This is a genomic window from Ensifer sp. ZNC0028 (assembly GCF_000799055.1).
Classification (GTDB): domain Bacteria; phylum Pseudomonadota; class Alphaproteobacteria; order Rhizobiales; family Rhizobiaceae; genus Ensifer.
In genome coordinates this window covers 1-57,047 of the sequence record NZ_JTLA01000070.1, presented here as the reverse complement: position 1 = coordinate 57,047, position 57,047 = coordinate 1, and the positions used below count along the sequence as shown (strand labels likewise).

Genomic DNA, 57,047 nt, shown 5'->3' with positions numbered 1-57,047 from the left:
CAGGCTTTTGATCCGCAATCACCGGTTTTGCCCCGACAAAAGCCATGACCGGTATTATTAGCTTCTGCTTATCGCTGACCGTCCGAAGCATCGATTCATGAACCGTATCGTCCCGATGATCCTCGCCGTCGCTCTTTTCATGGAGCAGATGGACTCGACCGTGATTTCCACGTCGCTGCCGGCAATCGCCCGCGACATCGGCGTCGGGCCGATTACGCTGAAGCTGGCGCTGACCGCCTATATGGTGGCGCTGGCGATCTTCATCCCCTTGAGCGGCTGGATGGCCGACCGCTTCGGTGCCAAGAAGATCTTTCGCGCGGCGATCCTGGTCTTCATTGCCGGATCGATCTTCTGCGCCATTTCGAACAGCCTTCTCGCCTTCGTCTTCTCCCGGTTCCTGCAAGGAATGGGCGGCGCGATGATGACGCCGGTCGCCCGCCTCGTGTTGGTGCGCGGCACGCCGCGCAGCGAACTGGTGTCGGCGATGGCGCTGCTGACGATCCCGGCACTTGTCGGTCCCCTTGCCGGACCGCCGCTCGGCGGCTTCATCACCACTTATTTCTCCTGGCACTGGATCTTCCTGATCAACGTGCCGGTCGGCATCGCCGGCTACATCCTGTCGGGCATCTACCTGCCGAAGATGGAGCCACTCGATCCGCCACCGGTCGACGTCACCGGCTTCCTGCTCGGCGGCGTCGCTGCCTCCGGCATCGTCTTCGGCCTGTCGGTGATCAGCCTGCCGGCCCTGCCCCCGGTCATCGGCATCGCCTCGGTGTTGATCGGCCTCTTTTCGGCCCTTCTCTACATCCGCCATGCCCGGCGCCATCCGGCACCGGTCCTCGACCTCAAGCTCTTCAAGGACAGCGCCTTTCGCGCCGCTTCGATCGGCGGCACGATCTTTCGCATCTCGGTCGGCGCCGTTCCCTTCCTGATGCCGCTGATGCTGCAGGTCGGCTTCGGCCTCAACCCGTTTCAATCGGGCATGATCACCTTCATCGGCGCGGTCGGCGCGATCACCACGAAGTTCTATGCGCGCCGGGTCCTGGCCTTTGCCGGCTTCCGCACGACGCTGATCATTGCGGCGATCATTGCGGCGATCACCACCTTCGCCAATGGCTTCTTCACGCCGGAGACGCCCTATCTGGTGCTGATCACGATCCTGCTTATCGCCGGCTTCGCGCGTTCTTTCTTCTTCACCAGCGTCAACGCGCTGTCCTTTGCCGATATCGACGATGCAGACGCCAGCAAGGCGACCTCGATGAGCGCAGTGCTGCAGCAGATCAGCCTGGCACTCGGCGTCGCCGTCGCCGGTGCGATCCTCGAAATCGAGACGAAGCTCAGCGGCGGCCCGCTGCAGCTCGACGATTTCCATACCGCTTTCATGATCATCGCCGCCGCCAACCTGATCGCGGCGATCCCGTTCCTCACCATGGCGAAGAACGCGGGTTCCTCCGTATCGGGCCACCGGCTGCCGGCGCGCGAGATCGAAACGGCTGCGGGGAAATAAGCCGCACGACACATGCGCCGGCGGCGAACAAGGCGGCGGTTTTGTGAACGGCTGCCTCAGTCGGTTCTCGCGTCGCCTAATAGTCGGCCAGCACCTGCTCGGCACCCACGTCGCCGAAGCGCGGCTTCACGCCCAGAAGCGGTGCCGCGCGGCCGATGATGGCCTTGACCATGGGGGCGGCATTGGCCGCAGCCGTTCGCCCGCCGTTTTCGCCGGTCCGTGGCGCATCGATGATCGAAAGAACGATGTATTTGGGCTTGTCCATCGGGAACGCCGCCAGGAACCCGTTGAAGTTCAGGTCCTTGGCGTATCGCCCGTTGATGACCTTGTCGGCTGTGCCGGTCTTGCCGCCGACATGGAAGCCTTCCACCTGTGCCCGCCTGCCGGACCCCTTCACGCCGTTCCAGTTGTAGAGGAAGCGCATGTCGGCGCTGGTCGTTTCCTTGATCACCCTCTGCGCAACGAGCTGCGTTTCTTCCTGCGAGCGCGGCAGGAACGTCGGCGGGATCAGATGTCCGCCGTTCATCAGGGCAGCGGCCGCTACCGCCGTCTGCAGCGGGGTGGTCGCCACGCCATGACCGAAGGAAATCGTCACCGAGTTGATCTTCTTCCAGGTGCGCGGCTGGGTGGGCGTTGCCACGCCGGGCATTTCGGTTTCCATCTTCGACAGCAGGCCGAGCTTCGTCAGGAACTGCTGGTGCGCTTCGATCCCGACCATGTCGGCGACAGCGGCCGTGCCGATGTTCGACGAATACTGGAACACCTCCGGTATCGACAGCGGACGGTTCTTGCCCTTGAAGTCCTTGATCGTGAAGCCGCCCATGCGGATCGGCCGCGACGCATCGACCACCGAGTTCAGATTGACCTTGCCCGCATCCAGGCCCATCGCCAGCGTGAAGCTCTTGAAGGTCGAGCCCATCTCGAACGTGGCATTGCTCATGCGGTTGAACCAGCCCTTCTCGTATTCCTTGTCGACACCGCCGCCGGGCAAGGTTCGCGAGGGTTCGTTCGGATCGTAGTCGGGCACCGACGCCATGGCCAGCACTTCGCCGGTGTCGGCGTCGAGCACCACCGCACCCGCGGCTTCGGCCTCATAGGCCGTCATCGCGTTGGCCACCACTTCGCGCACGATGTTCTGCACGCGCAGATCGATCGACAGCCGCACCGGCTCCAGCGACGCATTGCTGGTGAGGCCAGCCGCCCGCAGATCGGCAAAGCCCTGCTGATCGAGATAACGCTCTATGCCCGCCAGTCCCTGGTTGTCGACATTGACGTGGCCGAGGATGTGCGAAGCGGTGACGCCGCCGGGATAGAAGCGGCGCTTCTCCGGCGGAAACCGATGCCGGGAATGCCGAGCGCCAGAATATCGGACTGCTGCTTCGGGGTGAGCTGGCGCCGCAGCCACTGGAAGGCCGAACCGGACTGGAGCTTGCGATGCGTGTCGCGCCAATCGAGATTGGGGATGACCGTCGCGAGCTTCTCGACGACCTCGTCGGCATCGACGATCTTGCGCGGCTCCGCATAGAGCGACATCGTGTTGAGATCGGTCGCCAGCAGATGTCCGTTGCGGTCGACGATATCCGGGCGAGAGGCAATCACGTGGCCGCTGCCACCGATCGATGCGGTGTCGGCCGGCGCCGACAGGCCATACTGAACCAGCCGTCCGCCGACCACGAGGAAGACCACGGCGAAGCCGGCGATCAGGATCCCCACGCGCTGCCGCGCCTGGTTCCTACGGCCGGCGCTGGTGCCGATGATGACCCCCGGCTTGCCGGCACCATTCCTCTTTACAGAAAAATGCGCGCGGCTTCTGAGCCGAACGGCAAGCGAAATCATCGACATAAAGGTACTTCCACATGCAGGCCAACCGAGCACGTGCTCGACCCGTCGCCAATCGTCGATCGGCAGCCAGCGCTCGGTGGAACTAAAACCTTAGGAGGTCCTAATGGACCAGAGAGTAACACCAGAGTTGCACTCAACTGGTTAACGGCCGATTAACCACGATGCACCGTCTTTAGGGGGAACCGGGTTTTACAGGGCGATCAGGGGTGCGGCCGATCGGCACAAGCCAGCCCGGCCCATCGCTCCGCCCTGCCTTCATGCTGAGGAGATTTCTGGAAAGTCGGCGCGCCGCGAGCGGTTACTCCGGCCGCTCGCAGACCGCGGCGATCTTGTTGCCGTCGTGATCGCGCACCCAGGCGCCGTAAAAATTTGCGTGAAACGGGCGCAGGCCCGGTGCGCCCTCGTCCGTACCGCCATTGGCAAGGGCTGCCGCATGAAAAGCATCGACGGCGGCACGCGTCTCGGCTTCAAGCGCGATGCTCACACCATTGCCATAGGTGGCGGGCGCGCGGTCGAAGGGCCTCACCACCCAGAAACGGATGCGGTCACCCTCAGCACCATAGCCGATCTCGGTCTCGTCTTGGCGTTGCCTGTGAAACCCAAGCGCCGGCAACACCGCATCGTAGAACGCGCCGGCGCGTGTCAGATCGTTGCTGCCGACCGTGACGTAAAGCAGCATGCTATTCGGCCGCTTCGTCTTCGGTTTCCGCTTCGCTGGCGGTCTGCTGACGTCCCTTGAAGTCCTTGGCCAACAGGAACATCTCGACCGATTCGGCGCGCGAGGAGGCCGGCTTCACATGGATGACCTGACGGAAATTCTGCTTGAGCATGTTGAGCAGCTCGCGCTCGGTGCCGCCCTGGAAGGTCTTCGCCAGGAAATGTCCGCCCTTGCCCAGCACGTCGACGGCGAAATAGGCCGCGACCTCGCACAGATGCATGGTGCGCAGGTGATCGGTCTGGCGGTGGCCGGTCGTCGGCGCCGCCATGTCGGAGATAACGAGATCCGGCGTTCCGCCGATCGCTTCCTTCAGTTTCGCCGGCGCCTCAGGGTCGAGGAAATCCATCTGCAGGATGCGCACGCCCGGGATCGGGTCCACCTCCAGGAAGTCGATCGCGGCGACGCGCGGATCGGCATCGGTCGAATTGGTGACCTTGGCGGCGATCTGCGACCAGCTGCCGGGCGCAGCACCCAAGTCGATGATACGACGGGCGCCGTTCAGGATCTTGTGCTTCTCGTCGATCTCCAGCAGCTTGAAGGCCGCACGGGCGCGATAGCCCTCGAGTTGCGCCCGCTGCACATAGGGGTCGTTGATGTGGCGCTCGATCCAGCGGCGGGAGGATGCCTTGAGCTTGCCCTTCTTGACCTTCTGGCCAAGCTTGCGGCCGCTACGGTTGCCGCCGACAGGAGGTTTCGTCATGGTTTGTTTCCTTCGTGGCTGCCGGAGGCATTGGAGCCGCGCTGGTGGCGGCGCGGCCGAGAGCGGCGCCAGGCGCCGTCGTCCGCCATCATATCGGTGAGCAGGCCTTCGCGCAGGCCACGATCGGCGACGCGCATGCGGGTCGACGGCCAGCGCCGGCGGATCGCTTCGAGGATAGCGCAGCCGGCAAGCACCAGATCGGCGCGATCCGGGCCGATGCAGGGATTGGCGGCGCGTGCGTCAAAATCCCAGGACAGAAGCCGCGCCTGCATGGCCGAGACTTCATCGTCCGTCAGCCACAGGCCATCGACGCGACGGCGATCATAGCGCGGCAGATCGAGATGCACGCCGGCAAGCGTCGTCACCGTGCCCGACGTGCCGATCAGGTGGAAGCCGCTGCCTGACGTGCCGTTCGCCAGAGCTTCGACAGGCGGGCTGTCGAAGCGGGAAAGCATGCCTTCGACTTCCTGCACCATCGCCTCGAAGCTTGCCGGCGTTACGTGCTGGCCGCCATGGCGCTCCGAAAGGGTGACGACGCCGACCGGCAGCGAGGTCCAGTGGGTGATGTGGTTGGCGAGTCGGTTCGAGCGCGAATCACCGATGCGGATGACGGCGATCTCGGACGAGCCGCCGCCGATATCGAAAAGCACGACCGAGCGCGTCTCGCGGTCGACCAACGACGAGCAGCCGGAAACGGCAAGCCGTGCCTCGGTTTCGCGGTTGATGATTTCGAGATCGAGACCGGTTTCGCTCGCAACCCGCTGAAGGAAGCTTTCACCGTTTTCAGCGGCGCGAGCAGCCTCCGTCGCAATCAGGCGGCTGCGGCGGATGGTACGGGCGCCGAGCTTCGACGCGCAGATCTTCAGCGCCTCGACGGCGCGCTCCATCGCCTCGTCCGATAGCCGGCCGCTGGCACCGAGCCCTTCGCCGAGACGCACGATGCGCGAGAAGGCATCGACCACCCGGAACTGGCCGGGACGGGTCGGCTGCGCGATCAGCAGGCGGCAATTGTTTGTGCCGAGATCAAGCGCGGCATAGAGCGGCGCAGGAGGTTCGCCGGCGGCAACATAGGGTGCACGCGGTTGTTCACCGCGATTGCCCGGCCGCGACTGCGCGCCCGCATGACCGCCGCCGGAAGCAGAAGCCTGGCGCGCATTGCCGCCACCATCGGCGCCACGCTGCGGCGCCGGCTGGCGCTCGCCGCTCGTCAGCGGGCGACCCTGGAGCCCACGGCGATGCTTGGCCTTCTTGCTGCGCTTGTGGCCCTTGCGCTCGCCAAGCGACGCATCGACGACCTGGACGCCGCTGTTTTGCGAGGCGGATCCGGCCTGAGCCTGTTGTTTTGCTGATTTCGAACGACGCCGCCGCTTGCGCTTGCGCGCCGGCTCCGTTTCGTTCTCTCCTGCGGGACGCCCTGCCAAACCGGCTGGGCCGGACTGGCTGGCAATTGCAGACGGCGAAGCAGACGACTTACGTCGTTTGCGCTTGCCCTTGCCGTTGCGCGGACCGAGCTTCGATCCATCACCCCGGCCTGCTGCCGACGCCCCGGATTCGGACGGCTTATCGCCGTGATCGGGGTCTTTCACTTGTTTCAACCATGGCGCCGCGCAAGGCCTTACGGCCGCTCAAGGCGCTCTCTCGATTTTTCGTTGGCGCGACTGTACCAGCGCAACCCCCATTCGCCAAACTTTTTTTGAGAACCGGCTTGTGCACAACAAAGGCGTCGAGCGCCCGAACCCAGCAAACACAGCGGGTTAAGCATGTGGTCCCCTGTTCCGGTCACCCTTGATGGCTGCGATCTTCACTTCATGCGCGATTTTTTTTGCAAAAGGTATTTGCATCAGCCGCCGATTTGTTTATAAGCCCGCCAACCACACCGACGGGCTTCGCTCCGACGGCGGCTTTGGGGAATAGGTTAACGGTAGACCCACGGACTCTGACTCCGTTAGTCCTGGTTCGAATCCAGGTTCCCCAGCCAACTCTCGCGGACAATTCAATAAAATATCAATGACATGCAGAACGCTCACGCGTGACGGACGTTCGCGAATGCAATGTTTCGCCGACGAACCAGATGGCCGAACTCGGCGATCGGCTCGTCTGGGCATGGCTGCCGTTACCCAGCGGCAACGGCGCGCTTCCCGCGGCGAAATCGGCTGTAATACGCCCCTAAACACTGCAGTTTCCGAGTTTGCGGATATTCAGACCTCTTCCGGAGGCGCATAATCTTCGCCGCCCACAATCGATCAGGCGGAGACAGGCCGATGCTCGAGACAAAAGCGGATGCGGCATATGCGATCGAGTACTTCCAGGAACACCCGGAAGCCGGGCTGTGCCGGGAAGGACGGCGCTGGTGGATAACGCCGAACGCAAACGAGACCGATCGGCGGATTCTTCGTATCGACAGCGCTGAAGCGGAACGACTGAAGGAAGACGCGCGCCTTCAGTCCGTCGCTGACATCGCGCATGCGGGCCGGTCCCTCTGGGTGATGAGGGACATGACGTAGATGCCCTTGCGGCTGGACGCATGCCGCCACGGAGCATGGTCCCTACAGCAGCCCCCGTCCCGCAAGATTGCGCATCAGCGACGCGGCGCCAAAGCTCCAGGGCGCGCACTCCGTCGATAGCTTGACCGTGTTGGTCAGCGATCCGAGTTCGGCGTTGGCGATCGTCACCACGTCGCCGCGCTTGTGGGTGAAGCCCTGGCCGGGCTCGTCGCGGTCTTCGACGGGGGCGAAGAGCGTGCCCATGAACAGCATCAGGCCATCGGGATACTGGTGATGCGGACCGATCGTCTGGGCGACGAGGTCGAGCGGATCGCGGCTGATCTCGGCCATCGAACTGCGGCCGGTCAGGCGGTAGCCGTCCTCGCCTTCGACCAGGAGGCTGAGTTCTGCCCGGCGGACATCGTCGATGGTGTAGCTTTCGTCGAAGAGCCGGATGAAGGGGCCGATGGCGCAGGAGGCGTTGTTGTCCTTGGCCTTGCCAAGAAGCAGCGCCGAGCGCCCCTCGATGTCGCGCAGGTTGACGTCATTGCCGAGGGTGGCACCCCTCACCTGGCCGCTCGAGGAAACCGCAAGCACGATTTCCGGCTCAGGATTGTTCCAGCGCGACGCCGGGTGCAGGCCGACATCGGCGCCCGGGCCGACCGCCGAGAGGACCTGCGCCTTGGTGAAGACCTCTGCGTCCGGGCCGATGCCGACCTCCAGATATTGCGACCAGACGCCCTCTTCGATGAGGGCTGCCTTGACGCGGGCCGCCTCCGGCGAACCGGGCTTCAGGTTTCGCAGACTGTCGCCGATGACGGCGGTGACGCGGGCTCGGATCGCTTCGGCGCGCGACGCATCGCCCGCCGCCCGCTCCTCGATGACGCGCTCGATCATCGAGCGCGCGAAGGTGACACCGCAGGCCTTGACCGCCTGGAGGTCCGAGGGCGCGATCAGGTGGATACGCGCCGGGTCCGCCTTTTGCGCGAAGAGCTCCTCGATCGAGCCCAGTCGATCACCCGGGGCGGTGCGGGCATGTTGAACCGGATCCGAAAGCTCGAGCAGGTCGCGCATGGTCGGCGCCGTCTTGCTGGTGATGTCGCAGAGTGCGCCGTCGCGCAGGACGACAAGCGACGGCCCGGCCACGTCCGGCCGCCAGACCCGGCCGACAAAGGTGCCAGTGCGAAATGCCGGATCCATCATGCCTTCCATCCTCCCGTGAACGCCTATTTCTTGCAGCGGAAGACGGGGCTGTAAAGCCGGCAGCGGCGCTCAGGCTTCCCTCCGGTTGCAGCATCCGGAACATTGCAAATCCTCATACGTTTATGCCTATGCCACGCGCCCTCCGGGCGCCCTTGTCGCGCAATCGCGACGGCGCGAAATCCGGTGCCACGACTGCCGGGAAGGTTCAGGAGCAGTCGCATCAAGGCCAGGAGGACGCCAAGAAAAGGATGCACACAATGAACCAGCACGAGGAATTCAAGGACAAGCCCGTGATCGATCCGGTGACCGGGCAGCCGCTGCCACAGACACCAACGCAGATGAGCGACGTGCCGCCTCCCTCCCGCTCGGGGCGCAGTAACTGGCCGATCGTCATCATCCTGCTCGCCGGCCTGGTATTGGCGCTGATCGCCTGGCTGCCGGCCGAACTCAGCCGCGACACCGCCAACACGGCAGCGCCGCCGGCGACCACCGACCAGCCGGCAACCGGAACGACGGGCCAGGCGACACCGCCGACCGATACGGCCACGCCCCCCGCCGGTGGAACAACGACCCAGCCGGCACCGGAAACGACGCCGCAGCAGGGAACGCAGGCCCCTGAAACACAGGGCGCCACCCCGAACTCGACCCCTGGCACGACACCCGACATGACGCAGCCGGCGCCGTAAGTAGGACGGAGCCCGCGCAAATCGATGGGCCGGAGGTTTTGATCTCCGGCCCTCGCGTCATCGTTCACCAGAATGAAAACGGGGTGGCCTAAAGACGGATCGGTGCGTCCGTTAACCGTCGTCGGTCAGTGCGGCCTGATGTTTGCGGAAATCATCGCATCCCAGCCGGCTGCGGCGCAGTCGGCGATCGCAAGCAGGGTTTCCCGCGTAGCGCCATCGCGTGCCTGGATCGACATGCCGTGCTGCAGCGAGGCGACGTAGGCGGCAATCGCTGCGCAATCGACACCGGCAGGCAGGTCGCCCTCTTCGACGGCGCGCTCGAAGCGTCGCTCCAGAGCCACCTGCTTTTCAAGCCGGCGCAGCTTCAGAGCGTCGCAAACCTCCGCATCTCCACCTGCCATCTGCGGCGCGGAAAGAACCACCATGCAGCCTCTCGGCTCGCCCCGCTGGGTAAAATTCGCAGCCGTGCGTCTCAGCAGGTCGTGCACCGCCGCCTTTGCGGTCGGAACCGCCTCCAGTTCATCCCAGATGCCGGCACCGTCGGTGCGGCCGTAAAGATCCACAGCCTCGATGAAGAGCTGCGCCTTGCTGCCGAAGGCCGCGTAGAGGCTCGGTGGGTTCAATCCCATGACCCGGGTCAGGTCCGAAAGCGAGGTATTGTCATAGCCCTTGTCCCAGAAGAGCTGCATGGCGCTTGCAAGCGCCTCGTCCCTCGAAAAACTGCGTGGCCGCCCGCGGCTCATGCTCGCTGATCCTTTTTTGTATCGATCAATACATAAATCGCTTGACAGCGGATGGCAAGTCGCCTCCCTTTATATGTATCGATCACTACAGATTTGGAGAAGCCAGTGACGAGTTTGAAAGACAAGGTGGCCCTGGTAACGGGCGGCAGCCGCGGCATCGGTGCTGCAATCGCAAAACGCTTGGCGAGCGACGGCGCAACGGTGGCGGTGACCTACAGCCAGTCGAAAGAAAAGGCCGAGGCGCTCGTGGCGGAGATCAAGCGGGCTGGCGGCAGCGCGCTGGCAATCCGGGCGGACAACCGCGATCCGGGCGCGGTCGAGGCTGCCGCCAAGTCGGTTGCGGAGAAGCACGGTCGCATCGACATTCTCGTCAACAATGCCGGCATCTTCGATGCCGGGACGATAGACGAGGTAACCGCGGAGGATTTCGACCGGACGATCGACGTCAATGTGAAGGCGGTATTTCTCGCCACGCGCGCCGCGGCAGCGCACATGCCGGATGGCGGGCGCGTCATCACGATCGGCAGCAACCTTGCCGCCCGCGTCCCATGGCCGGGCATGAGCCTGTATGTGCTGAGCAAAAGCGCGCTGATCGGCTTCACAAAGGCGGTGGCACGCGATCTCGGGCCGAAGGGCATCACCGTCAACATCGTCCATCCGGGCTCGACGGACACGGACATGAACCCGGCCAATGGCGACCATGCCGGCCCACAGCGCGGACTGATGGCGATCCCCCGCTTCAACGAGGCAAGCGACGTGGCAGGCGTCGTCGCCTGGCTGGCGGGTCCTGACGGCCGCAGCGTCACGGGCGCCGAATTCACCATCGACGGCGGCACCAACGCCTGATTAGCCAAAGAACAAGGCCGGAAGCGCAGCTTCCGGCCTTTTCCCACTTCGTGATGCTGTGGCTTCGGAACCGTCAGGCCAGGAAGCGCTCCGGCCGGTAGGGCGCGATGTCGATGACCGTCTTTTCACCGGTCATGGCTTCCGCCAGCGCCCGGCCGGTGACCGGCCCGAGCGTCATGCCGTGATGGGCGTGACCGAAGGCAAACCACAGACCCTCGTGACGCGGCGCCTTGCCGATCAGCGGCATCATGTCCGGCGTGCAGGGACGCGCGCCCATCCACGGTTCTTCGTCACGGCGTTCGGCCAGCGGGAAGAACTCGCGCGCCACCCGCTCGGCCCGCGTCAGTTGCACCGGCGTCTTCGGCGCGTCGCGCCAGGCAAATTCCGCGCCGGTCGTCAAACGGATGCCGCGCAGCATCGGCGCCAGGAAATAGCCCTTCTCGGCATCGAGCACCCAGTTGTTAAGCTGCGCGCCCTCCTGCGTGCCATAGTGCATGTGGTAACCGCGCTTCACGGCCAGCGGAAAATGGTAACCGAGCTTGCGGGTCACCGTATCGGCCCAGGGGCCGAGCGCCACGACGACTTCGCGCGTCTCCAGCGGCCCTTCCGGGGTGGCGACACGCCAGCCGGGACCTTCGAGCACGTGTTCTGTCGTCGCCGCATCGCCGGAAATCAGCCGTCCACCCAGAGACTGGAAGTAGGCGAGATAGGCCTTGTTGAGGCTGTGCGGATCGCGGATCGACCAGGGATCGCTCCAGCGCAGCCCACCGACGAGATCCGCCTTGATCGACGGTTCCAGCGTCTTCAACTCGCTGGTCGAAAGCTTCTGGTGGTTGACGCCGAAGCCGGCCGAGAGCTTTTCCGCTTCCTTGTACGCGGCGTCGCGCTCCTTCTCGGTGCGAAACACCTTCATCCAGCCATCCTTGCGGATGAGGTCACCGGCGCCGGACGCCTCGATCAGATCCTGGTGTTCGCTGATCGAATGCTCGATCAGCGGCGCATAGAGCTGGGCGATGCGCCGGTGCTGGGTGAAACCGGAGTGCCACCAGTAGCGCGCCAGGAACGGCACCAGGCCCGGCAGGGCGCGGAAATGGTAATGGGCGTCGATGGTGTTGTTGAGCGCGTAGCGAAAGAGCGCGCCGAAATCATGCGGGAAACCATAGGGAAAGACGCCCTCGCGCTGGATCAGGCCGGCATTGCCGTAGGAGGTTTCCTCGCCGGCGCCGCGACGGTCGAGCAACACCACCGACTTGCCGCGGCGGGCGAGATGGATGGCGGTGGAAATGCCGACGATGCCGGCGCCCAGAACCACTACGTCAGTCTTCATCTAAAGGCTGCCCCGTTGCTCGATCAAGACAAGCCGCGGCCTTGCGTCGGGCCGCGACACCAACATCACTTCTTCTTCAGCGCAGTCATGATCTGCTCGAGATAGCCGAGCAACACGGCTGATACGACGAATGCAAGATGTATGATCGTCGCCCACATCAGCTGTTCGCTCGAATATTGCTGCGCGTTCAAGAAGATCTGCAGCAGGTGGATCGAGGAAATGGCCACGATCGACGACGCGACCTTGATCTTCAGACTACCGGAATCGAGCTTGCCGAGGAAGGAGACCTCCGCGTCGCCTTCGTCGAAGCGGCTGACGAAGTTCTCGTACCCTGAAATCATCACCATCACGATCAGACTGGCGACCAGCGCGGCATCGATCAGGGCGAGCATGGCCAGGATCATCTCCGCATCGTCATAGACGAAGACCATGCTGGCGATCTTGAACAGCTTGAAGGCGAACGAGATGCCGTAAAGGGCGAGCGCCGCTACCAGGCCAAGATAGAAGATGACGAGGAGCCAGCGGCTGGAGAGGATGATCCGCTCGACGAGCAGTTCCAGCGATTTCATGGTGTTCGGTTCCTCAAGGCTATTGCGACGGTTTCGGCATCAATAGCCAAGCAGGCAGGCAAGGGCAAGCAAGACGATCGAGCCCCAAACGCACCGAGGGCGGCCGTAACGCCGCCCATTTTCGTCCATTCGTATCCGCTCAAATTCTGGCTCCGGTCAGCCGCGACGCACGAGGCCAGCTACGAGCGAAATCACCAGGAAGACCAGGAATAGGAAGAAGAGGATCTGCGCGATGCCCGCGGACGTGCCGGCAATACCCCCAAACCCAAGTACACCCGCTATGATTGCCACAACGAGGAAGACAAGCGCATAGTATAACATAGCAATTCTCCTTGCCTAAATCACTGCAAAGCAAACGCCATAGCTTTCAATTTGTTCCAGTTATCGATCAAAATCGCCGCGCAGAATTCCGCGGCTTCACTCGACATTAATATTATGTTTACGATGAAAGACGAAAGAGTCCCAAATCGGCACGGTTTGCACCGGAAATGCCCGGAACCTTCGCAATACTCTGACGTTCTTCATCCATGGAACACGCAGGATCGAAATGAAGATGCCGACAGCACATATCTGGAAAACGGCGATCGAAGCCGGACGGGAGCGAACGCATCTCTCCAATAGAAATCTTCACATCGGAAAGACGATGCGCGACCTATACACCGACGGCGACGAAAAGAGCGCCAAGCTTCAGTCTTTGATGGAAGAACTCCGCAAGCGAGAGGCCAAGGCAAAGAAGAAATAAGCGCGATGCGCACCACAAACAAAGCCGCGCGACAAATGTCGCGCGGCTTTTGCTTTTACGGTTGTTCTTCCGGGAAAGAAGAGTAACTGCGTTCCTCGAGCCATTTAACGGCGGGACATCCAGTCGTCGATCTGGCGCTCCGCCTCATCACGCGCGACGCCGTATCGCGCCTGGATCCGCCCGGCGAGTTCTTCCCTACGGCCATCGATGACATCGAGGTCGTCATTGGTAAGCTTGCCCCACTGCGTCTGAACCTTGCCCTTCAGCTCGTGCCACTTTCCTTCAACAATATCCCAGTTCATTTTCCGTCCTTTCGGTTGATGCGGCCCCGCAAGCGCAAATTGCGCTTGGGCGGCCGGTGAAATCAGTTGCGAGTCTTGGCGCCGGCGTCGTGGCGCGCGGCTACGGCGTAGCTGCCGTCATCGACCTTGACCTCGACTTGAAGCCGGCCAGGCGCCTTCACCTGCCATTCGATGGTTGCGTCTTCCACGAACAGAGCCGGATCGACTTCCGCGCAGGCGCCATAGGCGTGCTTGAAGGTCGTTCCTGTCGCCTCGATCGCGGGCGAAAGCAGTTCGCGGCATTCGTCCACGGTTTCAAAAGCCACGGTGGGGGCCGGCACTTCGCGGCAGGCCTCTGTCGTCTGCATGCAGCCGACCAGGACCATGATGGCGGCAATATGTTCCATTCGCATGCTCCCTTCCTTCAAACTCCAACAGCAAACGGCAATGCACGATCTGCGGTTCCGCAAAGGGGCGCGAAATATTTCCCGGAACTTTGGCGTGAGCTGCGCGTTTGGACGCCCGTCAAAAGCCCCCATCGGCGGTTGGGAGACGGTCGAGAACCTGCATCCGTTCGCAGCGTTCAACCGGGCGCGAGGGTGCACAACGGCGACTGCCACCGACCATCGGCCATACCAATAATGGAACAAAAACGCCGCGCTCTCGTTTTCGCAACGATAACAAGCGCTGCGACGGAGGAGATACTGGCGAGGCAAGGACACACCGCAAGGATCTCGCCCATTGCGAGCGCCGAACGGTTACATCAAAGGTCGATCAGGACGGCGCGGTAGCGGTACGGGCTATGCCTCATTGTCGTCATTCTGTTCGTCACCAGTCGCGGGCAAATCGATTTCACCGAAATTTGATTCTCAGTTCAACAAAGCAACCCTCGGATAGGAACGCGTCATGAAGAAGATACTTATTGTAGCAAGCCTGATCCTGCCCCTCGCGGCATGCACGCAGACAGAAAAGGGCGCGGCGATCGGTGCAACCGGCGGCGCGATCGTCGGCGGCGCCGCGACGGGCAACGTCAGGGGTGCGGCCGTGGGCGCTGCCATCGGCGGTGTTGCCGGTGCGCTGATCGGTAATGCCAACGAGCCGGGCCGCTGCATCTATCGCGACCGCTACGGCCGCCGCTACGAAGCCGCCTGCTGATCGGCGCATCTCACGAAGAAACGGGCAGCTGCCCGTTTCTTCCCCCCTCAGAGCGGAACCCCACCCTTCGACGGGCCTTTGGACGCAGCTTCCGCTTCATCCAGTTTTTCAAGAAGATTGAGAAATAGTTCCGGAACGGGCTCCTGCTCGAGCGACCGATAGAACGCCTTCAAGCTGGCGCCGATCGAGCCGCCGATATCTCGCGTTTCGGCCGTGCCGCCGCGCCGTTGGCTCACGCCTTCATGCTTTCCGGTTTCATCGTCCATGCTGCGCTTCACCACCGCTTCGTCCTTCACGGTTTTGCTGCCTGCGCGAAATCGCCGGCACACCGTTCGAACACGTCCCCCATTTGCTCTAAGCCGAAAAACGTGTTCAAAACATCCATCTATTCCGCCACATACCCCCTATCCTCAGAAATCAAACGAATCGCATTGCACGTAAGGAAGTCGTTGATGTCACTTTCGACCCGGATTGCGCCCCACCTGCCCTTTCTGCGCCGTTACGCGCGGGCCGTTACAGGCTCGCAGGCCGCAGGCGACGGGTATGTGGCCGCTGTTCTCGAAGCCCTGATCGAGGACATCAGTCTCTTTCCGGAAGCTTCGAACGACCGGATCAGCCTCTACAAGCTGTTCTGCTCACAGTTCGAAAAGATCTCGATCGACCGCAGCGAAAACACCTCGCCGTTCGCATGGGAGAAGCAGGCCGCCGCCAATCTGTCGCTGATCGCGCCTGTGCCGCGCCAGGCGTTTCTGCTCGTGTCGGTCGAGGGCTTTTCCATCGCCGATGCGGCCGAAGTCATGAGCCTGAGCCAAGCCGAATTTTCAAAGCTGCTGACCCTCGCCTCAGAGGACATCTCGCGCCAGGTCGCAACCGACGTCCTGATCATCGAGGACGAGCCGCTGATCGCGCTCGATATCGAGGATATGGTGACCAGCCTCGGCCACCGCGTAACCGGGATCGCCCGCACCCACGGCGAGGCGCTCGATCTCTACCGCAAGACCTCTCCGAAGATGGTCCTGGCCGACATCCAGCTTGCCGATGGCAGCTCGGGCATCGACGCCGTCAACGAGATCCTCACACAGGCCGCGGTGCCGGTGATCTTCATCACCGCCTTCCCGGAACGGCTGCTGACCGGCAAGCGGCCGGAGCCGGCCTTCCTCGTGACCAAACCGTTCAATCCGGACATGGTGAAGGCGCTGATCAGCCAGGCGCTGTTCTTCGACGAACACGCACGCTCTGCCCGGCGCTAGGTCGGCAACATGCCCCTTATCCAGGAAGCTGCCGTTCCGGCGGCTGGCCGCTGATTTCCTCGACAATGGCGAGAACGATGAGAGAGAGCGGCAGTGCCAGCATGGCTCCGACCGCTCCCCACATCCAGGTCCAGAACACGATCGCCAGGAAGATCAGGAACGGGTTCACCTCGAGTTCGTTGCCGAGGATCGCCGGAATGGCAAGGTTTTCCATCGCAAGGTGAACGACGAAGAAGACCGCGGCCGGCGCCAATGCCAGCCACAGCACCTCGTGCGTCATCAACCCCGCCACCAGCAGGCTCAGTGTCATCGCGGTCACGCCGAGATAAGGAATGAAGCTGGAGACGAAAGCGAACAGGCCCCACAGCGGAGCCATGCCCAGGCCGCCGACAAACGCGATCACCGTCGTCACCAGGCCGAGCGAGAGATAGATCACGCTGGCGATCGAGAAGTATCGCGCCAACGCATCCTCGATGCCGTTCATGATGCGAATGGCGCTGAGCCGCCGCTCACGGCTGGCAAAGGCAAGGATGACGGCCTTCCGCAGTTGCAGCCGCCCGAGCAGGAACAGGCCGAGTGCCGCGAGGAAAATCAGGGTCTGCACCAAGGCGGGCGTCAGCCCGGCTGCGGTGGCGGCAAGCATCGGTCCGGCATTCTTCATGACGGTGTCGGCAATCGCGTCGTTGCCGATGCTGCGCGCGACGGCCAGCCGAAGCCACTCGAACCGATCGATGAACGGCATCACCCGCGCCACCACGCTTTCGGCGAGCTTCGGCGCCTCGGAGGCGAGCGCCGTCAGCGGGCCGAGAAGAGCATTGACGAGCCACGAGAGGCCGGTGACGAAGATGCCCGCCAACAGCAGCCCCCCGAAGATCGGCGGCAGACCGTAACGCGCCAGCCCGTCGGCGGTCCGGCCGAGCACCACGCCGACGACGATCGCCAGCGTGATTGGCAGCAGGATCGTTTCCATGGCGTAGATGCCCGCACATGCGGCAATGGCGAAAAGGCCGATGATGCTCCAGGCGACCATCAGATCGATGCCGTCCCGCCGCGGAGCGGTCGATGGCGCCGCCGTCGCGACTGCGGCCTCCTCCTCGACGATCCGCCGCGCGCGCTTGCGCTGCTGGGCGGCACCCGCCCGCCGCAGCGTGTTCGCGATCATGCCGCGCCGTCCTTCGGCCAGGGCAGCGCGCGGGTCGTTCGCGTTTCCGGTCAACAGATCAGGCCGCTTTTGCTCGGACCCTGCTTGCGGCGCATCGCGTGATTGATCTTGCACGGTCAATGGTGTTCCGGCGGGAAGACATGCAGGGTCAGCGACAACAGGCCGAGCCCCAGGATGATGACGAGCAAGGTATGGGCGACACCTGCAGCGGTGTAGGGAACGAGCCCAAAACCGATCATGACGCCCGCCAGGAGAAGGACACAGACACGGGGCAGCCAGTAGAGCATTGACAGTCCTCCCAATGGTGGCGGCCGGTTTTGGCCTGCTTCTTCGGATCGGACACTTAACGTGCCGGCGCGCCGTTTGGTTCCGCGCATGGGAGCTGGAATGGGAACGAAAAACGCCGCCGGACGACAGTCCGGCGGCGCAGGAATGAGACGACGGGAAATCCCGTAGCGCCGGCCTTAAGCGGCAGCGGCGACGACGATGACTTCGACGAGGTATTCCGGGGTCGCGAGCTTGGCTTCGCCGGTGGCGCGAGCCGGGGTATTGCCCTGCGGTGCCCAGGCGTCCCAGACCGAGTTCATCTTCGGAAAGTCTGCCATGTCGGCGAGCCAGATGGTGGCCGAAAGGATGCGGGTCTTGTCGGTGCCGGCGAGCGCCAGAAGACGGTCGACTTCGGCAAGCGCCTGCTTCGTCTGCGTCACGACATCGTCACCGGCGTTGCCGACCTGGCCAGCGAGGTAGACGGTGTTGTTGTAGACGACGGCCTGGCTCATACGGGGGCCGGTTTCGAAACGCTTGATTTCCATGGACGTGTTCCTGAGGTTGGGCCGGACGATCGGTCCGGCCGAAAAGCGGCTGCCCGCCGCCGAAAGGCGAGAGTTGAAGGCGGCGCGACACCTCTACACCATCATGCCCTCAAGTCAAAGAAGCCGGGAACGATGTCCCGGCTTCCTGTTTCATTGACGCTAGATCGACGAGATCAAGCCGCCTGCTTCTTCTTGGCAAGACGCGCCTTGATGCTCTCGACATCCGCACGCGGCGTCGCTGCAAACAGCGTCTTGGTGTAGCTGTGCTTCGGATCGGCAAAGACCTCGTCGCGGCTGCCGTATTCGACCGCTTCGCCGAAATACATCACCATGACATCGTCAGCGATGTAGCGCACGACCGACAGGTCGTGGCTGATGAAGACGTAGGTGAGCTTCAACTCGTCCTGAAGATCGGCGAGCAGGTTCAGCACCTGTGCCTGGACCGACAGATCGAGCGCCGAGACCGGCTCGTCGAGCACCAGCAGCTTCGGGTTCAGCATCAACGCACGCGCAATGGCGATACGCTGGCGCTGGCCGCCCGAAAACATGTGCGGATAGCGGTTGAAGTGCAGCTCGGTGAGGCCGACCTTCTTCAGCATCGTCATCGCCCGGTCGCGACGTTCGTCGGCCGGCGTGTCGGTGTTGATGACCAGCGGTTCCATCAGGATGTCGCCGATCTTCTGGCGCGGGTTGAGCGAGCCATAGGGGTTCTGGAAGACGATCTGCACCTTGCGGCGCATCTCCGGCGTCATGTCGCCCTTGGAGATATCGATCTTCTTGCCCTCGATCAGGAGGTCGCCCGAGGTTGCCGGATCGATCAGGGTGAGGATGCGGCCGAGCGTAGACTTGCCGCAGCCGCTTTCGCCGACGATCGCCAGCGTCTTGCCCTCTTCGACGGAAAAGCTCACGCCTTTCAGCGCGTGAACCGTCTTTGCCTTTTTGATGAGGCCGCCGGGGATATGATAGTCGCGCACCAGATTGCGCGCTTCGAGGATCACGCTCATTGGGCCGCTCCTTCGTCGACGAAGAGTTCGGAAATCGTCGGGAGACGATCGCCGGTCGCGTTGTCAGGCAGAGCCGCCAGAAGTGCGCGCGTGTAGTTACTCTTCGGGTTTTCGAAGAGCGTCAGCACGTCGGCCTCTTCCATCTTGCGGCCCTTGTACTGCACGACCACCCGGTCGGCAGTCTCGGCGACCACGCCCATGTTGTGCGTGATCATGATCAGGCCCATCTTGTGCTCGGCCTGAAGCTTCATCAGCAAATCGAGGATCTGCTTCTGGATCGTCACGTCGAGCGCTGTCGTCGGCTCGTCGGCAATCAGCAGCTTCGGATTGCAGGCGATCGCGATCGCGATCATCACGCGCTGGCACTGGCCGCCCGACATCTGGTGCGGATAGTGGCCGAGCCGCTCGGCCGGATCGGGAATACCGACCGCCTCGAACAGTTCGATCGCGCGCTTGCGGCGACCGGCCTTGTCGAGGCCCATATGGATGCGCAGCACTTCCTCGATCTGGAAGCCGACGGTGAAGCACGGGTTGAGGCTGGCGATCGGCTCCTGGAAGATCATGGCAATGTCCTTGCCGACGATCTTGCGCTTTTCGCTGGCCGACATGCCCAAGAGGTCGCGACCGTTGAAAGTGAGCTTGTCGGCCGTCACCTTCGCCGTCCAGGGCAGAAGCCCCATGGCGGCCAGCATCGATACGGATTTACCCGAGCCGCTTTCGCCGACGATCGCAAGCACTTCGCCTTCATGGACCTTCATCGATACGCCGTTGACGGCGCGGAAGGGACCGGAGGCCGTCTGGAATTCGACGACCAGGTTTTCGATTTCGAGAAGCGCCATGATCAGGACCTCTTCAGCTTGGGATCGAGCGCATCGCGCAGGCCGTCACCCATCAGGTTGATCGCAAGCACGGTGATCAGGATCGCGATACCCGGAAGGGTCACCACCCACCAGTGGCTGCTGATGAACTCGCGGGCTTCGGCGAGCATCGTGCCCCATTCCGGTGTCGGAGGCTGTGCGCCCATGCCGAGGAAGCCGAGGGCGGCTGCGTCAAGGATCGCGCTCGAGAAGGAGAGCGTCGCCTGGACGATCAGCGGCGCCATGCAGTTCGGCAGGATCGTCTTGAACATCAGACGGCCATGACCGGCGCCGGCCACCTTGGCGGCGACGACATAGTCACGGGTCTTTTCGCTCATGACGGCAGCACGCGTCAGGCGCACGAAGTGCGGCTGGAAGACGAGCGCGATGGCGATCATGGCGTTGACGAGGCCCGGGCCGAGGACTGCGACCAGAACGAGGGCGAGCAGCAGCGACGGGAAGGCGAGGATGATGTCCATCACGCGCATGATGACGGTATCGACCCAGCCACGAAAGTAGCCGGCGATGACGCCAAGTGCGATGCCGCCGACGAGCGACAGGGTCGTGACGATGACACCGACGAACAGCGAGAAGCGCGTGCCGTAGATCAGGCGGGACAGCATGTCGCGGCCGACGGCATCGGTGCCGAGCAGGAATCCGGCGCGGCCGCCTTCCTGCCAGACCGGCGGAACCAGCACCGCGTCGCGGTACTGTGCCACCGGGTCATGCGGTGCGACCCACGGTGCGAAGACCGCGAGCAGAACGAGGAACACAAAGAACACGAGACCGATCACGGCGCCACGGTTCTCGGAGAAGTAATACCAGAATTCGGCCAAACGCGCCCGGCGGGACGGATCGGTCGAAACGGTGCTTGTTGCAGCAGCTTGAGACATGACGCCCTCCTTAGTGCCGGATGCGCGGATTGATGAGACCGTAGAGCAGGTCGACGATCAGGTTGACCAGCATGATCACCGCGGCGATGACGAGCAGGCCGCCCTGGATGACTGCGTAGTCGCGACGCGACACCGAATCCACCATCCACTTGCCGATGCCCGGCCAGGAGAAGATCGTTTCGGTCAGGATCGCGCCGGCGAGCATGACGCCCACCTGCAGGCCGATGGTGGTGACCACCGGGATCATCGCATTGCGCAGCGCATGGACGCCGACGACCCGGAAGGTCGAAAGGCCCTTGGCACGTGCCGTGCGCACGTAGTCTTCGGAGAGAACTTCAAGCATCGCCGAGCGCGTCTGGCGCGCGATGACCGCAAGCGGAATGGTTCCGAGCACGATCGTCGGCAGGATCAGGTGGCTGACGGCCGACTTGAAGGCGCCGGCCTGGCCGGACAGGAGCGAGTCGATCAGCATGAAGCCGGTGACCGGCGGGAAGAAGTACATCAGCGAGATGCGGCCGGAGACCGGCGTCCACTGCAGCATGCCGGAAACGAGCATGATGAGCAGCAGGCCCCACCAGAAGATCGGCATCGAAAAGCCGACGAGTGCCGTGCCCATCATCGCCTGGTCGACGGCCGAGCCGCGCTTGATCGCAGCAATCACGCCGGCCGGAATGCCGAGAATGACCGCAAACAGGATCGCGCAGAGCGAAAGCTCGACGGTTGCCGGGAACAGTTCGAAGAACTGGTCGATGACCGGCTTCTTGGTGACGATTGAGGTGCCGAAGTCACCCTGGAGCACACCCCAGAGATAATCGAGATATTGCACCACGATCGGCCGGTCGAAGCCGAGTGCGTGTGAGATTTCCGCATGTCGCTCCGGCGACATGACGCGCTCGCCCGAAAGCAGCGCGACTGGATCGCCCGGAAGCAGGCGGATGAAGGAGAAGGCGATGATGGAGACGCCGACGAAGGTCGGTATCAGGACAGCCAATCGCCCCAAGAGAAATCGGAACATGTTAAACCCCGCGCCATGTTGCCGCGGCATTGTATCCCGCCGCTGGCACCACCGCATGCTTTCCCACTTAACGGCCAAGCATACAGCAAGTCGAAATGCCACAGCGACCTTTTGCGCTCCAGCAGGAACTCGGGGTCGCTATAGTGGATGCAAAGAGGGGCGCTTGCCCTTGGCAAACGCCCCCTTAAGGATCAGTTAACTAAATTACTCGGTGATGTCCACGCCGTCGAAGGCAAAATCACCAAGCGGGCTCTGAACGAAGCCCTCGACGTTCTTGCGCATCGGCACGACCGAGAGCGAGTGGTCGATCGTGGCCCACGGCGCTTCGCGCTTGAAGACGACCTGCGCCTCTTCGTAGAGCTTGGTGCGCTCTGCCGGATCCGAGGTTTCCTTCGCCTTCTTCACGAGAGCGTCGAATTCCTGGTTGCACCACTGTGCACGGTTGTTGCCGCCGACCGCGTTGCAGCCGAGAAGCGTGTCGAGGAAGTTGTCCGGGTCGCCGTTGTCGCCGGTCCAGCCGAGGATGACGGCACCGTCACGATCCTTCGCCTTGGACTTGTCGAGGTATTCGGCCCACTCGTAGGAGACGATCTCGACCTTGACGCCGATCTTGGCGAAGTCCGACTGCATCAATTCAGCTGCGCGACGGGCGTTCAGCATGTACGGACGCGAAACCGGCATTGCCCAGAGCTTCATCGACAGGTCCTTGACGCCTGCGTCTTCAAGCATCTTCTTGGCGACTTCCGGCTCGTAGGTGTCGTCTTCGATCTTGTCGTTGTAGGACCACATCGTCGGCGGGATCGGGTTGACGGCCGGCTGGGCAGCGCCCTGGAAGACGGCGTCGACGATGGCCTGCTTGTTGATCGCCTTGTTCAGCGCCTTGCGGACTTCCGGCTTGTCAAACGGAGCCTGGGTCGTGTTGTAGGCGAGGTAAGAGACGTTGAGGCCGGCCTGTTCCATGACCTTCAGGTTCGGGTCTGCCTTCATCTTCGAAACGTCGGCAGCGTTCGGGAACGGCATCAGGTGGCATTCGCCAGCCTGGAGCTTCTGGAAGCGAACCGAAGCGTCAGAGGTGATCGCGAAGACGAGGTCGTCGATCTTCTGCTTGCCACCCCAGTAGTCCGGGTTTGCCTTGTAACGGATGACGGCATCCTGCTGGTAAGCAACGAAAGCGAACGGACCGGTGCCGAGCGGCATCTGGTTCATCTGCTCCATCTTGCCGTCAGCCTGCAGCTTGTCGGCGTATTCCTTCGACAGGATCGAAGCAAACGGCATCGCGATGTTGGCGAGGAACGGAGCTTCCTTGCGCGTCAGGGTGAACTTGACGGTCAGGTCGTCGACCTTTTCAACAGACTTGATGACTTCCGGGAAGCCCATGCCGGCTGCGTATTCCCACGAAGCGCCAGCAATGTACTTGTTCCACGGGTTGTCAGCCTTCAGCTGGCGCTCATAGGAGAACACCACGTCGTCGGCAGTGAAGTCACGCGACGGCGTAAAGAACTCGGTGGTCTGGAACTTGACGCCCGGACGCAGCTTGAAGGTGTAGACCAGACCGTCGTCGGAGATCGTCCAGCTTTCGGCGAGACCCGGCTCAACTTCGGTCGTGCCCTTCTTGAACTCGAGCAGGCGGTTGTAAACCGTGTGCGCAGCCGCGTCGAAGGTCGTGCCGGCGGTGTACAGGCCCGGGTCAAAACCCTCTGGCGAACCTTCCGAGCAATAAACGAACGTCTTCGACCAGGCGGAGCCGGCCATCAGCGTGGCAAGCGCCGTCGCTGCAAACAGAGTAGTGAGCTTTTTCATGAGCTTTGCTTCCCAGATTTGTTTTTGTTCTCGTGTTTTCCTGACGCGGAATGCCGTTGCCCCCGGTCAAGGCCGGATGGAACGACATTTGGCGTCGCATTGCAATAAGTCGCCGCAGAAATTTGTCTATGCGAAAAATTCGTCCGCAGGTAGAGCCGGGATATTCGTCCACTGTTTTAGAATCGACTGACAAAACAGTGCACTGCAGCACCGAAACTCCATGGCGTTTTGGCCGCTTTCGCAGGGCCTGCGGCCCGCCCTGCCCGCCCGTCAGCGGCGCGATGCCGGCCCGCGGCAGCCGCCTGCGCTCCTCGGCGAATGCGCGATGGAGAAAGCCGCGGTCATTGGCCGCACGGACCTGCGATTCGGCTTCGACAGCTTTCCGTCAATCCCAAGATACTATGGTAGAAATCCCGAACGGGATTGTGCAATAAAATGTATACAAAACTCGGGGGAGACATTCGACGTGCCCAGACGTCCTTGGGAGGGACCGGCAGCTGCCTTTTACTGCTTTCAGTCGTTCGGCAGGCTTGCCGGGGGACGGGCATGACTCTGCCTGCCTGCAATACCGGCAACGCACATTGCCGATTGATCGCTGCGGCGCGCGGGATAAACTGCCGCGCGACGATAAGGGGATAGCCAGTCCGTGGCGGCTTTGCTGGAAAATCACAGGCGATACGACCTTCGCGACGAGCTAGAGAAGGCGCTGAACCGCGTCGATTTCTTCCGCATTTTTCATACGATGGCATTGCGCTTCGGCTTCAGCCATTTCGGCATCCTGCAGCTCGGCAACGAGAACGACGCCTGCATGCTGTCCACCCGCCTGGTGCTGCACGACCTGCCCTCCGGGCTCGCGGAAGAATACGACAAGCGCCATCGCTTCGGCGACTCCGTGTTCTACAAGACATTGCACCGCTCGGCGATCTCGTCGGTCTGGCGGGCGGACGACCCCGGCTGCGACGCCGGGCAGAACCTGCTGGTGCAGCTCGGCTTCGAACTGCTCGTCAGCGTGCCGGTGCACGCAGCCTCGACCGGCGCGCGCTACGCCGTGCTCTTTCTCGGAGACGGGGAGGATATCGGCCGGGCCGAGCATGTCGCGCTCGCCTATGACGCGATCGCCGCCTTCGACTATTTCTATCGCATCGCGCTTGCCAACAAGGCCGGGATGGGACTGACGCCGCGCGAAACCGAAATCCTCAAATGGATCTCGCACGGCAAGACGGCAAGCGAGATCGCGCTCATCGTTTCGGTGTCTGAGCACACGGTGAACTCACACACCGCAACGATCCTGAAGAAACTCGACGTCGTCAATCGCACCCAGATGGTGGCGAAGGCAATCCGAGAGCAGATCATCCAGTAGCAGCCGATGCGTGGCCGCGTTTCGCACCGCCACGCCCAACGAACGGGACGCCCGCCATCAGCAAGGGTATTCGGTCATGACGCGAAAAGCACACATCCTGCTCGTTGACGACGACCCGGCAGAAAACCTGATCCTGCGCGCGCTCATCCGCAAGGTGAGCAGCATCGACATCGAGCTGCACTACTGCCAGACGATGGACGATGCGCTCGAATTCCTGCGCTCGGGCAAACCGGTGTCGATGATCCTGCTCGACAACCGCCTGCGGCCGCAGCTCGATTTCCGCGAGACGGTCCCAGCCCTCCGGCACCAGGGCTATATCGGCCCGATCGGCGTGATCTCAGCGTCGCTCGCCGATGCCTATTTTCAGAATCTGGAGGATTACGGCGCCGATTTCCGCATCGACAAGGCTGAAATCGACCCGACTGCGATCGACTTCATATTGCGGGAATATCTACCGCAGGAATGACACCCGGCGGCACGTCAGCCGCCAGGCCATGCCGCGCGATGTGCGCGGCGGTGTTCGGAGATATCAGGCAGCCGAGGTCTGCGGACGCTTGGTTTCTTCCAGGCCAAGCAGGAAGTTGATCTGCGGGCGGGCTTTGACGAGGTCGTCGATCGTGTAGCCCTGCAGCACTTCGAAGAAGGCGTTCAGCGCCTTGCGCAGCGCCGAGTTCAGGCCGCAGCTGTCGACGAGCGGGCATTCGATCTCACCCGCTTCGAAGCATTCCGCCATCGCGAAACTGTCTTCCGTCACCTTGACGACGTCGAACAGCGTGATCGCCGAGGCAGGCTTCGGCAGGCGTACGCCGCCGTTGCGGCCACGCACGGTTTCAACGAGGCCGGCCTTGGTCAGCGGCTGCAAGATCTTGAAGAGAAACAACTCGGAAACGCCATAGGCCCTGGCGATTTCGGGAATGCGGCTGAGCTTTTCCCCGTTGGCGGCGCAGTACATCAACATGCGAACCGCGTAGTTCGTTTGCTTCGTCAGACGCATCATTCACTCCGGCATCGAGAGGTTCACGAACTCATCATATAGGACGGATCGTAGTTTGGAACAATTCCAAAAAGCCAGAAAAGTCACTTCTTGTTGAGCGTTTACGGTTTCCTGATTGACTGATTGCGGCGCCCCGGTCAGAAAGATGAGGAATTTTGTTAACTTAGCTCAAACGAGAAAATGGAGGAAGCGATGTCCGTTTCAAGAGCAGCGATGGGCGTTCTGTCCCTGACCGCAACCCTGCTGGCAACGAGCGCCGCCTGGGCCGATGGTGAAGTCAATATCTACTCGTACCGGCAGCCCGACCTGATCAAGCCGCTGCTCGACGCCTTCACCAAGGAAACCGGCATCACCACCAATGTGCTCTTCCTCGACAAGGGTCTCGTCGAGCGCATCCAGGCCGAAGGCGCCAACTCGCCGGCCGACGTGATCCTGACCGTCGACATCAGCCGCCTGACCGAGGCGAAGGATGCGGGCGTCACCCAGCCTGTTGTCAACGAGACGATCAACAAGGACATCCCGGCGCATTTCCGCGATCCTGAGGGCAACTGGTTCGGCCTGACCACCCGCGGTCGCGTCGTCTATGCTTCCAAGGAGCGCGTCGCGCAGGATGACATCACCTATGAAGAGCTTGCCGACCCCAAGTGGAAGGGCAAGATCTGCACCCGCGACGGCCAGCACTCCTACAACATCGGCCTCTTCGCCTCGATGATCGCCCACCATGGCGAAGCCGAGACCGAGAAGTGGCTGACAGGCCTGAAGAACAACCTCGCCAAGAAGCCTGACGGTGGCGACCGCGACCAGGCCAAGGCGATTCTCGCCGGCGAATGCGACCTGGCACTCGGCAACACCTACTATGTCGGTCTGATGATGACCAACGAGAAGGAGCCGGAACAGAAGGATTGGGCAGCGGCCATCAAGGTGCTCTTCCCGAACGCCAAGGACCGCGGCACGCACGTCAACATTTCGGGCATGGCGCTCGCCAAGAACTCCCCGAACAAGGACAATGCGCTGAAGCTGATGGAATTCCTGTCGGAAGGCGAAGCCCAGAAGATCTACGCCGAGCAGGTGTTCGAGTATCCGGTTCTGCCGGGCGCCGAGCCGTCTGACGTCGTCAAGTCCTTCGGCACGATCAAGCCGGACGAACTGCCGCTTGCCGACATCGCGGCGAACCGCAAGAAGGCTTCGGAACTGGTCGACAAGGTCGGCTACAACGACGGTCCGCAGGACTGATCACAGATCCAGCAACTGCATCATGAGAACAGCGGGCCGTTGGCCCGCTGTTTTCGTTTCTGAATATCAGACGTGGCAGATTCATTGCGCCTTGGCGCGCAACTCGGCGGCATAGTCGAGGATCGCCTTGCGCCGCTCCGGCGTGCCGGGATGTGTCGACAGGATGCTGGTGTCGCCATGATCGCCGAGCTTCTCTTCGAGCAGATCAAAGAAGCGGGCAATCGCCGTCGGGTCCCGGCCCGCCTTCTCCATCAACTCGACCGAGTGCCTGTCCGCAGCACTTTCCGCGCCACGGGAGTAGGACAGCGACAAAAGACCGGCGCCCTGAACCAGGACATCTTCGGCACCCGAACCGATGTCGCCGCCGATCATCATGATGAGGCCGGCAACGCCTGCCGCGCGGTAGATCTGGCGCAGGCTATGCTCGAGTTCGACATGGCCGATCTCGTGCGCGAGCACGCCGACGATCATTTCCGTGTCATCGCCGGCAAGCTCCACCAGTTCGTCCGTGACGACAAGCGTGCCATCCGGCAGCGCAAACGCATTTGGCCCGATCACCCCGCCTTGCCGGAAGTGAAGCGTGTAGCCGGCCTCGCCGCGCCCGGATTGGACTGCGATAGCACTGAACCCCTCGCGAATCCTGCCCTGCCTTTCGACCGCCAGTTGGGTCGGAGCAAACAGGGTCTTGTCCATTGTTTCCATCGTGCCCGCCGACATCAGCTCCGGCACGATCGGCGGCGTGACCAGAACCGCGATCTCAACGAGCGCAGGTACCGCGTAGCGATAGATGGCGACGATACAAAGCACGGTCGCGACCACCACGGCAATGAGACGCGGTCGGAACCGCTCCCATTCGTGGACATGGTTGACCCGACCCTTCAGCCTAAGGAAACGGTCGATGGCCTCGTTATCTGGCGTATCGAACAAGGAACCGTCGGCAAATTCCACTCGACGCGGAACCGCGCCGACACGATCGGAAATAGCGACGGCCGCAAGGGGGCCGCTTGTAAGCTCGGCGCCCACCCCGTCCAGGGCCTTCAGGCGTCCGCCCTCTTCCACCAGCAGTGCAGGCTCCGACCGGCTCGAGCCGGCCGGATGCCATTCGCCGCAGGCGATCTCGACACTGCTAGAAGCCAAAATCGAACCCTTCGAAATCCATGAACTCGGCGCCAACCGCGGACGATTGCGCTTCTATCTCGCTCATCAGCGTTCCGACGGCTCCGACTACGGTCACGCCGGTCAGTGCCCATTTGTAGCGCGCCATGCGCACGGCCGCCCATGGGCGCAACAGGCCCAGCGAGACGATCGTCGCGAGAAGGTTGGTGATGGCGATCAAGGTGTAGCGGCCACGCGACAGCCGGCTGGAGAACCTGTGTTTCCCGTCAAAGACCGTCGCGTTCCAGACTGCGTTGCGCACGGCTGCGCTGTAAAACAACGCGACGACCCCGTAGAGCGACGCCGTCACCACATAGCCGGCGACAATGACGATCCAGTGCCAGATCTGGATGTCGGCTGGATCAAAGGCTGTCGATTCAAACAACTGTGGTGCGGCGCGCAGTGTTCCCATCACAATCGCGGTGACGACAAGGGTGATGGCCAAAGCCAGTCCTATGGCAAGAAACAGGCCGCGATAGAGAGGGCCGAATGCCGGGTTGGTTTCGAACGCCTTTCCACCGAAGCACATGTTCGATCCGACGTAGCGCCCGACCCAACGGCTGGCGAGCGGTGCCAGCAATCCCGCCGTGATAACGGTCAGAAAACCGCCGAGAATGAAGGCCTTGAAGGCACCACCGGAGCCGCCGACGAAATCGAAGCGCACGTTGCGGTAGCTCGTCACCCTTGCGCTGAAGCGCAAGCCCCGCGCCACGAGCCAGGGAATGAAGAACAGCGAGAGCAGGATAAGGATGATGCCGGCGATCGGAACGAATGTCAGCAGCAGGTTGTAGACGATCAGATAGCTGAAAACGATGACCCGCCCGATCAGGATCTGCTTGCCCTTGGCGTGGTACTCAAAGGCACGGCCGAGCAGAACCGTGTTGCCGTAGAAATAGCGGTTGCGCCGAACCTTTGCCCAGGCCGAATAGATGCCAAGCGTCACGATCGTCAAAAGCACGTTGACGATCCAGATGCCGAAATACTCCTTGCCGCTTCCCATGAAGGCGAAACGGTGAAAATCGCTCGGAGCGTCGCGCGCCGGAGCTGCTTGAAACGATGCCGCTTCAGCTACCACCATGATATCCCTCTCGATCACGTGCGGCCGTACTTGGAAAAGCGTTGCGGCCGCGTTTCAACAGCATGAAATCATTCAAAAACGCGCCATGCGCGCCCCCGCCTGCAAGGCCTTCCGCAATAGAACGTCCGGCGTGCGATCGATATTCGCAACCGCTCGGCCCGATTCTCAAATTAGTTGTGGCGCAACACGGAATGCAACAAAAAAGGGCCTCCCGAAGGAGGCCCCGAGGCGGGAGGATCGTTATCCCGTTGTTACTTCATCGTCGGCATGACGAACTCGGCACCGTCCTTGATGCCCGAGGGCCAACGCTCGGTGATGGTCTTGGTGCGGGTCCAGAACTTGATCGAGTCCGGGCCGTGCTGGTTGAGGTCGCCGAAGGACGAGGACTTCCAGCCGCCGAACGAGTGGTAGGCGAGCGGAACCGGGATCGGAACGTTGACGCCGACCATGCCGATGTTGATGCGCGAGGCGAAATCGCGGGCAGCGTCACCGTCGCGGGTGTAGATCGCGACGCCGTTGCCGTATTCGTGCTTCATCGGCAGATCGAGGGCTTCCTCGTAGGTCTTGGCGCGGACGACCGAGAGAACCGGTCCGAAGATTTCCGTCTTGTAGATGTCCATGTCCGGCGTGACATTGTCGAACAGGCAGCCGCCGATGAAGTGGCCCTGCTCATAGCCTTGCAGCTTGAAATCGCGGCCGTCGACCACGAGCTTGGCGCCCTGCTCGACACCGCTGTCGATCAGGTTGCGGATACGCTGTTCGGCCTCCTTGGTGACAACCGGGCCCATGTCGGCCTTCTCGTCGGTGTACGGGCCGATGCGCAGGCTTTCGACCATCGGCGTCAGCTTGCTGATCAGGCGGTTGGCGGTTTCCTCACCGACCGGAACGGCAACCGAGATCGCCATGCAGCGCTCGCCGGCCGAACCGTAGCCGGCGCCCATCAGGGCGTTGGCGGCCTGGTCGAGATCGGCATCCGGCATGATGATCATATGGTTCTTGGCGCCGCCGAAGCACTGGGCGCGCTTGCCGTTCATGGCAGCCGTGCCATAGACGTAGCGGGCAATCGGGGTCGAGCCGACGAAGGAGACGGCGGCGATATCCGGATGCGTCAGGATCGCGTCGACCGCACCCTTGTCACCGTTGACGACGTTGAGGATGCCCGCCGGCAAGCCGGCTTCGATCATCAGTTCGGCAAGGCGGATCGGAACGGACGGATCACGCTCGGACGGCTTCAGGATGAAGGCGTTGCCGCAGGCGATGGCCGGGGCAAACATCCACATCGGGATCATCGCCGGGAAGTTGAACGGGGTGATGCCAGCGCCGATGCCGACGGCCTGGCGGATCGAGTACATGTCGATGCCGGGGCCGGCGCCTTCGGTGAACTCGCTCTTCTGCAGATGCGGAATGCCGATGACGAATTCGCAGACTTCGAGACCGCGGATAAGGTCACCCTTGGCGTCTTCGATCGTCTTGCCGTGCTCGCGCGACAGGATCTCGGCGAGCTCGTTCATGTTGGCGTTCAGAAGTTCGACGAACTTCATGAAGACGCGGGCGCGGCGCTGCGGGTTGGTGGCCGCCCACTTCGGCTGCGCTGCCTTGGCGCTTTCGACGGCTGCCGAAAGTTCCGCGTCGCTTGCGAGCGCCACGGTGCCCTGCACTTCGCCCGTTGCAGGGTTGAAGATGTTGCTAACGCGACCGCTCTTGCCGGCAACGCGCTTGCCATCGATGAAATGACCGAGTTCGTACATGAATGGTTTCCTCCAGACCTTGATTGTGGCGGCATGATCGCACTACGATTTAAACAAATCAATTTCCGATATTCAGCAACCGTTGTGCAAAAATTAAAGTCCAACGACCGCAACAGGGGCTCAACACCATGAACTGGGACGATGTCAGAATGTTTCTAGCCGTGGCGCGGACCGGACAGATCCTGGCGGCATCCAAGCGGCTGGGCGTCAACCACGCCACGCTCAGCCGTCGGGTGACTGCGCTGGAAGAGGCGATGAAAACGCGGCTGCTGGTGCGCCGGCCGAACGGCTGCGAGCTGACCGCCGAGGGTGAAATCTTCCTCAGTGCTGCCGAGCGGATGGAGACAGAGATGCTGGCGGCGCAGTCGCAGATCGGCCGGATAGATACGGCGATCGCCGGCACGGTGCGGATCGGCGCGCCCGACGGCTTCGGCGTCTCTTTCCTCGCGCCCCGCCTCGGAAGGCTGACCGCCCGATACCCGGAACTGAAGCTGCAGTTGGTGCCGGTCCCCCGCTCCTTCTCGCTGTCGCAGCGCGAGGCCGATATCGCGATCACCATCGAGCGGCCGGAACAGGGCCGGCTCGTGTCTTCGAAACTCACCGACTATACGCTCGGCCTCTACGCCTCGGCCGACTATCTCGAAAGACACGGTACGCCGCAGACGATCGACGATCTGAAGGGACACCGCCGCATCGGCTACGTCGAGGACCTGATCTTCACGCCGTCGCTGAATTTCTCAGCCGAGATCATGCGCAGCTGGGACGCGTCCTTCGAGATCTCCAGCGCCACCGGCCAGACGGAGGCGGTGCGCTCCAGCGCCGGTATCGGCATCCTGCACAACTACATTGCCCGCCATGCGCCGGAGCTGAAACGCATCCTGCCGGAAACGACCATTCGCCGCGCCTACTGGACCACCTATCACGAGAGCGCCCGCGATCTCGTGCGCGTGCGCACCGTCGTCGCCTTCCTGCAGGAACTGGTGACGGCGGAGCACCAAATCTTCGTCTGAGATATCAGGCGCCCAGGCACGCTCCTCGCGAGCGAACCCGGTCGAGGCAGATATTTAAAGGGAAATCCCGGCTTCGCGCAGACCGTCTATCAGCCGCGGAATGATGGCCGGATCCTGGTAGGGCATCGCCCGCTTGAAGTGGTCGATGGAAAAGTCCGGATTGACCTCGAATACCTCGTGCCAATAGCGCCGCGCTTCCTCATGACGTCCGGTACGACCATAGAGACAGGCGAGATAGAAGCGCGTCATGTCCGACCGCGGCGCCAAGGCCAGGCGCCGCTTGAAGGCGATCTCGGCTTCATCGAAGCGGCCGAGATTGAGCAAGGTCCGGCCAAGGAAATGCAGCGCCAGGTCGAACTGCGGATCGAGCCGGTGGGCGCGGGTGTAGAAGGGCAAGGCCTCCTCGAACTGGCCGAGAAAATCCCTGATCGTGCCAAGCTGCGTGTGGCCGCCGGCGGAGTTCGGGTCGAGTTCGATCGTGCGCTGGGCGGCCCGCTCGGCCTCGTCGAAGCGGCGCTTCCAGCAGAGCGCTATCGCGAGCGCGTGATGGCCGTGAGGTTCATGCTCGTCGGTCTCTACGGCCTTCCGCGCAAGCTTGAGGGCGCGCTCGATATTGTCGACGGTGCCACCGTTCCACCGATTGATGTAGTCGGTCATCGCGATGATCGCGAGCGACGCGTAGGCTGCAGCAAGCTCCGGGTCGATGACGATCGCCCGTTCGAGCATGCTGCGCGCTTCCGCCGATGACACCGCGTCGAACCGCAGGATCGCCTGGCGCGACCGCACGAGCAGATCGTAGGCCTCCGGAGCGACCTTGCCGCGCCCCTCGCGCCGCTCCGTCTCGCCAGCCGTCAGCTTCACCTTGAGCGCCGTCACGATGGTGCGCGTCACCTCGTCCTGGACTTCAAAGATATCCTCGATGCCGCGATCGTAGCGCTCGGCCCAGAGATGGCCCCCGGTGGTTCCGTCGATCATCTGGGCGTTGATGCGAATACGGTTGGCGGCGCGGCGCACGCTGCCTTCGAGCACGTAGCGAACGCCGAGATCGCGGCTGACCTGACGGATATCCGCCGACTTGCCCTTGTAGGCAAAGGAGGAATTGCGGGCGATGACGAAGAGACCGGAGACCTTGGAGAGATCGGTGATAATGTCCTCGGTAATGCCGTCGGCGAAATAGCCCTGCTCCGGATCGCCGGACATGTTGTCGAAGGGCAGCACGGCGATCGACGGTCGGCTCGGAAGTTGCGGCGGGGCCTCGGCGGCGACCCTAATCGGCGCGTCGGCATATTCGTCCGGCGACCAGCTCCAGATATGCACCGGCCGCTCGATGTTCTTGACCTCGTGGTGGCCGTTGTCGACGAAATCAAGCTCAATGCGGCCGTGCACATATTCGTGCACTCCATCGGAAATCGCCACGCCGCCGGGCCTGGCGAGCGCTTCGATCCGGGCGGCGACATTGACGCCATCGCCGTAAAGGTCGCTGTCGGCGACCATGATGTCGCCCATGTTGACGCCGACGCGCAGCACGATCTGCTGATCGTGGGGCACGTCCGCATTGGCTAGGAACATCGCCCGCTGCAAGGCGGCGGCGCATTCGACCGCGTTGACGGCGCTCGAAAACTCCACGAGCACGCCATCGCCCGTCCGCTTGAACACCCGGCCTTGGTGGGTTTCGACGAGCGGTTCCAGCACTTGGCTCCACCGCGCCATCAATTGTGTATAGGTGGTCTTCTCGTCTCGCTCCATCAGCCGGCTGTAGCCGACGACATCGGCAGCCAGGATGGCGGCAAGCCGCCGTGTGATGGATTCTTTGGCCATGGATTGCGACGCCTTACTGGGAATCCTCTTGGCCAAATTTTACCGGCGGATGGGTCTCGTGTCTATTCGAACCGGATCCGCCCAACGCCCAAATACTAGCCCGAATTGGGTATCTCGACGACAGGAACCCGGCGCGCTGGTCCGACGTTGCTTTCACAGGGAAGAGAGCTGCTTGCTCAAGGCGATGGCTCCGACACGCCGGTCGCAGTCGGCACGCGCTCACGCTTCGACAAAGGAGTATGGAAGGATGCTTGTGTCCATGCCGGGCCGGCCGATCCTGCCGGGTGAACTCACCAAGATCGACGATGTCTTCAAGGAAGCGCTGCGCGAGCGAGAACCTTCGCGCCAGTCGGCAGAGGCATCGGCGCTCGCTGCCCGGCTCATCGAACTTTATCAGAACGGCGTACAGGATATCGTGGCGCTCAGAGCCCTGGCCAAGCTGTTCTGACCAAGCAAGGCGCCCTGCAAGTCTCTATACCGGTGGAATAGGGAAGAAATGGTACGGTTGGTGGGAATCGAACCTACGACCTCAGGTGCCACAAACCTGCGCTCTAACCAACTGAGCTACAACCGCACATAAAGCGACATCAGTCGCTTGGCGGCTCACATACGGAGACTTCCGTCGCTTTGCAAGCCTTAACTTGAGATTATCCTGGAAAAAATCCGGATGGCAAGCCATCCGGATTCTTGGTTTTGGGCGCAGATGGCAGAATTGGGCGACAGCAATCTGTCGCCGTTGTTCAGCCAGCGCGGTAGGCTGTGTTTAGACCTTCTTGAAGGACGACATCGCCTTTTCAGCGGCGTCCTTGCCCGGCTTGGCGACATTTTCGGCAACCTTCTTGGTCGCTTCCTGCATCGACTTCGCCTGCTCGACGGCGAGTTCGGCCTGCTTGCGGACAAAGCTCGTCTGCAGTTCGACGAACTCCGACAGCGACTTCACGCCGAGCAGCGCTTCCATGTGCGACAGCGAATTTTCAGCATTGGTGCGCAGTGCGTCGATGGCCTTGAGACCGAGTTCGACGGAGCCGGTCTGGGCGCTTTCGAGCGTTGCCTCGACGGTCTTCGTTGCCTCTTCGGCAGCGGTCTTCATCTTGGCATAGGCTTCCTTCGACTGGACGGCACCCTTTTCCGCGAAGTCGCGGAAGCTGTCGGTGAACTTCGCCGGGTCGAAAGAGGAAAGGGAAAATACGTCGTCGGTCTTCTTGGTAGCCATGAAAGCGCTCCTTGGTGTCTGGCCCTCTTCAGAGGCGCCGTTGATTGATGCGCATTATATAAACTACTTGCTTGTGCATTGCAATAAAATTGTGCAGTGCACAAAATCCGGAGAATTAACCTTTCGCGCCGAAAGCCGTGACGAAGCTCCGGCCCTCGCTGGACCCTTGCGGGCCTGCCGGGTATTAATAGAGTGTTAACCCGCAAGCGATCCGTCAATAGGCCCCATTTATGCCCGCGAGACAGTATCCCTTCATTGATATCGCCGTGCATGCGCGGGTGCGGGAGCATTTTGCCCGCGGCGACGCGGCGATCCTGTTTTCGCGGGACTTCGCACGCATTCTCTGGGCCAACGACCAGGGCGCGGCCTTTTTCGGCGCCGGTTCGATCTATGATTTCATCGATGCAGGACCGGACCAGGGCGACCTGTCGCTGCGTCAGCTCAAGGCCGCGGGAGCGCAGCTCGTGCGCGCCGGCGACCGGCGCCAGCTTTCCATCCGCAAGTTCTCGGGCTTCCGCGGCACGCCGCTCAACGTGAGCGTGGAGATGATCCGCGTGCGCCCGGACGAGGACGCCGTACTCTTTACCGCACCGCATTCTGGCGCGCCGCTGTCGCTTGAGGATCGCGCTGCACGCATGATCGCCGGCCTGGACGGGCCGGACACCCACATGGCCGTTCTCGACGGCAACGGCGGCATCATCGCGCACTCGCCGGGCTTCATCGATCTCGGCATGTCGGACGAGACGCGCAAGCAGCTCGTCGACGCCGTCGGCCGGGACCATGACTGGCTGATCAAGCGCCCGGTCGCAACGCGGAAAGGGCACCTGCCGGCCGCGGTCGGCAAGATCGCCGACGAGCCGTCGCTGCACCTGCTCTTTGCTGTCGAGACCATTCTCGGCACGCTCGATCCGGACGAAGAGACTGAGGCTGCGCAAGCGTTGCCGGTCCTGCCGCCGGCCAGGGAACTGGAGCCGACCGCAGAGACACCCGCCCCCATTTCAGCGGTTCCGGAGGCAACGGTTCCTGAGGCGGCGGCGCCAGAGGCAGCGGACACCGTCGAACCGGCCGAAGCGCTGGATGAAAGCGCTATACCAGCCGAAGACGCTGCCCCGGCCGACGCATTCGAACAGGTGGAGCCTGCCGAAGCTGATGCCGCGCAGGACGATGGCGACCTTGAGAACGCAGACGTCGACGTCGCTGCAGACGAGGTCGTTCTGCCGGAAGAACCGGAGGCGGTTGCCGCTGCAGATCCGCAGGCGCTTGTGGCTGCAGATGCGGACATTACGGTGCTGGGCGCGGAGCCAACGGAAGAGGACGGCGAACAGGCGCCTGCGGTCGCGACCGACGTGACCGCGGCCGAGACGCCGGCCGCCGCCGAAATTTCGTTGACGGAAGAGGTCGTTCGCGAGGTCGAGACGATCGAGGCCGCCAAGACCGCCCCGTCCGAACAGGCCGACTTCGCGTTCGTGCCCGGTGCTCGCGCGGTGCGCTTCGTCTGGAAGATCGACGCCGAAGGCCGCTTCAGCGAGATCTCCGAGGAATTCGCCACCGCCGTCGGCCCGCGCGCCGCCGATGTGATCGGAACCACCTTCAATGAAGTGGCGGCACGCTACGGCCTCGATCCTGACCAGAAGATCGGCGCGCTGCTGCAGCGCCGCGACACCTGGTCGGGCAAGACGATTTTCTGGCCCGTGCAGGGCACGAGCCTCAAGGTTCCGGTCGATCTGGCGGCGCTGCCCACCTACTCGCGCTCCCGCGAATTCGACGGCTTCCGCGGTTTCGGCATCGTGCGTCTTGCCGATGCCGTCGAAGACGAACACGCCAACGGCCTGACATTCGACGCCGCAACGGACATGGCGGAGGAACCGGACGCGGAAGCGACGTTGCCGGAAGATCACGCGCATCTTCCAGCTACCGGCTCCGAGATCGAGGAACGGCCCTCAGACGAGGTGCAGGTCGTCGAACAGCCGTCGTCAGAAGCGGAAGCCGAACCTGCCGCAACGGTGCAGGGTCACGACGCGACCCAAGACCAAGCCCTCTCCACCCGTGTGGATGAGGCAGAGCCGGACCACGCGGCCGAAGTCGCCTCGGATGAACACGACGCGGCACCGGAGGATCCCTTCCAGGGAGAGCGCCCTGCCCTGCAGCTGGTCGATACGACCGAGCCTCCAGCCTCCGACAAGATCGTCGAACTCGAGAAACATCGCGCCGCAACCGCGCTAACGCGCGGCGAACAGGCGGCGTTCCGCGAAATCGCGCGGCAACTGGGCGAGCATTTCGGCAAGCCGACGGAAACCGCGCCGGTCGAGGAAAACGACGCGCCGGCCGATGCGAGCACACCCTTGCCGGTGGACGCGCACGAAACCGTCTCGTCCTCGACGCCAGCGGCAGAAGAGCAGCCTGGCGCGGAAGAAACCGAAGCGGAGACCGACGACGGGGTGGCCGAGGACGAGCAGGCGAGCGTGCATCTCCAGCCGCAAGCGGCCGATATCGGCCTCAGCGGCGAGATCCTCGACAGCCTGCCGATCGGCATGCTTGTGCATCGCGGTGAAGAACTGCTGCACGCCAATCCGGAATTCCTGCGGCTCACCGCCTATGGCGACCTCGACGACTTCGTCCAGGAAGGCGGCCTCGACGCGCTCTTTGCCAACGGCGAAGAGGCGACCGACCAGGAACCCGACGGCACGATGATGCTGATCCGCAAGGACGGCCAGATGCGTCCGGTCACCGCACGCCTGCACACGATCCGCTGGGACGGCCGGAGCGCGCTGATGCTGGCGCTGACGCCGGCAGCCGCGAACATGCCATCAAGCAAGCTCGACCAGGCCATCGCCGATGACGACGTCGATCGCCTGAAGACGGAAATCGACGAGCTGAAATCGATCCTCGAAACCGCGACGGACGGCGTCGTCGTTCTCGGCCATGACGGCGACATCCGCTCGATGAACCGCTCGGCAAGCGCGCTCTTCAACTATGACGAGGGCGAGATCCGCGGCAAACCTTTCGCCGCGCTCTTCGCCCACGAAAGCCAGAAGGCAGTCATCGACTACCTGCACGGGCTTTCCGGCCACGGTGTCGCGAGTGTTCTGAACGACGGACGCGAGGTGATCGGCCGTGAAGCGAACGGCGGCTTCATTCCGCTGTTCATGACCATCGGGCGGCTTTCGGCCTCCAACGGCTTTTGCGCCGTCATCCGCGACATCACGCAGTGGAAGCGCACGGAAGAGGAACTCCGCAACGCGAAGCGCGCCGCGGAAACGGCCAATGCCCACAAGACCGAGTTTCTCGCTCGCGTCAGCCACGAAATCCGCACGCCGCTCAACGCGATCATCGGCTTTTCCGACATGATGGCGAGCGAGCATTTCGGCCCGGTCGGCCACCCGCGCTACATCGAATATGCCGGCGACATCGGCCGATCCGGTCGCCACGTGCTCGATATCGTCAACGATCTGCTCGACATCTCGAAGATCGAGGCCGGCGAAATGGAGCTCGACTTCGGCGCCGTGGAGATCAACGACGCGGTCTCGGAAGCCGTGTCGCTCGTCCAGCCGCAGGCCAACAGCCAGCGCGTCATCATCCGCACCTCGCTGTCGGCGGCGGTGCCCAACGTCGTTGCCGACGGCCGGTCGATCAAGCAGATCGCGCTCAACATTCTGGCGAATGCCATCCGCTTCACGCCCTCGGGTGGCCAGATCGTGGTGTCGACCTCCTACGAGGCCAATGGCAGCGTCATGCTGCGGATCCGCGATACCGGCGTCGGCATGACCCGCGGCGAACTGGACCAGGCGATGAAACCGTTCCGGCAGGTGACGACGGGCGCGCGCAAGCGTGGCGACGGCACCGGGCTCGGCCTGCCTCTGACCAAGGCGATGGCAGAGGCGAACCGCGCCCACTTCTCGATCACCTCGGCGCCGAACGAGGGAACGCTGGTGGAAATTTCCTTCCCGTCACAACGCGTCTTGGCGAACTGAGGCCGGATGCTATAAGGAAATGTTGACTTGTGGTGGCCAGTTTGCTGGCCGCCACTGGCCATGTCCTGCCGTCATGCCGCGGAATCGATCGATTGCAGTCCACATCTCAGAGCATCAAGCGCCGCCATGCGCGTGCCGGAACCGGTCTTTCGCATCCCCTGCTGGCGACCTGGGCCGGATTGACATCGCTCATCGTGCTGATGCCGATCGTCGCGATCGCCTGGCTGGCGATCTCGGGCGGCGGCGGCGACTGGCCGCATCTGATGCAGAACGTCATTCCGCGCGCCACCGGGCGCACGCTGCTCTTGATCTCGCTGACGGGTGCCGCGACCGCCTTCGTCGGCATTCTCACCGCCTGGCTTGTCGCGAGCTGCGAGTTTCCGCTGCGACGCTTCCTGTCAGCCGCTCTGGTCTTGCCCCTCGCAATCCCCGCCTATCTCGCGGCCTATGCATTCGGTGAGCTTTTCACCTTTACCGGGCCGGTGCAGGGACTGATCCGCGCGATCTTCGGCTTCAAGACGAGCCGTGACTACTGGTTTCCGGATATCCGCTCGCTCGGCGGCGCCGTGCTGGTGCTGAGCTCGGTTCTCTATCCCTATATCTATCTCGCCTGCCGCTCGATGTTCCTGATGCAGGGGCGTGCCGCCGCCGATGTCGCGCGCACGCTCGGTGCCGGGCCGCTCAAGGTCTTCTTCCGCATCCAGATCCCGATGGCCCGCCCGGCCATCATGATCGGCCTGACGCTGGTGGCGATGGAAACTCTGAACGACATCGGTGCGGTCGAATTCCTCGGCGTGCAGACGCTGACCTTCTCGATCTTCGACACCTGGCTCAACCGCGGCAGCCTTGCGGGCGCTGCACAGATCGCCTGCATCATGCTGGTCTTCGTCATCGGCCTGATGATGATCGAGCGGGCCGCGCGTCGGCGCCAGCGCTTCTCCAGCCAGAAGACGACATCCGCCGTCCACGACGCCGCCCGGCTCGCGCTGTCCGGCTGGAAGAAGTGGGCCGCCATGGTCGCCTGCCTGCTGCCGGTGCTTTCAGGCTTTGCCGTTCCCGTGCTGATCCTCGGCAATTTTGCGCTCAAGCGCATTGACCAGTTCATCGAGCCGCGGCTGCTCAACGCGCTGTTCCACAGCATCCTCGTTTCGGGCGCCACCGCAACGGTTACCGTTCTGCTTGGTTTCGTGCTCGCCTATGCGGCGCGCACGGGACATTCGCGGGTGAGCGACATCGCCGGGCGCCTCGCCTCCTTCGGCTATGGCGTGCCAGGCACCGTTCTTGCGATCGGCGTGCTCTTCCCACTGGCCGCTCTCGACAACATCATCGATGCCGGCATGCGCGATACGTTCGGTGTTTCCACTGGGCTGATGATGACCGGCACCGGTTTTGCGATCATCTACGCCTGCAGCGTGCGCTTCCTCACCATGGCCGAGGGCTCGCTCGAAGCCGGTTTCCAGAAGCTTTCGCCGCATCTCGACATGGCGGCGCGCGCGCTCGGCCGCACCGGCGGCCAGACCCTGCGCACCGTCCTTCTGCCGATGATGCGCCCGGCGGTGCTGACCGCCGCGCTCCTCGTCTTCATCGAGACGATGAAGGAGCTTTCGGCGACGATCATGCTCAGGCCCTTCAACTTCAACACGCTGGCGACGCTCGTCTATGAGGACGCGTCCCGGGCCAAGGTCGAAGACGCTTCAGTCGCCGCGATGATCATCGTTGTCGCCGGCATGATCCCGGTCATCCTCGTGTCGCGGTCGCTTGAGCGCCGCTCCTGAGCCTCGTTCAGCAAGGCCCGGGCAGACGAGAAACGCATAAAAAAAAGGTGGCTGGGAGGCCACCTCGATAGTTGAATGCTAAACCAACAATCGCTCGAGAAGTAACGACGTCATGTCTGCGACGGCATCTCTGCCGAACGCCGATCCAACATCGATCGGCCTCAAGTTGGCATGACCATGCGCCCCCAATCCTTAACAAGACCTTACCCGCCGGATCCGCAATTTTAGGGATTTTTCAGCAAGTCTGAAGCCTTGGTTAATTCCAACGACGCGAATCCGTTAACGCGCCCTCAATTTTTAAGGGCATCCAGTCCAGCATAAAGATCGAGCGCTTCCGGGTTGGCGAGCGCCTCCTTGTTCTTCACCGGACGGCCATGCACGACATCGCGGACGGCAAGCTCGACGATCTTGCCGGACTTCGTGCGCGGGATATCGGCGACCGCGATCACCTTTGCCGGCACATGGCGCGGCGAGGCGCCGACGCGGATGCGGTTCTTGATCGCCTTGGTCAGGTCGTCGGTCAGGGTAACGCCGGCGGCAAGGCGAACGAAGAGAACGACGCGCACGTCGTCTTCCCAGTCCTGCCCGATGCAGAGCGCCTCTGCGACCTCCTCCATCTGCTCGACCTGATTATAGATCTCCGCCGTGCCGATGCGCACCCCGCCGGGGTTCAAGGTTGCGTCCGATCGCCCGTGGATGATGATGCCGCCATGTTCTGTCCATTCGGCGAAGTCGCCATGGCACCAGACATTGTCGAAACGCTCGAAATAGGCGGCGCGATACTTCGCGCCTTCAGGGTCGTTCCAGAACATCACCGGCATCGACGGGAAGGCCTTGGTGCAGACGAGTTCCCCCTTCTCACCGCGCACCGATTGCCCTTCGTCGTTCCAGACGTCGATCGCGAGACCAAGACCCGGCCCCTGGATCTCGCCGCGCCAGACCGGCTTCAGCGGGTTGCCGAGGACGAAGCAGGAAACGATGTCGGTACCGCCCGAGATCGAGGCAAGCTGGACGTCCGACTTGATGCCCTCGTAGACGAAGGAGAAGCCTTCCGGCGACAGCGGCGAACCGGTCGAGGTCAATAGCCGAAGGGTGGAGAGATCATGCGTGTTGGCCGGGACGAAGCCGCCCTTGCGCACGGCGTCGATGTATTTCGCCGAGGTGCCGAACACCGCGAACTTCTCGGCCGCGGCATAGTCGAAGAGCACGTTGCCGTCGGGATAGAAGGGCGAGCCGTCGAACAGGCAGAGGGTGGCGCCGACGGCCAGGCCCGACACCAGCCAGTTCCACATCATCCAGCCGCAGGTGGTGAAATAGAAGAGCTTTTCGCCGCGACGAAGGCCGCAGTGGAAACGATGCTCCTTCAGGTGCTGCAGAAGCGTGCCGCCGGCCGAATGCACGATGCATTTGGGAACGCCCGTCGTGCCCGAGGAAAACAGCACATAGAGCGGATGACCGAAAGGCAAGCGCTCGAAGGTCAGAGTTGCTGCCGCAAACGGTGCGATGAAATCGTCGAGCGTCGCGCCACCCTCGATCGAGGCCGCGAGTGCCGCGCTGTCGCCGGCATAGGGAACGATCAGCGCCGGCACGCCAAGCGCCTTGGAGACCGCGCGAACCTTGGCGTCGACGTCCTGGCGCTTGCCATTGTACCAATAGCCGTCGCAGCTGATGAACAGCTTCGGCGTGATCTGGCCGAAACGATCAAGAACGCCCTGCTCGCCGAAATCGGGAGAACAGGACGACCAGATCGCGCCGATCGAGGCGGTCGCCAACATCAAGGCGATGGTCTCGGGCATGTTCGGCATCATCGCTGCAACGCGGTCGCCAGGGCCGATACCTTCAGCCTTCAGCGCCTGCTGCAGGCGCGATACCAGCGCGCGAAGTTCGTCCCACGAGAGGCGATAGTCGACCTTGTCTTCACCGCGGAAGACGAGCGCGTCGCCGTCGCCGGTCTCGCGAAGAAGGTTCTCGGCAAAGTTCAGCTTCGCCTCCGGGAAGAAGCGGGCATCGAGCATGCGGTCGCCGTTGACGAGGGCTGTCGCGCCGCGTTCGCCGATGACGCCGCAGTGTTCCCAGACCGCGGTCCAGAAGTCGCCGCGCTCGGCCACCGACCAGGCGTGGAAAGCATCATAATCCGCAAAAGTCCTGCCGAAGCGTTTGCTGCTCCAGGCGATGAATTCGGCCATGGGGCTATGCGCAAGGATTTCCGGACCCGGAACCCACAACGGCTGCTCTGCGTGCATGCTTTCCTCCACTCCTGCTCCATGCCCTCTATACCATGCTGCATCGCAAAATAAACAGCACCGGCAAGCGCCTCGTCATCGCGTGGACGACATTTACCTGTCTGTTGCCTGTCCGTCGCATTTGATTTCTGAAGACCGAAGGCCTATCCAAGCTCACGTGACCCAAGCGACGGCGACCAGGCGGACATGAGACGTAAATTTCTGCATATGATGCGCGACATACGCCTGTTGTCGCGGCTGCGGCGCCGCCATTTCCTGTGGCCGGCCGCAATCGGCGTCGGGCTTGCAGCCGGCTACAACGCCGTCCTGCCTCTGCTGATTTCGACCACCAACGTGCGCCCGACCGTAGAACACATGCTGGATGCCTGGTCTGGCGGCAAAAGTCGGATCGCGGGGAATCCCGAGATCAGCTTCTGGCCGGAACCGACGCTGACGCTCCGCTCGGCGACGATCGAAACGACGGACGGATCGTCCCGCAAGCTCGCGCATATCGGCAGCATAACCGCGACGTTCAGCCTGTTCTCGGCGATCGACGGCACGCCGGCGCTGCATGATGTCCGGCTGGTTGAGCCGGTCGTCACGCTCGAGCGGCGCACGGACGGCACACTTAACTGGCGGCGGCCGCACTGGCTGAATACGCCGGACGTGCAGGCCGCCGACAAGGATACGCCGTTCGGCGACATCACAGTCGAAAACGGCCGCCTGCAGATCATCGACCTCGTCACCAACCAGACACGGGAATTTTCCGGCATATCCGGAACCGTCTCCTGGCCGTCGTTCACCAAGCAGCTCAGCGCCCGGCTTTCCGGCACCCTTGCCGGACAGGTGGTGGCCTGGACGCTCGAATGCAACGAACCGCTGATGCTGCTGACGGGCCGCAACGCGGCACTGAAGACGTCGCTATCCTCGGCGGCGGTCAATCTCTCGTTCGAAGGCAACGGCAATCTCTCCCAGACACCGGCCGCCGCGGGACGGCTGCAGGTTTCGACGGCCTCACTGCAGGCCCTTGCCGCCTGGTACAGGGGCAAGGCGGCAGGCACCCTGCCGGACAGCGGCTTCAGCCTGAGTGCCAACATCACCAGCGGCAAGGCCTCGCTGAAGCTCGACGAACTTCATCTGACGCTCGGCGGCGCCAACGCGACCGGCATCCTCGACATCTCCACGCCGATCGATGATACCCACCGCGTCGAAGGCACGCTCGCCTTCGACCGCATCGATCTCAACGGACTGCAGCCGTTCATCGACCCGCTGGAGCCGGACGAACTCAGGCAACAACTCGGCGATGCGTTCATGCGCAGCTGGCGTGCTGATGTGCGGCTGTCGGCGCAGGAGGCGCTGGTCGGCCCGCTGCGGCTCGAAGATCTCGCCGCCGGGGTCATCTTCGATCACGGGCACGCCTCCGTCAACGTCGCCGACAGCACCTATGCCAATGGCCGGCTCAGCGGCCGGCTCGCCGCTTCGGAAGAGGGTCTGGCCGGCGGCGGCAGGCTGGAACTGGTGCTGAAAAATGCCGACCTTGCTGCAGCCCTTGCAGACTTCGGCTTCACCGGCCCGATCCCAACCGGCCGGGGCAATGTCAATCTGGACCTTACGACGCAACACCCGTTCTGGCGCGCGCAGGTGGCCGAGGCTTCCGGCCGCATCAGACTTTCGCTTGCCAATGGCAACCTCACCGGCTTCGACGCTAATGCCTTTGCGAACCTTGTGCGGGCCGGCGAATTCTTTTCGCTGTCGCAGGCGAGCGACGGCAACTTCGCCTTCCAGACGGCGGACATCGAAGCCAGCTTCGAGGAAGGGTCGGCGCGGCTCAACCGGGCGCTCTTTGCCGGCCAGACCGGCAATCTCTCGGTCAACGGCGTCATTCCCTATCGCAGCGGCAGCCTGGCGCTTGCGGGCACCTACATCGACACGCTGAACGCCGGGCAAAGGCTGCGTTTCTTCGTCGGCGGTTCCTGGCCGAATGCGGTGATCTCGCCCCTGTCGGTTCTCGGCGAACCCAACTGAAAACGGCCGGTGTCAGGGACACCGGCCGCTGGTTTCATAAACGGGCCTTGGCGATGGCGCAGCGGATCAGGACTGGGCGAAGGCGGCCCGCTCGTCCCGTTCGCGTTGCGCTTCGCGCTGCTTGGTGACAACAGAGGCAACCACCACGCCGATCGCGACCACGCCGATGAGAATGGTGCAGATCGCGTTGATTTCCGGCGTCACGCCCAGCCGCACCTGGCTGTAGATCTTCATCGGCAGCGTCGTGGCGCCCGGTCCCGTGGTGAAGCTCGAGATCACCAGATCGTCCAGCGACAGCGTGAAGGCGAGAACCCAGCCGGAAAACACCGCGGGCGCAATGACCGGAAGGGTGATCGAGAAGAAGGTCGTCACCGGCGTGGCGCCGAGATCGAGAGCCGCCTCTTCGATCGACCGGTCGAAGCTGAGCAACCGCGACTGCACCACAACGGCAACGAAGCACATGGTGAAGGTGATGTGCGCCAGCGTGATCGTCCAGAAGCCGCGGTCGAGACCGATGGCAACGAATAGCAACAGCAACGACAGGCCGGTGATCACCTCGGGCATGACGAGCGGCGCATAGACCATGCCGGAAAACAGCATTCGGCCACGGAAGCGGGTGTAGCGGACGAGCGCCAAAGCCGCGAGCGTACCGAGCACGGTGGCGAAGGTCGCAGAGATCAGCGCTACGCGGATCGTCACCCAGGCGGCATCGAGCAGCGCCTGATTGTGCCAGAGCTGCGCGTACCACTTGGTCGAAAACCCGGCCCAGACGGTGACGAGTTTCGATTCGTTGAAGGAGAAGATCACCAGAAGCACGATCGGCAGGTAGAGGAAGCCAAAGCCGAGCACGATCGAGGCGATGTTGAAGCGTGACCAGTTGCCCATGTCCTACCTCCCCTCGCTGTCGGCTTTGGCCTGGGCGTTCTGGAAGTAGACGATCGGTAACACCAGGATCAGAAGCAGGATCGTCGCCACGGCCGAGGAAACCGGCCAGTCGCGGTTGGCATTGAACTCGTTCCAGAGCGTCTTGCCGATCATCAACGTCTCCGAACCGCCGAGCAGGTCGGGGATAACGAATTCGCCGACGGCAGGGATGAAGACCAGCAGGCAGCCGGCGACGACGCCCGCCAGCGACATCGGGAAGGTCACGCGCCAGAAGGCGGTAAACGGCGTGCAGCCGAGGTCGAGTGCCGCCTCTGTCAGGGTGTGATCCATCTTCTCGAGCGACGAATAGATCGGCAGCACCATGAACGGCAGGTAGGAATAGACGATGCCGATGTAGATCGCCCAATTGGTGTTGAGGATGATCAGCGGCTGGTCGATGACGTTGATGCTCAGCAGGAACTGGTTGAGCAACCCTTCGGGTTTCAGGATCGCGATCCAGGCGTAGACGCGGATCAGGAAGCTCGTCCAGAACGGCAGGATCACGAGCATCAGCAACGTCGGGCGAATGGTCTTCGGCGCCTTCGCCATGCCGTAGGCAACCGGATAGGCGATCAGCAGCGTCAGCACGGTCGAAACCGCCGCGATGATGACGCTCGAGACATAGGCGTTGAAGTAGAGGACATCCTCCGTCAGCCAGACGTAGTTGTCGAACGAGAACTCTTTCGCCTTTTCAAGGATGCCGGACAAGCCACCGAAGAGATCGAAGACCGGCGTGTAGGGCGGCATCGCCACCGCCGTCTGCGACAGCGAGATGCGGAAGACGATGAAGAACGGGATCAGAAAGAAAAACAGCAGCCAAGCATAGGGGATGATGATGACGAGGCGGCTGAAAAGAGCGGATGCGACACGGGTCATGGCCTCAATCCTTCAGAACGACACCGGCGTCTTCGCCGAAGGAAACCCAGACCTCCTGGTCGTAGCCGAGCGGATCCTCGACCGCGCGCACCGCATTCAGCGACGACGCCTTGATCACGCGTCCATCCTTCAGGCGTACGTGGAAGACGGTCATGTCGCCGAGATAGCCGATATCCCAGATCTCGCCCTGAACGGCGTTGACGGGCGCATGGGCCGGCGCCTGACGGCTGACGCGGATCTTTTCCGGGCGGACGGCGACGGCCGACTTGCCGCCGGCAGCCGGCGTCTCGGGCGATGCCATGCGGATGGGGAAGCCGTTCGTGCCTTCAAGGCGCACATAACCGCCCTCGGCCCCGGAGACCGCGCCCTCGAAAATGTTGACGTCGCCGATGAAGTCCGCGACGAAGCGCGAGTTCGGCGCCTCGTAGATTTCGGCAGGGGTCGCCACCTGGATGACCTTGCCGTGGCTCATCACCGCGATGCGGTCGGCCATGGTCATCGCCTCTTCCTGGTCGTGGGTGACGACGACGAAGGTGAGGCCGAGTTCCTGCTGCAGATCCATCAGTTCGAACTGGGTTTCCTCGCGCAGCTTCTTGTCGAGCGCGCCGAGCGGTTCGTCGAGGAGCAGCACCTTCGGCCGCTTGGCGAGCGAGCGGGCAAGCGCGACGCGCTGGCGCTGACCGCCTGAAAGTTGGTGCGGCTTGCGCTGGGAGAACTTCTCGAGCTTCACCAGCTTCAGCATCTGGGCGACGCGCTCGGCAATATCCGCCTTCGGCATGCCATCCTGCTTCAGGCCGAAGGCGATGTTCTTCTCCACGTTCATATGCGGGAAGAGCGCGTAGGACTGGAACATCATGTTGACCGGACGCTTGTAGGGCGGAATTCCGGCCAGGCTCTGCCCGTCGAGGATGATCTCGCCCGACGTCGGCTGTTCGAAGCCGGCGAGCATGCGCAGAAGCGTCGACTTTCCGCAGCCGGACGCACCCAGCAGCGCAAAGAACTCGCGCGTGTAGATATCCAGCGAAAGGTCGTCGACGGCGGTGAAATCGCCGAACCGCTTGGTCACGTTCTTGAAGGAAATGAATGGCTTGGAAGCGGGATCCGCCCAAGGGGCAAAGGACCGCCGGATACTGCCGAGAGACTTCATCATCTATCCCCGAATGATACAGCCGATGGGCACTCTCGTTTTCCCCGGTGCCCCCTTAAGAAAATTGCCCGGATTTTGAGGTCCGGGCAATTCGTTTTCCGCTCTTACTGGCCGGTTACGACCTTTGTCCAGAGTCGGGTCAACACCCTCTGTTCTTTCGCCTCGAAGGGCGTCACCGTGAACAGTTTCTGCATCACCTCGTCCGACGGATAGATGGCGCTGTCTTCCAAAACAGCCTTGTCAAGAAACTGCTGCGAGGCCTTATTGCCGTTGGCGTAGAAGACGTAGTTCGATGCCTTGGCCACGACTTCGGGCTTCATCATGTAGTTGAGGAAGGCGTGCGCCTCCTCGACGTGCGGTGCATCAGCCGGGATCGCAAGCATGTCGAACCACATCTGCGCGCCCTGGGACGGGATCGCGTAGTCGACGGTCACACCGGCCTTGGCTTCGGCCGCACGGTCGCGGGCCTGGAAGACGTCGCCGGAAAAGCCGATTGCAAGGCAGATGTCGCCGTTGGCAAGCGCATTGATGTATTCCGACGAATGGAACTTGCGCACGTTGGGACGGATGCTCGCCAGCAGCTCAGCGGCCTTTTCCAGATCGGCCGCCTCGTGGCTATCCGGATTGAGGCCGAGATAGGCAAGCGCCGAAGGCATGACGTCGGTCGGGGAATCGAGGATGTGGATGCCGCAATCCTTGAACTTCGCCGCCAGTTCCGGCTTGAAGATGACGTCCCAGTTAGGCTTCTCGTCGGTACCGAGGATCGCCTTCATCTTGTCGACGTTGTAGCCGATGCCGGTCGTGCCCCACATGTAGTCGATGGCATAGTCGTTGCCCGGATCGTACTTGGCCGTACGCTCCATGATCACATCCCACATGTTGGAAAGGTTCGGCAGCTTCGACTTGTCGAGCTTCTGGAACACGCCCGCGGCGATCTGCCGCTGCAGGAAGGTTGCCGTCGGCACCACCACGTCGTAGCCGGAGCCCCCGGCAAGCAGCTTCGTCTCCAGGATCTCGTTGCTGTCGAAGACGTCGTAGACGACCTTGATGCCGGTCTCCTTGGTGAAATCTTCCAGAATGCTGCTGTCGATATAGTCCGACCAGTTGTAGACGTTGACCACGCGCTCCTGCGCGGAGGCCAGCATGGTCGAGCCGGCCAGAACGGCTGCCGCCAGGGTTGTGACGATGAGCTTGGACATACAACTCCCCTCTTGGTTTTTTCGTATCGGGCCCGGCACACCGGGACACCCTCCAATCCGCTTCGTTCAGGCCGGAGGTTAGGCATCTTTCTCGATAACCTCAAGCGCTTTCGTGCCGATAAGAAGCGCCGCCCTGTGAGCCCGTCAGTTTCACAAGTCGAAGAAAAACGGGCACTTATGGCGGCTGGCTTCCAGCCTGTCGTCCTCGACCCGGCCGCGGCGGCACCGTTAACCATAGCTTTGCCGCCTCTGTACGGACCGCCATTTACGATTGATTAACCATGATCGCCATGCGATTTTCCCGACAGTAGCGGTGAAGGATCTCAGGTGTCGTCATGGGTGAGCAGGTCGTCGGCGGGAAGAGCCGCAGGGTCGATCCGAAGCAGTTGAAGCGCCTGTCGGTGCTCGAGCCGCGAAAGGCCCTTGCGGCAATCGCATTCGACTGGGCGTTGATCGCATCAGCCATCGCCGTCAGCGAGTATTTCGGCAACCTCCTCGTCTACCTCGTTGCCGTGGTGCTGATTGCCGGACGCATGCATGCGCTCGGCTGCATGATCCACGAGGCTGCGCACTACCGCATCATCCGCAACCGGAAACTCAGCGACTGGATGAGCGACCTGTTGCTCGCCTGGCCGGTGCTGGCCACCGTCGACGGCTATCGCCAGAACCATCTCGCCCACCATCAGCATGCCAATACCGACGAGGATCCGGACTGGACGGCGAAGCTCGGCATGCCGCAATTCACCTTTCCGCAAAAGGTCGCGCGCGGCATCACGCAACTGCTCGGCTATCTCGTCGCGATCAATTCGCTGCGCGACATGCTGCACATGGCCAAGCGCATGGGGAAGAACGATCGCTCGACGCTTCAGTACAAGCTGCTGCGCATCGGCTTCTACGTCGCCGCCGCCGCGATCTTCACGTTCTTCGGCATCTGGCGGGAAGTGGCGCTCTACTGGGTGGTGCCGTTCCTCACCTTCTTCTGCCTGTTCCTTTATATACGCAGCGTCGCCGAGCATTTCGGCAGTATGGACTACAGCGATGAACTGACGAGTTCACGCACCGTCTATCCGCATGCCTGGGAGAAGCTGTTCTTCGCACCCCACAACATCAACTACCACCTGGAGCACCATCTCTATCCGGGCGTACCGTTCTACAATTTGCCGGAACTGCACGCGCTCCTGATGCGCAACACGGCCTATGCCGACAAGGCGCACATCACCCGCGGCTACACGACGGGACTGCCGGCAGAATGCTTCGCGGTGAATGCGCCGCTTCTGCCCAACCAGCACCCCGTCAGCTACTGAAAATCGAAGACGCTGAGCCCCGTCGCCATTTCGTCGAGGCCGAGCGGCCGGGTGACCGGCGGCTCGGCGCGTGCCAGACAGCCCTGACGCTCGCAGAGCCGGCAGGCGGCACCGATCGCGATTGCCGGCGGCAGCGCGGCTCCATAGACGGTCTCGTCGGCAACCGACGCCTCGCAGCCAAGAAGAAGCGCCGTGCGCCGGACGCGCTCATGGAACGCCGCCTGCGGCCCCTCCAGCGTGCGCGCCACCGTCAGGAACGCGGCACCGTCGGGCATTTCGACACGATCGACCAGGACCTGCCCCGGCACCGAGAAGGCGGCGTGGATATTGAGCTTCGGACAGCCACCACCGAATTTCGCCTGCGGAAAGCCCGATGCGCCGGCCCGCCGCAACCGGTGGCCGGCATTGTCGATTTCCATCAGGAAGAACGGCAACCCCTGGGCACCCGGGCGCTGCAGCATGGTCAGCCGGTTGGCGGCCTGCTCGAACGAGACCTGGAAGCGAGCGCGCAGGACATCGATGTCGTACTTCGCCCGCTGCGCGGCGGCAAGGAAAGCGGCATAGGGCATCATCAGCGCGTGCGCGCCATAGCGCGCCAGCTCGAAGCGAGCGATTCGGCGCGCTTCGGCCGTCGAGAGCCTTAACATCCCAAGCTCCGCCGTGATCGCCTCATGACAGGCAATCGACACGGCCTCCATGGCGATCTCGCGCAACTGGTCGTAGGGCGACAGCCGCTCGGAGACGAAGAGGCGCATGGAGTGCCTGTCGAAGCGACGGCGCAGGTTCGGCATGGCGTGCACCGGCAGGCTGCGCACGACGAGGCCGTGCTCCTTCTTCAGCCAGGCCTTGAGCGCGCCGATCAGATCGTCACCCGGCGACAGCGCCTCGTGGAAGGCTTCCGCCGCCGCCTCGATGCCGGCGAAATAATTCGGCCGCCCCTCGAAGGTTTCGCGCACCTCGTCCATCGGCAGCCGCGTACCCGAAAGCGCCTCCATGTGCCCCTGCCCCGCCAGAAGGTCCGCCAGATCCTTGAGGCGTGAGGCCTGTTCGCGATAGGCGCGATAGAGCTTGACGACGCCGCCGGCGGCATTGGGGGCAGCTTCCGCCACCTCGATCAGCTCCTGCTCTCCCGGCAACTCGGCCGACAGCAGCGGATCGGCGAAAACCTCGCGCAATTGCGTGAGGCTGCCGCCGGTTTCGCCCTGCAATTCGTCGAGATCGACCTTGTAGACCGAGGCAAGCTTCAAAAGCAGTTGCACCGTCAGCGGCCGCTGGTTTCGCTCGATCAGATTGAGGTAGGACGGCGAGATGCCCAGCGCCTCGGCCATGGCCGTCTGGGTCAGCGACAGGCCATTGCGAATGCGCCTGACCCGCGGACCGGCAAAGATCTTGTTCTCGGCCATTTGTAACTACCTTTACAATCCGCGCGACCCAGAGCGCTTTACATTTTTTACAAATTTACTTCGTCACCTTGTCAAAGGCAAGACAAGATAACCCTTTTGATCTCAACAGTTCATTGTTTCCAATAGCCGAATACTGCAGCGCAATGTAAAAACTGTCACATGAACTCTAAACACAAGGCGCCATACGACAAAAGTCGAATGGGTGTTTGATTTTGACAGGAGGAAGTAATGACTGATTTTTACAAGCTCGTCCCCAGCGCACCGCAAGGCCGCTTCGATGGCGTCGATCGCCCCTACACCGCAGAGACCGTGAAGCGGCTGCGCGGGTCGGTCGAAATCCGCTATTCGCTGGCCGAAATGGGCGCGAACCGCTTGTGGAAACTCATTCACGAGGACGACTTCGTCAACGCGCTCGGCGCGCTCTCCGGCAACCAGGCCATGCAGATGGTCCGCGCCGGCCTGAAGGCCATCTATCTCTCCGGCTGGCAGGTTGCGGCCGATGCCAACACCGCTTCGGCCATGTATCCGGACCAGTCGCTCTATCCGGCCAATGCCGCGCCTGAGCTTGCCAAGCGCATCATGCGCACGCTGCAGCGCGCCGACCAGATCGAGACCTCCGAAGGCAAAGGCCTTTCGGTCGACACCTGGTTCGCACCGATCGTCGCGGACGCCGAAGCCGGCTTCGGCGGCCCTCTCAACGCCTTCGAGATCATGAAGGCCTTCATCGAGGCAGGGGCTGCCGGCGTCCACTACGAGGACCAGCTTGCGTCTGAAAAGAAGTGCGGCCATCTCGGTGGCAAGGTGCTGATCCCGACGGCGGCCCATATCCGCAATCTGAACGCGGCCCGGCTTGCCGCCGACGTCATGGGAACGCCGACGCTGGTCATCGCCCGCACCGATGCGGAAGCGGCCAAGCTCTTGACCTCCGATATCGACGAGCGCGATCGCCCCTTCGTCGATTACGACGCCGGGCGCACGGTCGAAGGCTTCTACCAGGTGAAGAACGGGCTTGAGCCCTGCATCGCCCGCGCGGTCGCCTATGCGCCGCATTGCGACCTCATCTGGTGCGAAACCTCGAAGCCGGACCTCGAGCAGGCCCGCAAGTTCGCCGAGGGCGTGCACAAGGTGCATCCGGGCAAGCTGCTCGCCTACAATTGCTCGCCGTCGTTCAACTGGAAAAAGAACCTCGACGACGCGACGATCGCCAAGTTCCAGCGGGAGCTCGGCGCGATGGGCTACAAGTTCCAGTTCATCACGCTGGCCGGCTTCCACCAGCTGAACTTCGGCATGTTCGAACTGGCGCGCGGCTACAAGGCACGGCAGATGGCCGCCTATTCGGAGCTGCAGGAGGCGGAATTCGCCGCCGAGGTCAACGGCTACACCGCCACCAAGCACCAGCGCGAAGTCGGCACCGGCTATTTCGACGCCGTCTCGATGGCGATCACCGGCGGCCAGTCCTCGACAACAGCGATGAAGGAATCGACCGAGCACGATCAGTTCCGCCCGGCCGCAGAGTGAAAGCCCGGCGGGAGCGTGGCAATCCCTGCCCGCTGCGCTCCTGCCGACCCCTCGTAAATGAAATGGATGCGGGCGGAAAACCGCAAGCACGCTCCAGCCTCGAACCTCAAGGAGAAGTCCAATGACAGTCCAGACACGCGTCAAGGAACGGGCCGAGGAACAGTCTTCGGCGATGACCCCGGACCAGCAGGCGGCAATCCGCATGGTCGCCAACGACCTGCATCGCCTCAACCAGTCCGTGATGAAGGCCGTCGATGCCGGCGTTTCCGTCGAGCTCGTGCGCTCGGCCCGCCACCACGGCGGCGAAGGCAACTGGGGCGACCTGCTGATCCCGGTTATCGTCACCCAGGGCCGGCCATGACGCTCGCCACAACGCTGTTTGCGGCGATCCTGCTGTCGCCGCTACCGCTCTGCCACACAGCTGTGGCAACCAAGGGTTGATTATATCGAAAGCGATTGAATGTGGGAGAAATTGGAATGGCCGGCGCTTTGCCGGCTATTCTGCGTTGTCAGGATGGTATCGCACGCAACGAATGCTTGTCTCCGCTATTTCAGGTTGATCGAATCTGCGATGCCTGGCTATATTAGGCATACCTGTCTTAGGCAAAGGCACGCATGTATCGTTCGACGAAACCTGCAGATACCGCCGAACTGACGGAGCTGATCTACGGCGCCGCCTTTGGCGATTGCGGCTGGCAGGATTTTCTCGACCGGCTGACGACGACCATGCCCAACGGGCGTTCCGCGCTCCATTACCATGACCTCGCGTCGCCATCGGCCTGCGTGCCCTATGTCTCCGGCTTTACCCCCGATGCCATCGACCAGTTCAACGATCACTTTGCGGCGATCAACCCCTGGATACCGAAATCGGTTCTCGTGCCGGTGGGGCGCGGCCTCTCGGGAGAGCATATCGTCTCGCGCGCGGAGCTGACGAAATCGGAATTCTACAATGACTGGCTGAAGCGCCAGACCGGCAGCGAGACCACGGTCGGCGTGACCATCGTGCGCAGCCCGACGCGGACCTTGCTCCTGTCGACCTGCACCTCTTCGACGGACGAGGACCTCAACCAGCAGGCGGCCGACCAGTATACGCACCTTGCACCCCACCTGAAGCGCGCCTTCGACTTCCTGCGGCGGCGCGATCTGATGATGGCAGAGCAGCACGAAGGCCGCACGCTGCTCGATACGATCGGCGTCGGCGTGATCTATGTGGGCGAAAATCTGCGCATCCGCTCGATGAACCACAACGCCGAACGGATGGCGGCGAACGGCTCGCCGTTCCGGATCGCGGTCAACGGCCGTCTGTTCATGGACGAACCGGAAAGCAATGCGGCACTCGAGCTTCTGGCCTCGCCGGTCGGCGCCCCGGCGCAGCCGCAGTTGCGCGTCGTCAGGACCGCCGAACACGGCGCCTTCCGCGTTACCCTGGTCCGGCGAAACGCCACCATCTTTACCGAGCTTCTCGACGGGCCGACGGTTGCGGTTCTGATCGAGCCTGCAACGTCGCTCATCGGCGATCTCAGGCACGACCATCTGAAGGACAATTACGGCCTGACCCCGGCTGAAATCCGCATTGCCTGCGGCATCGCCGCCGGCCTGACGCTGAAGGAAATGTCGCAGGCCAACGGCGTCAGCTACGAGACGACCCGGACACAGCTCAAAAGCATCTATGCCAAGACCCGGGTCAATTCGCAGGCCGCACTCGTCAAGCTGCTGATGCGCTGATCCGTACCCACGAAGCACCCAGGCGGCGGCGTTCCCTGCAACCGGAGCCAACAGTGGCTTGCCTGTCTCAGCTGCGGCGCGGTCGCTTTCCGGCAAAGATATCCACGTGACTGCGCAAAAGCTTCGTCATGCGATCGACCACCGTTCGTATCTCCTTGCGATGCCTGTCCTCATTGTTCATGACGATCCATTGCCGGTGCCGGAGCGCCGGGATCTCCTCGCCGGCGCGCTCCAGCATCGGATCGAGATCGCCGACGAAGCAGGGAAGCACCGCACAGCCGGCGCCGGCGCGTGCGAGATCGAGCAGCGAGCGCGGCCGCGTGACCGTGGCGACGATCCGTCCCTCCCAGCCCCCCTTCATCTGCTCGTGCGGCCAGCGCAGATAGGCAGAAATCGCCTCCTCCTCGCCGACGGCCACCCATCGCGCACTCGCGCCCGGCGGCGCGTTCTTCTGGCGATAGGCGGCATAGGCGACGTCGCCGACCGGACTTGCCGCCAGATAGGCCTCCTCCGGCTCGAAGGCGCGGATGCCGATGTCGGTCTCGCGGTAGGCGAGGCTGGCGCGTGTCTCGCCGACCGTGATCGCCAGGCTGAAGCCGTCCCTTTCGGTGCAGAGCGCCGGAAAATTCTCCGCCAGCAGCCAGGCGATCCAGGTGCCGACGGTGATGCGGACTGTCGCGCCCTCGCCTTCCTGGCGCCAGCTCTCGACCCGGCGCGCCGCCGATTCCATTTCCTGAAGCTGCTCGAACAGAAGTTCGCCATCGCCGGTGAGCTGGTAGCCGGTCTGGCTGCGCAGAAACAGCGTGCGGCCGGTGCGTTCCTCAAGCTCCAGCATCCGCCGGCCGACCGTCGCCGGGCTGGACCCGAGCGCCTGCGCTGCTCCGGTGAGCCCGCCGGCGCGTGCCACGCTCATGAAACAGCGATAGATATCCCAATCCATGTCTTTCATCGGTGAAAAACATAGAGCGATATCCAATGTATGTAAAACTGGTTTTGCTGCATAAAAGAAGTGATGCCCATCAACCAAGGAGCATCACGATGGAATCGATGGCAATGGTCTTCATAGTGGATCTGGCGCTCAAGAACCGCCGCTGGGACGCGGATTTCGACCCGAAGCCGCCGGGCTTTCTCAAGCGCAGCATCGCAGCGCTTGCCGCCAGACTTGCCGGGCACGGGATGAGAAATTCCGGCGCCGATAAAAAAAGCACCGCGAAGCCCTGCGGCCACGCGGTGCAATGTTAGCCCCTGCCCTTGTTATATCGCACGGCATCGGGTGCCGTGCTTTCGGCTAGCGACGTTGCCTGCCGCCAGCGAAACCCTTTGCCGGACGCCTCAGGCTGCCCGGTAGGTGTCGTAGTCTTCCGCCGCCGGCTCCAGCCGGAACTGCTCGACCAGCATCATCAGCGTGTCGGCCTGGTTTGAGAGCGCGCGGCTCGTCGCCGTCGCCTCTTCCACCATCGAGGCGTTCTGCTGCGTCATCTGGTCCATCTGGTTGACCGAGCCATTGACCTCGTTGAGCGCTACGGCCTGATCCCGGCTTGCGGTCGCAATCATCTCGACATGCTGGCTGACGGTGACGATCTGGGCGCTGATCGAGGCGAGCACTTCGCCGGTTTCCTTGACCAGGTGCGAACCGGCATTGACCTCGTTCGTCGACTTGTTGATGAGCCCCTTGATCTCACGCGCGGCCTCCGCCGAGCGCTGCGCCAGTTCACGCACTTCCTGGGCGACGACGGCAAAGCCCTTGCCGGCTT

General features: G+C 62.7%; 53 protein-coding genes, 2 tRNA genes and 1 pseudogene. 21 read left to right on the top strand and 35 right to left on the bottom strand.

The genetic code is table 11. The features are described from left to right. Positions 1-97 precede the first annotated feature (97 nt). Positions 98-1,507, top strand: coding sequence for a DHA2 family efflux MFS transporter permease subunit (locus tag L981_RS16490; protein WP_043618292.1), 1,410 nt, complete (start codon positions 98-100; stop codon positions 1,505-1,507). Positions 1,508-1,583: 76 nt separating this feature from the next. Here the strand turns inward: L981_RS16490 and L981_RS16485 are convergent. The 4 genes and pseudogenes from L981_RS16485 to L981_RS16470 form a co-directional block, all read right to left on the bottom strand. Then, a pseudogene (locus L981_RS16485) lies at positions 1,584-3,349 on the bottom strand (peptidoglycan D,D-transpeptidase FtsI family protein). 298 nt (positions 3,350-3,647) lie between these two features. After that, positions 3,648-4,028: a VOC family protein gene (locus tag L981_RS16480; RefSeq protein WP_043618289.1), complete on the bottom strand. Its 381-nt coding sequence runs from the start codon at positions 4,026-4,028 to the stop codon at positions 3,648-3,650. 1 nt (position 4,029) lies between these two features. After that, on the bottom strand, positions 4,030-4,767 hold the full coding sequence (locus L981_RS16475) for an RlmE family RNA methyltransferase (RefSeq protein ID WP_043618287.1): 738 nt from the start codon (positions 4,765-4,767) through the stop codon (positions 4,030-4,032). Next, the gene (locus tag L981_RS16470; protein ID WP_043618285.1) at positions 4,764-6,353 is read right to left on the bottom strand and encodes a Ppx/GppA phosphatase family protein; all 1,590 of its coding nucleotides are present in this window, start codon (positions 6,351-6,353) and stop codon (positions 4,764-4,766) included. Before L981_RS16470 ends, L981_RS16475 begins: the two co-directional genes overlap by 4 nt. Positions 6,354-6,671: 318 nt before the next feature. Here L981_RS16470 and L981_RS16465 point away from each other — a divergent pair. Both L981_RS16465 and L981_RS16460 read left to right on the top strand, forming a co-directional pair. Further along, a tRNA-Gln gene (locus L981_RS16465) sits at positions 6,672-6,745 on the top strand. Between the two features lie 283 nt (positions 6,746-7,028). Beyond that, the gene (locus L981_RS16460) at positions 7,029-7,271 is read left to right on the top strand and encodes a hypothetical protein (protein ID WP_043618283.1); all 243 of its coding nucleotides are present in this window, start codon (positions 7,029-7,031) and stop codon (positions 7,269-7,271) included. A 42-nt stretch (positions 7,272-7,313) separates the two neighbouring features. Here L981_RS16460 and L981_RS16455 read toward each other — a convergent pair whose 3' ends face one another. Next, positions 7,314-8,450 carry a fumarylacetoacetate hydrolase family protein gene (locus L981_RS16455; protein ID WP_052201833.1) on the bottom strand — a complete coding sequence of 379 codons (1,137 nt, stop codon included), beginning with the start codon at positions 8,448-8,450 and terminating at the stop codon, positions 7,314-7,316. Positions 8,451-8,701: 251 nt separating this feature from the next. Between L981_RS16455 and L981_RS16450 the strand changes: the two genes are divergently transcribed. Then, on the top strand, positions 8,702-9,139 hold the full coding sequence (locus L981_RS16450; protein WP_043618413.1) for a hypothetical protein: 438 nt from the start codon (positions 8,702-8,704) through the stop codon (positions 9,137-9,139). A 125-nt stretch (positions 9,140-9,264) separates the two neighbouring features. On the opposite strand, the gene L981_RS16445 is transcribed toward L981_RS16450, so the two are convergent. Further along, on the bottom strand, positions 9,265-9,882 hold the full coding sequence (locus L981_RS16445; protein ID WP_043618277.1) for a TetR/AcrR family transcriptional regulator: 618 nt from the start codon (positions 9,880-9,882) through the stop codon (positions 9,265-9,267). 51 nt (positions 9,883-9,933) lie between these two features. On the opposite strand from L981_RS16445, the gene L981_RS16440 reads away from it, so the two are divergent. Continuing rightward, positions 9,934-10,728: a 3-oxoacyl-ACP reductase family protein gene (locus tag L981_RS16440; RefSeq protein WP_082006057.1), complete on the top strand. Its 795-nt coding sequence runs from the start codon at positions 9,934-9,936 to the stop codon at positions 10,726-10,728. A gap of 73 nt (positions 10,729-10,801) precedes the next feature. Here the strand turns inward: L981_RS16440 and L981_RS16435 are convergent, their stop codons facing one another. The 3 genes from L981_RS16435 to L981_RS33860 form a co-directional block, all read right to left on the bottom strand. Next, positions 10,802-12,055, bottom strand: a complete 1,254-nt coding sequence (locus L981_RS16435) for an FAD-binding oxidoreductase (protein ID WP_043618271.1) — start codon at positions 12,053-12,055, stop codon at positions 10,802-10,804. Positions 12,056-12,120: 65 nt separating this feature from the next. Beyond that, positions 12,121-12,624: a TIGR00645 family protein gene (locus tag L981_RS16430; RefSeq protein ID WP_082006056.1), complete on the bottom strand. Its 504-nt coding sequence runs from the start codon at positions 12,622-12,624 to the stop codon at positions 12,121-12,123. 156 nt (positions 12,625-12,780) lie between these two features. Further along, the gene (locus tag L981_RS33860; RefSeq protein ID WP_034800864.1) at positions 12,781-12,945 is read right to left on the bottom strand and encodes a DUF1328 domain-containing protein; all 165 of its coding nucleotides are present in this window, start codon (positions 12,943-12,945) and stop codon (positions 12,781-12,783) included. 226 nt (positions 12,946-13,171) lie between these two features. Here L981_RS33860 and L981_RS16420 point away from each other — a divergent pair, with 226 nt between their 5' ends. After that, the gene (locus L981_RS16420; protein WP_043618268.1) at positions 13,172-13,366 is read left to right on the top strand and encodes a hypothetical protein; all 195 of its coding nucleotides are present in this window, start codon (positions 13,172-13,174) and stop codon (positions 13,364-13,366) included. A 104-nt stretch (positions 13,367-13,470) separates the two neighbouring features. Here the strand turns inward: L981_RS16420 and L981_RS16415 are convergent, their stop codons facing one another. Together L981_RS16415 and L981_RS16410 are read right to left on the bottom strand one after the other, a co-directional pair. After that, a complete protein-coding gene (locus tag L981_RS16415; protein WP_043618266.1) occupies positions 13,471-13,668 on the bottom strand; it encodes a CsbD family protein in 198 nt (65 codons plus the stop codon). 62 nt (positions 13,669-13,730) lie between these two features. Further along, the gene (locus L981_RS16410; RefSeq protein WP_156134121.1) at positions 13,731-14,060 is read right to left on the bottom strand and encodes a hypothetical protein; all 330 of its coding nucleotides are present in this window, start codon (positions 14,058-14,060) and stop codon (positions 13,731-13,733) included. Between the two features lie 493 nt (positions 14,061-14,553). Here L981_RS16410 and L981_RS16405 point away from each other — a divergent pair, with 493 nt between their 5' ends. Further along, positions 14,554-14,802 carry a glycine zipper domain-containing protein gene (locus L981_RS16405; protein WP_034800856.1) on the top strand — a complete coding sequence of 83 codons (249 nt, stop codon included), beginning with the start codon at positions 14,554-14,556 and terminating at the stop codon, positions 14,800-14,802. 47 nt (positions 14,803-14,849) lie between these two features. Here L981_RS16405 and L981_RS16400 read toward each other — a convergent pair whose 3' ends face one another. Next, the gene (locus L981_RS16400) at positions 14,850-15,098 is read right to left on the bottom strand and encodes a NepR family anti-sigma factor (RefSeq protein WP_043618260.1); all 249 of its coding nucleotides are present in this window, start codon (positions 15,096-15,098) and stop codon (positions 14,850-14,852) included. Positions 15,099-15,254: 156 nt separating this feature from the next. On the opposite strand from L981_RS16400, the gene L981_RS16395 reads away from it, so the two are divergent. Then, complete coding sequence (locus L981_RS16395; RefSeq protein WP_043618257.1) at positions 15,255-16,052, top strand: response regulator; 798 nt, start codon at positions 15,255-15,257, stop codon at positions 16,050-16,052. A 16-nt stretch (positions 16,053-16,068) separates the two neighbouring features. Here L981_RS16395 and L981_RS16390 read toward each other — a convergent pair whose 3' ends face one another. The 8 genes from L981_RS16390 to L981_RS16360 form a co-directional block, all read right to left on the bottom strand. Continuing rightward, complete coding sequence (locus L981_RS16390; protein ID WP_043618407.1) at positions 16,069-17,199, bottom strand: AI-2E family transporter; 1,131 nt, start codon at positions 17,197-17,199, stop codon at positions 16,069-16,071. A gap of 131 nt (positions 17,200-17,330) precedes the next feature. Further along, the gene (locus L981_RS35110; protein ID WP_090425577.1) at positions 17,331-17,501 is read right to left on the bottom strand and encodes a hypothetical protein; all 171 of its coding nucleotides are present in this window, start codon (positions 17,499-17,501) and stop codon (positions 17,331-17,333) included. A gap of 177 nt (positions 17,502-17,678) precedes the next feature. Beyond that, the gene (locus tag L981_RS16385; protein WP_025426006.1) at positions 17,679-18,026 is read right to left on the bottom strand and encodes a RidA family protein; all 348 of its coding nucleotides are present in this window, start codon (positions 18,024-18,026) and stop codon (positions 17,679-17,681) included. A 173-nt stretch (positions 18,027-18,199) separates the two neighbouring features. After that, positions 18,200-19,030 carry an ABC transporter ATP-binding protein gene (locus tag L981_RS16380; RefSeq protein ID WP_043618254.1) on the bottom strand — a complete coding sequence of 277 codons (831 nt, stop codon included), beginning with the start codon at positions 19,028-19,030 and terminating at the stop codon, positions 18,200-18,202. After that, on the bottom strand, positions 19,027-19,869 hold the full coding sequence (locus tag L981_RS16375; RefSeq protein WP_082006055.1) for an ABC transporter ATP-binding protein: 843 nt from the start codon (positions 19,867-19,869) through the stop codon (positions 19,027-19,029). Before L981_RS16375 ends, L981_RS16380 begins: the two co-directional genes overlap by 4 nt. Positions 19,870-19,871: 2 nt before the next feature. Continuing rightward, the gene (locus L981_RS16370; protein ID WP_034800846.1) at positions 19,872-20,780 is read right to left on the bottom strand and encodes an ABC transporter permease subunit; all 909 of its coding nucleotides are present in this window, start codon (positions 20,778-20,780) and stop codon (positions 19,872-19,874) included. Between the two features lie 10 nt (positions 20,781-20,790). Beyond that, positions 20,791-21,795 (bottom strand): ABC transporter permease subunit, encoded by a 1,005-nt coding sequence (locus L981_RS16365; protein ID WP_034800844.1) that lies wholly within the window; start codon positions 21,793-21,795, stop codon positions 20,791-20,793. Positions 21,796-21,999: 204 nt separating this feature from the next. Continuing rightward, entirely contained in the window at positions 22,000-23,595 is a 1,596-nt protein-coding gene (locus tag L981_RS16360; RefSeq protein WP_034800843.1) for an ABC transporter substrate-binding protein, read from the bottom strand. Positions 23,596-24,241: 646 nt separating this feature from the next. Between L981_RS16360 and L981_RS33320 the strand changes: the two genes are divergently transcribed. Both L981_RS33320 and L981_RS16350 read left to right on the top strand, forming a co-directional pair. Further along, positions 24,242-24,955 (top strand): helix-turn-helix transcriptional regulator, encoded by a 714-nt coding sequence (locus L981_RS33320; RefSeq protein WP_052201830.1) that lies wholly within the window; start codon positions 24,242-24,244, stop codon positions 24,953-24,955. Positions 24,956-25,031: 76 nt separating this feature from the next. Next, positions 25,032-25,421, top strand: a complete 390-nt coding sequence (locus tag L981_RS16350) for a response regulator (RefSeq protein WP_043618400.1) — start codon at positions 25,032-25,034, stop codon at positions 25,419-25,421. Positions 25,422-25,484: 63 nt separating this feature from the next. Here the strand turns inward: L981_RS16350 and rirA are convergent, their stop codons facing one another. Further along, positions 25,485-25,949, bottom strand: a complete 465-nt coding sequence (gene rirA / locus L981_RS16345; RefSeq protein ID WP_034801384.1) for an iron-responsive transcriptional regulator RirA — start codon at positions 25,947-25,949, stop codon at positions 25,485-25,487. 213 nt (positions 25,950-26,162) lie between these two features. On the opposite strand from rirA, the gene L981_RS16340 reads away from it, so the two are divergent. Further along, positions 26,163-27,182 (top strand): Fe(3+) ABC transporter substrate-binding protein, encoded by a 1,020-nt coding sequence (locus tag L981_RS16340; protein WP_370689548.1) that lies wholly within the window; start codon positions 26,163-26,165, stop codon positions 27,180-27,182. Between the two features lie 81 nt (positions 27,183-27,263). Here the strand turns inward: L981_RS16340 and L981_RS16335 are convergent, their stop codons facing one another. From L981_RS16335 to L981_RS16325, 3 genes are all read right to left on the bottom strand, one after another. Continuing rightward, positions 27,264-28,319, bottom strand: coding sequence for a M48 family metallopeptidase (locus L981_RS16335; RefSeq protein WP_043618251.1), 1,056 nt, complete (start codon positions 28,317-28,319; stop codon positions 27,264-27,266). Then, complete coding sequence (locus L981_RS16330) at positions 28,309-29,415, bottom strand: YjgN family protein (protein ID WP_043618248.1); 1,107 nt, start codon at positions 29,413-29,415, stop codon at positions 28,309-28,311. The genes L981_RS16335 and L981_RS16330 overlap by 11 nt, the downstream gene beginning before the upstream one ends. 251 nt (positions 29,416-29,666) lie before the next feature. Further along, positions 29,667-31,163 (bottom strand): CoA-acylating methylmalonate-semialdehyde dehydrogenase, encoded by a 1,497-nt coding sequence (locus L981_RS16325; RefSeq protein ID WP_043618245.1) that lies wholly within the window; start codon positions 31,161-31,163, stop codon positions 29,667-29,669. 128 nt (positions 31,164-31,291) lie between these two features. On the opposite strand from L981_RS16325, the gene L981_RS16320 reads away from it, so the two are divergent. After that, on the top strand, positions 31,292-32,173 hold the full coding sequence (locus L981_RS16320) for a LysR family transcriptional regulator (RefSeq protein ID WP_043618241.1): 882 nt from the start codon (positions 31,292-31,294) through the stop codon (positions 32,171-32,173). 54 nt (positions 32,174-32,227) lie between these two features. Here L981_RS16320 and L981_RS16315 read toward each other — a convergent pair whose 3' ends face one another. Next, complete coding sequence (locus tag L981_RS16315) at positions 32,228-33,991, bottom strand: adenylate/guanylate cyclase domain-containing protein (protein WP_043618237.1); 1,764 nt, start codon at positions 33,989-33,991, stop codon at positions 32,228-32,230. Positions 33,992-34,238: 247 nt separating this feature from the next. On the opposite strand from L981_RS16315, the gene L981_RS16310 reads away from it, so the two are divergent. Beyond that, positions 34,239-34,439: a hypothetical protein gene (locus L981_RS16310; protein ID WP_043618234.1), complete on the top strand. Its 201-nt coding sequence runs from the start codon at positions 34,239-34,241 to the stop codon at positions 34,437-34,439. 49 nt (positions 34,440-34,488) lie between these two features. Here the strand turns inward: L981_RS16310 and L981_RS16305 are convergent. Beyond that, a tRNA-His gene (locus L981_RS16305) sits at positions 34,489-34,565 on the bottom strand. Positions 34,566-34,754: 189 nt separating this feature from the next. Then, entirely contained in the window at positions 34,755-35,204 is a 450-nt protein-coding gene (locus tag L981_RS16300) for a phasin (protein WP_043618231.1), read from the bottom strand. A gap of 230 nt (positions 35,205-35,434) precedes the next feature. On the opposite strand from L981_RS16300, the gene L981_RS16295 reads away from it, so the two are divergent. Continuing rightward, positions 35,435-39,175 (top strand): ATP-binding protein, encoded by a 3,741-nt coding sequence (locus L981_RS16295; protein WP_043618228.1) that lies wholly within the window; start codon positions 35,435-35,437, stop codon positions 39,173-39,175. Between the two features lie 92 nt (positions 39,176-39,267). Then, on the top strand, positions 39,268-40,950 hold the full coding sequence (locus L981_RS16290; protein ID WP_043618225.1) for an iron ABC transporter permease: 1,683 nt from the start codon (positions 39,268-39,270) through the stop codon (positions 40,948-40,950). 290 nt (positions 40,951-41,240) lie between these two features. Here L981_RS16290 and L981_RS16285 read toward each other — a convergent pair whose 3' ends face one another. Continuing rightward, the gene (locus L981_RS16285; RefSeq protein WP_043618222.1) at positions 41,241-43,193 is read right to left on the bottom strand and encodes an acetoacetate--CoA ligase; all 1,953 of its coding nucleotides are present in this window, start codon (positions 43,191-43,193) and stop codon (positions 41,241-41,243) included. A 186-nt stretch (positions 43,194-43,379) separates the two neighbouring features. Here L981_RS16285 and L981_RS16280 point away from each other — a divergent pair, with 186 nt between their 5' ends. After that, positions 43,380-45,197, top strand: coding sequence for an AsmA-like C-terminal region-containing protein (locus L981_RS16280; RefSeq protein ID WP_043618219.1), 1,818 nt, complete (start codon positions 43,380-43,382; stop codon positions 45,195-45,197). A 66-nt stretch (positions 45,198-45,263) separates the two neighbouring features. Here L981_RS16280 and L981_RS16275 read toward each other — a convergent pair whose 3' ends face one another. The 4 genes from L981_RS16275 to L981_RS16260 form a co-directional block, all read right to left on the bottom strand. After that, entirely contained in the window at positions 45,264-46,082 is an 819-nt protein-coding gene (locus L981_RS16275; protein WP_043618216.1) for an ABC transporter permease subunit, read from the bottom strand. A 3-nt stretch (positions 46,083-46,085) separates the two neighbouring features. Continuing rightward, complete coding sequence (locus tag L981_RS16270; RefSeq protein WP_043618213.1) at positions 46,086-46,997, bottom strand: ABC transporter permease subunit; 912 nt, start codon at positions 46,995-46,997, stop codon at positions 46,086-46,088. Positions 46,998-47,001: 4 nt separating this feature from the next. Then, a complete protein-coding gene (locus tag L981_RS16265) occupies positions 47,002-48,144 on the bottom strand; it encodes an ABC transporter ATP-binding protein (protein ID WP_043618396.1) in 1,143 nt (380 codons plus the stop codon). Between the two features lie 104 nt (positions 48,145-48,248). Beyond that, on the bottom strand, positions 48,249-49,343 hold the full coding sequence (locus L981_RS16260) for a polyamine ABC transporter substrate-binding protein (protein ID WP_043618210.1): 1,095 nt from the start codon (positions 49,341-49,343) through the stop codon (positions 48,249-48,251). Positions 49,344-49,678: 335 nt separating this feature from the next. On the opposite strand from L981_RS16260, the gene L981_RS16255 reads away from it, so the two are divergent. Further along, positions 49,679-50,647, top strand: a complete 969-nt coding sequence (locus L981_RS16255) for a fatty acid desaturase family protein (RefSeq protein WP_043618207.1) — start codon at positions 49,679-49,681, stop codon at positions 50,645-50,647. Here L981_RS16255 and L981_RS16250 read toward each other — a convergent pair. Further along, the gene (locus L981_RS16250; RefSeq protein WP_043618204.1) at positions 50,641-52,050 is read right to left on the bottom strand and encodes a short-chain fatty acyl-CoA regulator family protein; all 1,410 of its coding nucleotides are present in this window, start codon (positions 52,048-52,050) and stop codon (positions 50,641-50,643) included. The two genes, L981_RS16255 and L981_RS16250, sit on opposite strands and share 7 nt — an antisense overlap. 228 nt (positions 52,051-52,278) lie before the next feature. On the opposite strand from L981_RS16250, the gene aceA reads away from it, so the two are divergent. The 3 genes from aceA (at position 52,279) to L981_RS16235 (ending at position 55,293) form a co-directional block, all read left to right on the top strand. After that, on the top strand, positions 52,279-53,568 hold the full coding sequence (gene aceA / locus L981_RS16245; protein WP_043618202.1) for an isocitrate lyase: 1,290 nt from the start codon (positions 52,279-52,281) through the stop codon (positions 53,566-53,568). A 121-nt stretch (positions 53,569-53,689) separates the two neighbouring features. Continuing rightward, a complete protein-coding gene (locus L981_RS16240; RefSeq protein WP_034800815.1) occupies positions 53,690-53,929 on the top strand; it encodes a hypothetical protein in 240 nt (79 codons plus the stop codon). 254 nt (positions 53,930-54,183) lie between these two features. Further along, a complete protein-coding gene (locus tag L981_RS16235; RefSeq protein WP_043618197.1) occupies positions 54,184-55,293 on the top strand; it encodes a helix-turn-helix transcriptional regulator in 1,110 nt (369 codons plus the stop codon). Between the two features lie 67 nt (positions 55,294-55,360). On the opposite strand, the gene L981_RS16230 is transcribed toward L981_RS16235, so the two are convergent. Beyond that, complete coding sequence (locus L981_RS16230) at positions 55,361-56,242, bottom strand: LysR family transcriptional regulator (protein WP_043618194.1); 882 nt, start codon at positions 56,240-56,242, stop codon at positions 55,361-55,363. A 26-nt stretch (positions 56,243-56,268) separates the two neighbouring features. Between L981_RS16230 and L981_RS16225 the strand changes: the two genes are divergently transcribed. After that, entirely contained in the window at positions 56,269-56,535 is a 267-nt protein-coding gene (locus L981_RS16225) for a hypothetical protein (protein WP_156134120.1), read from the top strand. A gap of 90 nt (positions 56,536-56,625) precedes the next feature. On the opposite strand, the gene L981_RS16220 is transcribed toward L981_RS16225, so the two are convergent. Then, a partial coding sequence (locus L981_RS16220; protein ID WP_043618190.1) for a methyl-accepting chemotaxis protein occupies positions 56,626-57,047 on the bottom strand: 422 nt, incomplete at its 5' end.

Coding starts and splice junctions, on each gene's coding strand:
- L981_RS16380 (WP_043618254.1), bottom strand. CDS start 19,030: ATGAGCGTGATCCTCGAAGCGCGCAATCTGGTGCGCGACTATCATATC.
- L981_RS16365 (WP_034800844.1), bottom strand. CDS start 21,795: ATGTTCCGATTTCTCTTGGGGCGATTGGCTGTCCTGATACCGACCTTC.
- L981_RS16430 (WP_082006056.1), bottom strand. CDS start 12,624: ATGAAATCGCTGGAACTGCTCGTCGAGCGGATCATCCTCTCCAGCCGC.
- L981_RS16350 (WP_043618400.1), top strand. CDS start 25,032: ATGACGCGAAAAGCACACATCCTGCTCGTTGACGACGACCCGGCAGAA.
- L981_RS16225 (WP_156134120.1), top strand. CDS start 56,269: ATGTATGTAAAACTGGTTTTGCTGCATAAAAGAAGTGATGCCCATCAA.
- L981_RS16310 (WP_043618234.1), top strand. CDS start 34,239: ATGCTTGTGTCCATGCCGGGCCGGCCGATCCTGCCGGGTGAACTCACC.
- L981_RS16285 (WP_043618222.1), bottom strand. CDS start 43,193: ATGCACGCAGAGCAGCCGTTGTGGGTTCCGGGTCCGGAAATCCTTGCG.
- L981_RS16265 (WP_043618396.1), bottom strand. CDS start 48,144: ATGAAGTCTCTCGGCAGTATCCGGCGGTCCTTTGCCCCTTGGGCGGAT.
- L981_RS16320 (WP_043618241.1), top strand. CDS start 31,292: ATGAACTGGGACGATGTCAGAATGTTTCTAGCCGTGGCGCGGACCGGA.
- L981_RS16280 (WP_043618219.1), top strand. CDS start 43,380: ATGAGACGTAAATTTCTGCATATGATGCGCGACATACGCCTGTTGTCG.
- L981_RS16240 (WP_034800815.1), top strand. CDS start 53,690: ATGACAGTCCAGACACGCGTCAAGGAACGGGCCGAGGAACAGTCTTCG.
- L981_RS16405 (WP_034800856.1), top strand. CDS start 14,554: ATGAAGAAGATACTTATTGTAGCAAGCCTGATCCTGCCCCTCGCGGCA.
- L981_RS16370 (WP_034800846.1), bottom strand. CDS start 20,780: ATGTCTCAAGCTGCTGCAACAAGCACCGTTTCGACCGATCCGTCCCGC.
- L981_RS16415 (WP_043618266.1), bottom strand. CDS start 13,668: ATGAACTGGGATATTGTTGAAGGAAAGTGGCACGAGCTGAAGGGCAAG.
- L981_RS16445 (WP_043618277.1), bottom strand. CDS start 9,882: ATGAGCCGCGGGCGGCCACGCAGTTTTTCGAGGGACGAGGCGCTTGCA.
- L981_RS16250 (WP_043618204.1), bottom strand. CDS start 52,050: ATGGCCGAGAACAAGATCTTTGCCGGTCCGCGGGTCAGGCGCATTCGC.
- L981_RS16330 (WP_043618248.1), bottom strand. CDS start 29,415: ATGGTGGTAGCTGAAGCGGCATCGTTTCAAGCAGCTCCGGCGCGCGAC.
- L981_RS16420 (WP_043618268.1), top strand. CDS start 13,172: ATGAAGATGCCGACAGCACATATCTGGAAAACGGCGATCGAAGCCGGA.
- L981_RS16475 (WP_043618287.1), bottom strand. CDS start 4,767: ATGACGAAACCTCCTGTCGGCGGCAACCGTAGCGGCCGCAAGCTTGGC.
- L981_RS16450 (WP_043618413.1), top strand. CDS start 8,702: ATGCACACAATGAACCAGCACGAGGAATTCAAGGACAAGCCCGTGATC.
- L981_RS16230 (WP_043618194.1), bottom strand. CDS start 56,242: ATGAAAGACATGGATTGGGATATCTATCGCTGTTTCATGAGCGTGGCA.
- L981_RS16275 (WP_043618216.1), bottom strand. CDS start 46,082: ATGGGCAACTGGTCACGCTTCAACATCGCCTCGATCGTGCTCGGCTTT.
- L981_RS16435 (WP_043618271.1), bottom strand. CDS start 12,055: ATGAAGACTGACGTAGTGGTTCTGGGCGCCGGCATCGTCGGCATTTCC.
- L981_RS16260 (WP_043618210.1), bottom strand. CDS start 49,343: ATGTCCAAGCTCATCGTCACAACCCTGGCGGCAGCCGTTCTGGCCGGC.
- L981_RS16395 (WP_043618257.1), top strand. CDS start 15,255: ATGTCACTTTCGACCCGGATTGCGCCCCACCTGCCCTTTCTGCGCCGT.
- L981_RS16490 (WP_043618292.1), top strand. CDS start 98: ATGAACCGTATCGTCCCGATGATCCTCGCCGTCGCTCTTTTCATGGAG.
- L981_RS16375 (WP_082006055.1), bottom strand. CDS start 19,869: ATGGCGCTTCTCGAAATCGAAAACCTGGTCGTCGAATTCCAGACGGCC.
- L981_RS16325 (WP_043618245.1), bottom strand. CDS start 31,163: ATGTACGAACTCGGTCATTTCATCGATGGCAAGCGCGTTGCCGGCAAG.
- L981_RS16480 (WP_043618289.1), bottom strand. CDS start 4,028: ATGCTGCTTTACGTCACGGTCGGCAGCAACGATCTGACACGCGCCGGC.
- L981_RS16270 (WP_043618213.1), bottom strand. CDS start 46,997: ATGACCCGTGTCGCATCCGCTCTTTTCAGCCGCCTCGTCATCATCATC.
- L981_RS16235 (WP_043618197.1), top strand. CDS start 54,184: ATGTATCGTTCGACGAAACCTGCAGATACCGCCGAACTGACGGAGCTG.
- L981_RS16255 (WP_043618207.1), top strand. CDS start 49,679: ATGGGTGAGCAGGTCGTCGGCGGGAAGAGCCGCAGGGTCGATCCGAAG.
- L981_RS16340 (WP_370689548.1), top strand. CDS start 26,163: ATGGGCGTTCTGTCCCTGACCGCAACCCTGCTGGCAACGAGCGCCGCC.
- L981_RS16315 (WP_043618237.1), bottom strand. CDS start 33,991: ATGGCCAAAGAATCCATCACACGGCGGCTTGCCGCCATCCTGGCTGCC.
- rirA (WP_034801384.1), bottom strand. CDS start 25,949: ATGCGTCTGACGAAGCAAACGAACTACGCGGTTCGCATGTTGATGTAC.
- aceA (WP_043618202.1), top strand. CDS start 52,279: ATGACTGATTTTTACAAGCTCGTCCCCAGCGCACCGCAAGGCCGCTTC.
- L981_RS16295 (WP_043618228.1), top strand. CDS start 35,435: ATGCCCGCGAGACAGTATCCCTTCATTGATATCGCCGTGCATGCGCGG.
- L981_RS16460 (WP_043618283.1), top strand. CDS start 7,029: ATGCTCGAGACAAAAGCGGATGCGGCATATGCGATCGAGTACTTCCAG.
- L981_RS16360 (WP_034800843.1), bottom strand. CDS start 23,595: ATGAAAAAGCTCACTACTCTGTTTGCAGCGACGGCGCTTGCCACGCTG.
- L981_RS33860 (WP_034800864.1), bottom strand. CDS start 12,945: ATGTTATACTATGCGCTTGTCTTCCTCGTTGTGGCAATCATAGCGGGT.
- L981_RS16410 (WP_156134121.1), bottom strand. CDS start 14,060: ATGCGAATGGAACATATTGCCGCCATCATGGTCCTGGTCGGCTGCATG.
- L981_RS16385 (WP_025426006.1), bottom strand. CDS start 18,026: ATGGAAATCAAGCGTTTCGAAACCGGCCCCCGTATGAGCCAGGCCGTC.
- L981_RS16300 (WP_043618231.1), bottom strand. CDS start 35,204: ATGGCTACCAAGAAGACCGACGACGTATTTTCCCTTTCCTCTTTCGAC.
- L981_RS16455 (WP_052201833.1), bottom strand. CDS start 8,450: ATGGATCCGGCATTTCGCACTGGCACCTTTGTCGGCCGGGTCTGGCGG.
- L981_RS35110 (WP_090425577.1), bottom strand. CDS start 17,501: ATGCTCTACTGGCTGCCCCGTGTCTGTGTCCTTCTCCTGGCGGGCGTC.
- L981_RS16440 (WP_082006057.1), top strand. CDS start 9,934: ATGGCAAGTCGCCTCCCTTTATATGTATCGATCACTACAGATTTGGAG.